The sequence below is a fragment of the Latilactobacillus fuchuensis genome (assembly GCF_900258455.1).
Classification (GTDB): Bacteria; Bacillota; Bacilli; order Lactobacillales; family Lactobacillaceae; genus Latilactobacillus; species Latilactobacillus fuchuensis.
This window is the reverse complement of record NZ_LT984417.1, coordinates 1,665,940-1,723,610: the sequence shown is the minus strand read 5'-3', so window position 1 is coordinate 1,723,610 and position 57,671 is coordinate 1,665,940. Positions and strand designations below refer to the sequence as shown.

The 57,671-nt window shown below is 41.7% G+C and carries 55 protein-coding genes; 38 read left to right on the top strand and 17 right to left on the bottom strand.

All coding sequences use genetic code 11. The annotated features are described in order from the left end of the window. The first annotated feature begins 42 nt into the window (after positions 1 to 42). From galU to LFUMFP_RS08200, 4 genes are all read left to right on the top strand, one after another. Positions 43 to 927: a UTP--glucose-1-phosphate uridylyltransferase GalU gene (galU, locus tag LFUMFP_RS08215; protein ID WP_106483434.1), complete on the top strand. Its 885-nt coding sequence runs from the start codon at positions 43 to 45 to the stop codon at positions 925 to 927. A gap of 721 nt (positions 928 to 1,648) precedes the next feature. Beyond that, positions 1,649 to 3,082, top strand: a complete 1,434-nt coding sequence (locus LFUMFP_RS08210) for an amino acid ABC transporter substrate-binding protein/permease (RefSeq protein WP_106483433.1) — start codon at positions 1,649 to 1,651, stop codon at positions 3,080 to 3,082. Then, a complete protein-coding gene (locus LFUMFP_RS08205; protein WP_106483432.1) occupies positions 3,079 to 3,816 on the top strand; it encodes an amino acid ABC transporter ATP-binding protein in 738 nt (245 codons plus the stop codon). Before LFUMFP_RS08210 ends, LFUMFP_RS08205 begins: the two co-directional genes overlap by 4 nt. A gap of 171 nt (positions 3,817 to 3,987) precedes the next feature. Continuing rightward, a complete protein-coding gene (locus tag LFUMFP_RS08200; RefSeq protein ID WP_106483431.1) occupies positions 3,988 to 4,812 on the top strand; it encodes a TIM barrel protein in 825 nt (274 codons plus the stop codon). 220 nt (positions 4,813 to 5,032) lie between these two features. On the opposite strand, the gene LFUMFP_RS08195 is transcribed toward LFUMFP_RS08200, so the two are convergent. The 4 genes from LFUMFP_RS08195 to LFUMFP_RS08180 all read right to left on the bottom strand — a co-directional run bounded on the left by LFUMFP_RS08195 (position 5,033) and on the right by LFUMFP_RS08180 (position 6,716). After that, on the bottom strand, positions 5,033 to 5,335 hold the full coding sequence (locus LFUMFP_RS08195; protein ID WP_025083381.1) for a hypothetical protein: 303 nt from the start codon (positions 5,333 to 5,335) through the stop codon (positions 5,033 to 5,035). A gap of 11 nt (positions 5,336 to 5,346) precedes the next feature. Further along, a complete protein-coding gene (locus LFUMFP_RS08190; RefSeq protein ID WP_106483430.1) occupies positions 5,347 to 6,153 on the bottom strand; it encodes a hypothetical protein in 807 nt (268 codons plus the stop codon). Positions 6,154 to 6,256: 103 nt separating this feature from the next. Beyond that, positions 6,257 to 6,484: a DUF2922 domain-containing protein gene (locus tag LFUMFP_RS08185; protein WP_025083379.1), complete on the bottom strand. Its 228-nt coding sequence runs from the start codon at positions 6,482 to 6,484 to the stop codon at positions 6,257 to 6,259. Between the two features lie 22 nt (positions 6,485 to 6,506). Continuing rightward, positions 6,507 to 6,716 (bottom strand): DUF1659 domain-containing protein, encoded by a 210-nt coding sequence (locus tag LFUMFP_RS08180; RefSeq protein ID WP_106483429.1) that lies wholly within the window; start codon positions 6,714 to 6,716, stop codon positions 6,507 to 6,509. A gap of 204 nt (positions 6,717 to 6,920) precedes the next feature. Between LFUMFP_RS08180 and LFUMFP_RS08175 the strand changes: the two genes are divergently transcribed. From LFUMFP_RS08175 to LFUMFP_RS08165, 3 genes are read left to right on the top strand one after another with little or no spacing between them, the layout of a single operon-like run. Continuing rightward, positions 6,921 to 8,117: an acetyl-CoA C-acetyltransferase gene (locus tag LFUMFP_RS08175; RefSeq protein ID WP_106483428.1), complete on the top strand. Its 1,197-nt coding sequence runs from the start codon at positions 6,921 to 6,923 to the stop codon at positions 8,115 to 8,117. Next, positions 8,110 to 9,378, top strand: coding sequence for a hydroxymethylglutaryl-CoA reductase, degradative (locus LFUMFP_RS08170; RefSeq protein ID WP_106483427.1), 1,269 nt, complete (start codon positions 8,110 to 8,112; stop codon positions 9,376 to 9,378). The genes LFUMFP_RS08175 and LFUMFP_RS08170 overlap by 8 nt, the downstream gene beginning before the upstream one ends. A 14-nt stretch (positions 9,379 to 9,392) precedes the next feature. Further along, positions 9,393 to 10,574, top strand: a complete 1,182-nt coding sequence (locus LFUMFP_RS08165) for a hydroxymethylglutaryl-CoA synthase (RefSeq protein ID WP_106483426.1) — start codon at positions 9,393 to 9,395, stop codon at positions 10,572 to 10,574. A gap of 1,036 nt (positions 10,575 to 11,610) precedes the next feature. Here LFUMFP_RS08165 and LFUMFP_RS08160 read toward each other — a convergent pair. Then, positions 11,611 to 12,087 (bottom strand): nucleoside 2-deoxyribosyltransferase, encoded by a 477-nt coding sequence (locus LFUMFP_RS08160; RefSeq protein WP_106483425.1) that lies wholly within the window; start codon positions 12,085 to 12,087, stop codon positions 11,611 to 11,613. A 92-nt stretch (positions 12,088 to 12,179) separates the two neighbouring features. Between LFUMFP_RS08160 and LFUMFP_RS08155 the strand changes: the two genes are divergently transcribed. Continuing rightward, positions 12,180 to 12,680, top strand: coding sequence for a DUF805 domain-containing protein (locus LFUMFP_RS08155; protein WP_106483424.1), 501 nt, complete (start codon positions 12,180 to 12,182; stop codon positions 12,678 to 12,680). Between the two features lie 42 nt (positions 12,681 to 12,722). Here the strand turns inward: LFUMFP_RS08155 and rlmD are convergent, their stop codons facing one another. After that, positions 12,723 to 14,105 (bottom strand): 23S rRNA (uracil(1939)-C(5))-methyltransferase RlmD, encoded by a 1,383-nt coding sequence (gene rlmD, locus LFUMFP_RS08150; protein ID WP_106483423.1) that lies wholly within the window; start codon positions 14,103 to 14,105, stop codon positions 12,723 to 12,725. A 128-nt stretch (positions 14,106 to 14,233) separates the two neighbouring features. Here rlmD and LFUMFP_RS08145 point away from each other — a divergent pair, with 128 nt between their 5' ends. From LFUMFP_RS08145 to ntdP, 4 genes are all read left to right on the top strand, one after another. Beyond that, complete coding sequence (locus tag LFUMFP_RS08145) at positions 14,234 to 14,413, top strand: hypothetical protein (RefSeq protein ID WP_106483422.1); 180 nt, start codon at positions 14,234 to 14,236, stop codon at positions 14,411 to 14,413. Positions 14,414 to 14,422: 9 nt separating this feature from the next. Further along, positions 14,423 to 15,226, top strand: a complete 804-nt coding sequence (gene recX, locus LFUMFP_RS08140; RefSeq protein ID WP_106483421.1) for a recombination regulator RecX — start codon at positions 14,423 to 14,425, stop codon at positions 15,224 to 15,226. After that, positions 15,216 to 16,316 carry an A/G-specific adenine glycosylase gene (gene mutY, locus LFUMFP_RS08135; protein ID WP_025083371.1) on the top strand — a complete coding sequence of 367 codons (1,101 nt, stop codon included), beginning with the start codon at positions 15,216 to 15,218 and terminating at the stop codon, positions 16,314 to 16,316. Before recX ends, mutY begins: the two co-directional genes overlap by 11 nt. Positions 16,317 to 16,402: 86 nt before the next feature. Then, positions 16,403 to 16,939 carry a nucleoside tri-diphosphate phosphatase gene (gene ntdP, locus LFUMFP_RS08130; RefSeq protein ID WP_025083370.1) on the top strand — a complete coding sequence of 179 codons (537 nt, stop codon included), beginning with the start codon at positions 16,403 to 16,405 and terminating at the stop codon, positions 16,937 to 16,939. A 265-nt stretch (positions 16,940 to 17,204) separates the two neighbouring features. On the opposite strand, the gene LFUMFP_RS08125 is transcribed toward ntdP, so the two are convergent. Then, complete coding sequence (locus LFUMFP_RS08125; RefSeq protein WP_025083369.1) at positions 17,205 to 17,678, bottom strand: hypothetical protein; 474 nt, start codon at positions 17,676 to 17,678, stop codon at positions 17,205 to 17,207. Positions 17,679 to 17,704: 26 nt separating this feature from the next. Beyond that, entirely contained in the window at positions 17,705 to 18,157 is a 453-nt protein-coding gene (locus LFUMFP_RS08120) for a GNAT family N-acetyltransferase (RefSeq protein WP_025083368.1), read from the bottom strand. 128 nt (positions 18,158 to 18,285) lie between these two features. Here LFUMFP_RS08120 and LFUMFP_RS08115 point away from each other — a divergent pair, with 128 nt between their 5' ends. The 3 genes from LFUMFP_RS08115 (at position 18,286) to LFUMFP_RS08105 (ending at position 22,520) form a co-directional block, all read left to right on the top strand. Beyond that, on the top strand, positions 18,286 to 19,392 hold the full coding sequence (locus tag LFUMFP_RS08115) for an AI-2E family transporter (RefSeq protein ID WP_056950375.1): 1,107 nt from the start codon (positions 18,286 to 18,288) through the stop codon (positions 19,390 to 19,392). A gap of 96 nt (positions 19,393 to 19,488) precedes the next feature. Continuing rightward, complete coding sequence (locus LFUMFP_RS08110) at positions 19,489 to 20,820, top strand: hemolysin family protein (protein WP_025083367.1); 1,332 nt, start codon at positions 19,489 to 19,491, stop codon at positions 20,818 to 20,820. 122 nt (positions 20,821 to 20,942) lie between these two features. After that, complete coding sequence (locus LFUMFP_RS08105; RefSeq protein WP_025083366.1) at positions 20,943 to 22,520, top strand: peptide chain release factor 3; 1,578 nt, start codon at positions 20,943 to 20,945, stop codon at positions 22,518 to 22,520. 566 nt (positions 22,521 to 23,086) lie between these two features. Here the strand turns inward: LFUMFP_RS08105 and LFUMFP_RS08100 are convergent. The 3 genes from LFUMFP_RS08100 to LFUMFP_RS08090 form a co-directional block, all read right to left on the bottom strand. After that, positions 23,087 to 24,169, bottom strand: coding sequence for a MucBP domain-containing protein (locus tag LFUMFP_RS08100; protein ID WP_106483420.1), 1,083 nt, complete (start codon positions 24,167 to 24,169; stop codon positions 23,087 to 23,089). A gap of 313 nt (positions 24,170 to 24,482) precedes the next feature. Beyond that, positions 24,483 to 24,782 carry a DUF1827 family protein gene (locus tag LFUMFP_RS08095; protein WP_025083364.1) on the bottom strand — a complete coding sequence of 100 codons (300 nt, stop codon included), beginning with the start codon at positions 24,780 to 24,782 and terminating at the stop codon, positions 24,483 to 24,485. A gap of 122 nt (positions 24,783 to 24,904) precedes the next feature. Then, entirely contained in the window at positions 24,905 to 27,097 is a 2,193-nt protein-coding gene (locus LFUMFP_RS08090; protein ID WP_106483603.1) for an ATP-dependent Clp protease ATP-binding subunit, read from the bottom strand. Between the two features lie 231 nt (positions 27,098 to 27,328). On the opposite strand from LFUMFP_RS08090, the gene LFUMFP_RS08085 reads away from it, so the two are divergent. The 8 genes from LFUMFP_RS08085 (at position 27,329) to LFUMFP_RS08050 (ending at position 36,895) form a co-directional block, all read left to right on the top strand. After that, entirely contained in the window at positions 27,329 to 27,520 is a 192-nt protein-coding gene (locus LFUMFP_RS08085) for a protein YkzS (protein ID WP_106483419.1), read from the top strand. A 143-nt stretch (positions 27,521 to 27,663) separates the two neighbouring features. Then, on the top strand, positions 27,664 to 27,930 hold the full coding sequence (locus tag LFUMFP_RS08080; protein ID WP_004265632.1) for a phosphocarrier protein HPr: 267 nt from the start codon (positions 27,664 to 27,666) through the stop codon (positions 27,928 to 27,930). Further along, entirely contained in the window at positions 27,930 to 29,654 is a 1,725-nt protein-coding gene (gene ptsP, locus LFUMFP_RS08075) for a phosphoenolpyruvate--protein phosphotransferase (RefSeq protein WP_106483418.1), read from the top strand. The genes LFUMFP_RS08080 and ptsP overlap by 1 nt, the downstream gene beginning before the upstream one ends. A 133-nt stretch (positions 29,655 to 29,787) precedes the next feature. Further along, on the top strand, positions 29,788 to 30,213 hold the full coding sequence (locus LFUMFP_RS08070; protein ID WP_025083362.1) for a CopY/TcrY family copper transport repressor: 426 nt from the start codon (positions 29,788 to 29,790) through the stop codon (positions 30,211 to 30,213). Between the two features lie 12 nt (positions 30,214 to 30,225). Then, positions 30,226 to 32,319, top strand: coding sequence for a heavy metal translocating P-type ATPase (locus LFUMFP_RS08065; protein WP_106483417.1), 2,094 nt, complete (start codon positions 30,226 to 30,228; stop codon positions 32,317 to 32,319). A 194-nt stretch (positions 32,320 to 32,513) separates the two neighbouring features. After that, the gene (nrdD, locus tag LFUMFP_RS08060; RefSeq protein ID WP_106483416.1) at positions 32,514 to 34,730 is read left to right on the top strand and encodes an anaerobic ribonucleoside-triphosphate reductase; all 2,217 of its coding nucleotides are present in this window, start codon (positions 32,514 to 32,516) and stop codon (positions 34,728 to 34,730) included. Positions 34,731 to 34,789: 59 nt separating this feature from the next. After that, positions 34,790 to 35,368 carry an anaerobic ribonucleoside-triphosphate reductase activating protein gene (gene nrdG / locus LFUMFP_RS08055; protein WP_106483415.1) on the top strand — a complete coding sequence of 193 codons (579 nt, stop codon included), beginning with the start codon at positions 34,790 to 34,792 and terminating at the stop codon, positions 35,366 to 35,368. Between the two features lie 255 nt (positions 35,369 to 35,623). Then, on the top strand, positions 35,624 to 36,895 hold the full coding sequence (locus tag LFUMFP_RS08050; protein ID WP_106483414.1) for a PTS sugar transporter subunit IIC: 1,272 nt from the start codon (positions 35,624 to 35,626) through the stop codon (positions 36,893 to 36,895). Between the two features lie 63 nt (positions 36,896 to 36,958). On the opposite strand, the gene LFUMFP_RS08045 is transcribed toward LFUMFP_RS08050, so the two are convergent. Then, complete coding sequence (locus LFUMFP_RS08045; protein WP_025083359.1) at positions 36,959 to 38,023, bottom strand: sensor histidine kinase; 1,065 nt, start codon at positions 38,021 to 38,023, stop codon at positions 36,959 to 36,961. 9 nt (positions 38,024 to 38,032) lie between these two features. Continuing rightward, complete coding sequence (locus LFUMFP_RS08040) at positions 38,033 to 38,707, bottom strand: response regulator transcription factor (RefSeq protein WP_025083358.1); 675 nt, start codon at positions 38,705 to 38,707, stop codon at positions 38,033 to 38,035. Positions 38,708 to 38,855: 148 nt separating this feature from the next. On the opposite strand from LFUMFP_RS08040, the gene LFUMFP_RS08035 reads away from it, so the two are divergent. The 9 genes from LFUMFP_RS08035 to LFUMFP_RS07995 all read left to right on the top strand — a co-directional run bounded on the left by LFUMFP_RS08035 (position 38,856) and on the right by LFUMFP_RS07995 (position 49,362). Next, a complete protein-coding gene (locus LFUMFP_RS08035) occupies positions 38,856 to 39,632 on the top strand; it encodes an ABC transporter ATP-binding protein (protein WP_025083357.1) in 777 nt (258 codons plus the stop codon). Then, positions 39,610 to 41,709: an ABC transporter permease gene (locus LFUMFP_RS08030; protein ID WP_025083356.1), complete on the top strand. Its 2,100-nt coding sequence runs from the start codon at positions 39,610 to 39,612 to the stop codon at positions 41,707 to 41,709. Before LFUMFP_RS08035 ends, LFUMFP_RS08030 begins: the two co-directional genes overlap by 23 nt. A 15-nt stretch (positions 41,710 to 41,724) precedes the next feature. Continuing rightward, on the top strand, positions 41,725 to 42,510 hold the full coding sequence (locus LFUMFP_RS08025) for a DUF975 family protein (protein ID WP_025083355.1): 786 nt from the start codon (positions 41,725 to 41,727) through the stop codon (positions 42,508 to 42,510). A gap of 145 nt (positions 42,511 to 42,655) precedes the next feature. Next, entirely contained in the window at positions 42,656 to 43,396 is a 741-nt protein-coding gene (locus LFUMFP_RS08020; RefSeq protein WP_106483413.1) for an MBL fold metallo-hydrolase, read from the top strand. 317 nt (positions 43,397 to 43,713) lie between these two features. Further along, complete coding sequence (gene spxA, locus LFUMFP_RS08015) at positions 43,714 to 44,112, top strand: transcriptional regulator SpxA (RefSeq protein WP_025083353.1); 399 nt, start codon at positions 43,714 to 43,716, stop codon at positions 44,110 to 44,112. 210 nt (positions 44,113 to 44,322) lie between these two features. Further along, on the top strand, positions 44,323 to 45,021 hold the full coding sequence (locus LFUMFP_RS08010) for an adaptor protein MecA (RefSeq protein ID WP_106483412.1): 699 nt from the start codon (positions 44,323 to 44,325) through the stop codon (positions 45,019 to 45,021). A gap of 165 nt (positions 45,022 to 45,186) precedes the next feature. Further along, the gene (locus LFUMFP_RS08005; protein WP_106483411.1) at positions 45,187 to 46,119 is read left to right on the top strand and encodes an AraC family transcriptional regulator; all 933 of its coding nucleotides are present in this window, start codon (positions 45,187 to 45,189) and stop codon (positions 46,117 to 46,119) included. After that, positions 46,112 to 48,178: a beta-glucosidase family protein gene (locus tag LFUMFP_RS08000; RefSeq protein ID WP_233210637.1), complete on the top strand. Its 2,067-nt coding sequence runs from the start codon at positions 46,112 to 46,114 to the stop codon at positions 48,176 to 48,178. The genes LFUMFP_RS08005 and LFUMFP_RS08000 overlap by 8 nt, the downstream gene beginning before the upstream one ends. 215 nt (positions 48,179 to 48,393) lie before the next feature. Beyond that, positions 48,394 to 49,362: a competence protein CoiA gene (locus tag LFUMFP_RS07995; RefSeq protein ID WP_106483410.1), complete on the top strand. Its 969-nt coding sequence runs from the start codon at positions 48,394 to 48,396 to the stop codon at positions 49,360 to 49,362. Positions 49,363 to 49,432: 70 nt separating this feature from the next. Here LFUMFP_RS07995 and LFUMFP_RS07990 read toward each other — a convergent pair whose 3' ends face one another. Next, positions 49,433 to 50,080 carry a DsbA family protein gene (locus tag LFUMFP_RS07990; protein WP_106483409.1) on the bottom strand — a complete coding sequence of 216 codons (648 nt, stop codon included), beginning with the start codon at positions 50,078 to 50,080 and terminating at the stop codon, positions 49,433 to 49,435. Positions 50,081 to 50,162: 82 nt separating this feature from the next. Beyond that, positions 50,163 to 50,747: a CYTH domain-containing protein gene (locus LFUMFP_RS07985; protein ID WP_106483408.1), complete on the bottom strand. Its 585-nt coding sequence runs from the start codon at positions 50,745 to 50,747 to the stop codon at positions 50,163 to 50,165. Between the two features lie 148 nt (positions 50,748 to 50,895). Between LFUMFP_RS07985 and LFUMFP_RS07980 the strand changes: the two genes are divergently transcribed. The 5 genes from LFUMFP_RS07980 (at position 50,896) to LFUMFP_RS07960 (ending at position 54,859) form a co-directional block, all read left to right on the top strand. Next, on the top strand, positions 50,896 to 51,561 hold the full coding sequence (locus LFUMFP_RS07980) for a GTP diphosphokinase (RefSeq protein WP_106483407.1): 666 nt from the start codon (positions 50,896 to 50,898) through the stop codon (positions 51,559 to 51,561). Positions 51,562 to 51,566: 5 nt separating this feature from the next. Next, positions 51,567 to 52,373 carry an NAD kinase gene (locus tag LFUMFP_RS07975; protein WP_106483406.1) on the top strand — a complete coding sequence of 269 codons (807 nt, stop codon included), beginning with the start codon at positions 51,567 to 51,569 and terminating at the stop codon, positions 52,371 to 52,373. Beyond that, the gene (locus LFUMFP_RS07970; RefSeq protein WP_106483405.1) at positions 52,363 to 53,283 is read left to right on the top strand and encodes an RluA family pseudouridine synthase; all 921 of its coding nucleotides are present in this window, start codon (positions 52,363 to 52,365) and stop codon (positions 53,281 to 53,283) included. The genes LFUMFP_RS07975 and LFUMFP_RS07970 overlap by 11 nt, the downstream gene beginning before the upstream one ends. 69 nt (positions 53,284 to 53,352) lie before the next feature. After that, a complete protein-coding gene (locus LFUMFP_RS07965) occupies positions 53,353 to 54,207 on the top strand; it encodes an undecaprenyl-diphosphate phosphatase (RefSeq protein WP_199190577.1) in 855 nt (284 codons plus the stop codon). 25 nt (positions 54,208 to 54,232) lie between these two features. Then, complete coding sequence (locus LFUMFP_RS07960; RefSeq protein WP_106483403.1) at positions 54,233 to 54,859, top strand: copper homeostasis protein CutC; 627 nt, start codon at positions 54,233 to 54,235, stop codon at positions 54,857 to 54,859. 63 nt (positions 54,860 to 54,922) lie between these two features. Here LFUMFP_RS07960 and LFUMFP_RS07955 read toward each other — a convergent pair whose 3' ends face one another. Next, the gene (locus LFUMFP_RS07955; RefSeq protein ID WP_106483402.1) at positions 54,923 to 55,483 is read right to left on the bottom strand and encodes a tRNA 5-(aminomethyl)-2-thiouridylate-methyltransferase MnmM; all 561 of its coding nucleotides are present in this window, start codon (positions 55,481 to 55,483) and stop codon (positions 54,923 to 54,925) included. Positions 55,484 to 55,504: 21 nt separating this feature from the next. Next, positions 55,505 to 56,146 carry a phosphatase PAP2 family protein gene (locus LFUMFP_RS07950; RefSeq protein WP_106483401.1) on the bottom strand — a complete coding sequence of 214 codons (642 nt, stop codon included), beginning with the start codon at positions 56,144 to 56,146 and terminating at the stop codon, positions 55,505 to 55,507. A 170-nt stretch (positions 56,147 to 56,316) separates the two neighbouring features. On the opposite strand from LFUMFP_RS07950, the gene LFUMFP_RS07945 reads away from it, so the two are divergent. After that, a partial coding sequence (locus LFUMFP_RS07945) for a LysM peptidoglycan-binding domain-containing protein (protein ID WP_106483400.1) occupies positions 56,317 to 57,671 on the top strand: 1,355 nt, incomplete at its 3' end.

Below are 57,671 nucleotides of genomic sequence, written 5' to 3'. Positions count from 1 at the left end.
CATACTATAGTTAGACAAAAATTTTTATGGGGGATACATACAATGAAAGTACGTAAAGCAGTTATTCCAGCAGCAGGCTTAGGCACCCGTTTTTTACCAGCCACTAAAGCGATGGCTAAGGAAATGTTGCCAATCGTTGATAAACCAACCATCCAATTTATCGTGGAAGAGGCAAAAGCTTCTGGGATTGAAGATATCTTAATCATTACGGGTAAGGGTAAGCGCCCAATCGAAGATCATTTTGATTCTGCACCCGAATTGGAACAAAACTTAAAAGCTAAAAATAAAACTAAAATGTTAAAAATGGTCAATGAAACAACCGATATGGGTGTTAATCTCTACTTCATTCGCCAATCACATCCCAATGGCTTAGGCGACGCCGTTCGTTTAGCGAAATCATTCGTTGGCGACGAACCCTTTGTTGTGATGTTAGGCGATGATTTGATGGAAGATAAGATTCCATTGAGCCAACAACTAATTAATGAATATGAAGATACGCACGCTTCACAATTGGCGGTCATGAAGGTGCCCCATACTGAAGTCGATAAATATGGTGTCATCAATCCTGAAAACAAGGTTAAAGACGATTTATACAACGTTAAGAGCTTCGTTGAAAAACCCGACATCGATAAAGCACCTAGTGATTTAGCAATTATTGGTCGTTACCTATTAACACCAGAAATCTTTGATATCTTAGAAAATCAAAAACCAGGTTTAGGTGGCGAAATTCAATTAACCGATGCCATCGATGAATTAAACAAAACACAACGCGTCTTCGCGCATGAATTCAAAGGACGTCGTTACGATGTCGGTAACAAGTTAGGTTACTTAGAAACTAGCATTGAATACGGCTTAAAACATCCAGAAGTCAAAGATGGTTTAAAGAAGTACATCATCGAACTAGCAGAACAATTAAAGAAGAAGTAAGTGTCTGACTCAAGTTGTTCAGGCTTTGAGGATTAACCTAGAACTGGGTGTTATGAGTGCTTTATACTCATGATGCCCAGTTCGTAGTTAACCGGAAAAGGCTACTTGAAAAGCACGTTAAAGAAGTAAGTGCGTTGAGTTGCGTTTAGCAAGTGAGCACTAACAGAAAATACTGATTATCTTGTTTTTTAAGATAATTGGTATTTTTGGTTAAGCGGAAGTTGTTGCAACTCAAAAGCACGTTAGAATCAAAGTAGATTGGACTGATTAGCTTGGTTGAAAAGCATGAAATAGATAAGTCTAAACCAAATAATAGGGGCGAATCTGATGATACTTCACAGAATGTTTCTTCGGAAACCATGAAGCTAATTGAATCCGTGATTGAAAGCAATGAAGATCTACTTCAAAAGTTAGCGGACTATGATATAAAAGAATGTTAAATACGATAGAACACCATCCCAATACGGATGGTGTTTTTTATTATGAGAAATTAATGTGAATGAATTGATATTAGTTAATTACCCGTAAATCAGCTTTTAAAGGGAATGTATATTCATTTAAAGTGACAATAATGAAAAAATATTCGACAAAATATTAATTTATGCTTATAATTATTAATATACTATTATAACTTATCTAATTGTTTTCTAATTAAAAACAAAGTGTGTCATTCAATAGAGTAGAGACAACGCGTTTTTGACAGATCGAAGGAGGATTTTACATGAAGAGAATTGTCTTATTTCTAAGTAGCTTTTTGTTAGTCGGCTTATTCATGGTTGGGGGCCAATCGACCAAGCAGGTCCAAGCCGCAACGCAGACTTATCAAATTGGCACTGATGTGACCTATCCCCCGTTTGAATTTGCCAACGAGCAGAATCAATATGTCGGGATTGATATTGATATTATGAAAGGCATCGCTAAATCAGAAGGGTTTAAGGTCGACATCAAACCACTCGGCTTTAATGCGTCGGTTCAAGCGGTTCAATCGCAACAGATTGATGGCATCATCGCGGGGATGACGATTACTGATGAACGAAAAGCGAAGTTTGATTTTTCAGATCCGTACTATAAAACCGGCGTTGTGATGGCGGTTCAAAAAGATAGCAAAGTCACTGGCTTAGCTGGCTTAAAGGGTAAACGGGTCGCGGTTAAGACTGGGACGTCTGCTAGTGACTACGCGAATTCAGTTGCTAAAAAGTATGGGTTTACGACCGTGACGTTTGATGAATCGGATAATATGTATAACGATGTGATTAATGGTAATTCTGTGGCGTGTTTCGAAGATCAACCGGTGATGCAATATGGGATTAAAACCGGACTTGCTTTGAAGATTGTCACGAAACCAACTGGCGGTGGCGAATACGGTTTTGCCGTTAAGAAGGGCACCAACCAAGCGTTATTGAAACAATTTAACCAGGGTCTTGCTAAATTAAAAGCGAACGGTCAATATGCTAAGATTCAGGCGAAGTATTTAGGGACAGTCGCGAATAAAACTAAAGCTGATCGTAGTTTCTTCGGCTTAATGAATGAAAATAAAGATGCGTTGTTGAGCGGCTTAGGCCAAACGTTGTTATTAACGGTCATCTCAATTTTCTTCGCGACGATTTTTGGACTAATTTTCGGGCTTATGGGTGTCCTACCAAGTCGTTTGGCCCGGGGCGTTTCGACAACGGTCATCTACATTTTCCGAGGATTACCATTGATTGTTCTCGCATTATTTATCTATACGGGGATTCCAAGTTTAACGGGTCAAAAGATTCCGGCGATGGTCGCAGGCGTTATCACGTTAATGCTCAATGAAGGGGCGTATACCGCGGCCTTCGTTAAAGGCGGGATTGGTGCTGTCAATTCCGGTCAAATGGAAGCAGCCCGCAGTTTAGGCTTGTCATACGGCAAAGCGATGCGGCGCGTGGTCTTACCACAAGGGATTCGGATTATGGTGCCGTCATTCATTAATCAATTTATTATCACCTTGAAAGATACCTCGATTTTATCGATTATCGGGATTTTAGAATTAACCCAAACCGGGAAAATTATTATTGCGCGTAACCTAGAAGGCTTCAAGATTTGGGCGATGATCGCCTTGATTTATCTCGTCGTGATTACACTCTTGACGTGGCTTTCTAAGTTTGTCGAAAGGAGAATGGCTAAATGATGAATCGGATTGAAGTGTCACACCTCATTAAGAATTATGGTAGCAACGAAGTGTTAAAGGATTTGGATTTAACCGTCGGCAATAATGAAGTGGTGGTTTTAATCGGGCCGTCTGGTTCCGGTAAAAGTACCTTCCTACGCTGTTTAAATCGCTTGGAGGAACCGACTGGCGGTGAAATCGTCATTGATGGGTTTAACGTCAATGATTCGAAAAATGATTTAAACCAAATTCGTGAAAAAATTGGGATGGTTTTCCAACATTTTAACTTATTCGAAAACTTAACCGTCGCTCAAAATATTACGTTGGCCCCAGTTGAACTCGGGAAAATGACGAGCGAAGAAGCTGAAAAAGTGGCGAAGGAATTATTAGCCACGGTCGGTTTATCCGATAAATACGATGCCAAAACGCAATCGTTATCGGGGGGACAAAAGCAACGGGTCGCCATTGCGCGCGCATTAGCGATGAAACCCGACATTCTCTTGTTCGATGAACCGACTTCGGCACTCGATCCTGAAATGGTCGGCGATGTCTTGGCAGTAATGAAACGGCTCGCTAAAGAGGGGATGACGATGGTCGTTGTCACGCATGAAATGGGCTTTGCGAAAGAAGTCGCCGACCGCGTGATCTTCATGGCGGACGGGCACATCGTTGAACAGGGCGCACCAGAAGCCATTTTCGACAACCCGCAGAACCCAAGAACCAAAGATTTCTTACAGAAGGTATTGAATGTGTAATTAGGATTAAAACAAACATTAAAATTCGAAGAACACAATTATTCTCGAAGACGAGGTATAATTGTGTTCTTTGTTGATTATTTTAAATAAAACATAATCATTTTACCGGCAGAATGACCTTGTTTGGTGTTAAACTAACTATAACAAGATTCATTGAAAGAGGGGATTGGGATGCCATTACAATTAGGATTAAAAGCGGGCGTTGATGACCGACAGATTGCCGATCGGCTACAATATCATCCAGATGTTTTCGAATTTCATTTAGTTGAACAAAACGTGACACCAGAAGGTTTGAAAGTGTTACGGGATAAGATTCAATATGTCCGCCAACATGGCGTTACGCAGATTGTGTTGCATCATCCCATGAACTGGCAGAACCGGCATCTCGAATTATCGATGAGCGAGGTGGCTTCGCCGGAGCGTTATCGTTTCTTATGGCAGAGCACGCTCGATTTATTGGAATTAGCGCAAGCCGAGTCGGTCCAATTGTTAGTCCACGGTTCATACGATGATCCGATTGAAGAATTGACGGCCGGTTACGCGCATCTATGGGAAGCTAGTCAGGTCCTGTTTAAACGCATGGATTACCTTCAAAAAATTGGTGGGCATAATATTGTGTTTGAAAACTCGATTTCGCCACTTTTCTATTACGGTAATCCGAATTTAGATCAAGCGATTTTTGCGAAGAACTACCGGTTAGCGTTCGATATCAGTCATTGCTTTATTAAATTGCACGGCGATAATCAAGCGTTAATGCAGAGTTTGAAGACGCTAGGGCCCCATGTGCATCATTATCACATTGTTGATTCGATGGGTGGCTCGCACGATGGGTTACCGTTGGGCACTGGCAAAATCAATTGGGCTGGCGTATTACCGCTGTTAAACCCAGCAGCTAGTCAGATTTATGAAGTCCAACTGAAGGATCAAAATGACGCGCAAGAAATGATCGCTAGCCATGCTTATTTACAACAGATAGCGGATTCGCTTAAAGCTTAAGCGAGCAAAAGGCCCAATTCAGATTTGAATTGGGTCTTTTAAATGTTGCGCTGAAGTTAAATAATTGATTTAGATATTTTGATTGATAACGTGCTTGCACTCACAGTTTCTTGTGCTTAGCTTCTTCCGTCTAGCTACAAATCGAAAATCATGACTAAGTGCCGTCATAATTCCCGATTTTAGGCGATACTCAGAAGCTGACCAGCTCAGCCAGCACTCATTAACCTAATAGAATTCGATCCTGATCTACTCTAAAACCAAACAACGGATAAACGGTGTCTTGATAATTGACGTAGACGAAGTGTTGATAATAGTCTTTTTTATTCAGTAATAAACTAAATTCCCATTGTTTGAGCGGATGTTTCTTAGCCGCTTCTAAGTTGAAGCTTAGTTGTGGTTGGTCGTTAACGGTTGCTAGCGTGAAGTCGGCAATCGGCCAAACTTGGTGTTCACTATTTTCGAAGTAGATTGTGGCATTCTTCGGGGTATCGACGAGTAGTTGCAATAAATCAATGACACGCATTTTTAAACCTCCTAATGGCGCTTTTTATAATGAAAGGCTAATAAACCGTTGATCAGCAACCAAGTTATGGTGGATAGGATTAAGGCCATCATCCCAATCACGATTAATGGAATCGCGCCTTTCAACAATAGGTTGGTTAACGCTTGGGGTTGACCGATTAATTGGAGACCAATCGTGATTAAGGTGACGATGATCACTGTGGCGATGGTGCCGGGAATCGTTCCCTTGAAATCGGCTCGTGATAGATCGAAACCGCCGACGGCAATCATCCCGCACAGGATTAACCAGATTAGAAAAGCAATCGGCGCAGTTGTCGTCAATAGTGTTTTGAACAATGGCCAAATTTGGTCGGCGTGCCAACTTGGATTAAAAGCAAACGTCATCCAAAGGGTAAAGGTCGGTCGGGCGAACAACCACGTTAAACCGAGAATGCTGATTGAGCAGCCAAAAATCGGGGCTAAACCAATCCACAGATTGCCAATCGTCGGCCAAATTTTACCGGTGCGATAAGTGTGGGTGACGTGACCGAGTGACCGGTCTGGATTATCGCGCAACTTAAAATTAATCAGTTGCATCTCCGTAATTCGGTGGCCAAATAACAAACAGGCTAGGGCGTGACTGGATTCGTGAATGAAGACGCCTAAGCCACCAACGATGAGTTGGGCGGATTGGTGCCATTGGGCGAGGCGTTTTTTAGTAGCGTGATTAATCAATGTTAATAGGCTAGCAATTAAATACGGAACGGCGATTAATAGGCCGTTGTTGACTAAGATTAGTTTGATTAATTGGGGCCAGAAATTAGTGGTCGATTCGGTCATAAGTATTATTCCAATCATAAATTGAGTGGCTTAAGTTTACACCAAAACAAATTAAAAAGCCAAACGAATCAATTTAAGATTCGTTTGGCCTCGGAATTAGCAATTAAGCTTCTTGGTCATTGAAGATTGGTGTTTCAATGCGTTCAACGTATTTAGCGGCAATCGGCTTTTTGTAAAGTTGCACGTCATCTTTTTCGAACAGATTGGCAGTGGCAATTTTAGCCATCGCGGCTTTGACTTGATCGGCGCCTAAGTTTTCATCGACATAACTTAAGCGGAGTACACGCGTTTTATCGGCACTATTCATAAAAACTAAATTTAATTGTTTCATTTAAAAAACCTCCTTAAGATGATTAAGCCAAGTAAACTGATTTGGTAGTGAGTTCGGCGGATAAAAAATGATCGTCTTGGTGTAAAGCCGCTAGCGCTTCGCCGACAGCTTGGATGGATTCCGCAGAAGCCGTTTCAGTTACCGCGTTAAAGCGGCGACGAAGTGTGTCCTCTGGGTAATCCTTATTTTGCATTTCGAAAGCGATACTTGATTTTAACCAATTTGTTTCCATGAGTGTCCCTCCTAATTTTTGTTGTAAGATCACCGGTGAGTTGCTTACATAGATGAGTAATGCAAAAACGTGCTAAAATGGTAATTATTTTTGAAAAAACTTTTAAATAATTCTAAAAATTACTTAAATAATCATTATTGGGTGTACCAATTCGATAATTTTAGTTATAGTTATAATTAGACTTGAAAGTGAAGAGGGATTGTTATGAAAGAAGTTGTGATTGTCAGCGCTAAACGGACACCAATTGGTAAGTTTGGCGGACAGTTAGCGAGTTTAACCGCTGTTGAGTTGGGGACGATTGCGGCTAAAGCAGCAATCGAAACGGCTGGGATTTCAGCTGAACAAATTGACCAAGCCATTTTTGGGAATGTCTTGCAGGCAGGCTCAGGTCAGAATGTCGCTCGACAAATTGCCCTAAAGAGCGGTTTACGGCAAAGTAGTACGGCGATGACGATTAATGAAGTTTGTGGTTCTGGTTTAAAGGCGCTCCGGTTAGCGCAAAGTGCGATTTTAATGGGCGATGTGGAGATTGTTTTAGTCGGCGGGACTGAAAGCATGTCAAACGCGCCTTATTTAAACACCGGGATGCGTTTTGGGACGCAATTTGGTCATCAAACAATGGTTGATAGTATTAGTAGCGAAGGCTTAAATGATGCGTTTAACCAACAACCGATGGGCATCACAGCGGAAAACGTGGCCGCTAAATATCAAGTGACGCGTCAGATGCAAGATGAATTTGCCTTGAAATCACATCAAAAAGCAGCGCATGCGACGACTGAAGGTTGGTTCGCTGATGAAATCGTCCCAGTGAGGATTCAAACTCGGAAACAAACGATTGAAGTGACGCAAGATGAAGCCATTCGCCCGACGACCACTTTGGCGGCGATGGCTAAATTGCGATCGGCATTTCAAACTGATGGGACCGTCACAGCAGCCAATGCTTCGGGGATTAACGATGGTGCTTCGGCGCTAATCGTGATGACCAAGGATAAGGCAGAAGCATTGGGGCTGGTTTATCAAGCGACTTTAGGCGCCTATCAAGAAGTCGGTATTGATCCTAATTATATGGGTGTTTCACCAGTCACTGCGATTGAACAATTGTTAACTAAGACGGGTCAAACCAAAGAAGCCATTGATTTATTTGAAATTAACGAGGCCTTTGCCGCTTCTAGTCTTGCCGTTCAACAAACGTTGGGCTTAGACCCAGCTAAGGTCAATGTTGCTGGCGGTGCCGTGGCATTAGGTCATCCAATCGGGGCTTCAGGTGCGCGAATTGTCACGACGTTGATTAATCAATTGAGACGGACACAACAAACAACCGGGATTGCCTCACTTTGTATTGGTGGTGGTCTCGGGGTTGCTTATGAAATTCAATTAAACGAGGCTTGGTTAAATGACTGATCCTAAATTTTATCAATTAACGAGAACCGAACGCTTAGCATGGCTAGTCGCACACGAGCAATTATCGGCAGAAGACGCCGCTTTTCTAGCGCAACAACAACCGCTGTCAGACGAAATTGCGGGAAGCATGATTGAAAATCAAATTGGCCAATATCAGTTGCCGATTGGTGTCGTTCAAGACGTAGTGGTTAACGGTCAGACCTATCAAGTACCAATGGTTGTCGAAGAACCATCAGTGATTGCTGCGGCTAATAACGCTGCTAAAATGGTCCGTTTGAATGGTGGTTTTCAGACCCACCAACAACAGCGGACGATGTTGGGCGAAGTCGTTTTAACCGATTTACCAGATTTGAAAGTTGCTCAAAATTGGGTCTTAGCGAATCAAGATTTATTAATGCGGGTTGCTCAAGCAGCGCACCCATCTATTGTGAAACGTGGTGGCGGGTTGCAGGCGATTAAGGTCACGGTGGTTGATCAAACCTTTTTGAAATTAGCATTAACGATTGATACGCAAGAAGCGATGGGTGCTAATATCGTCAACACCATTTGTGAAGCAATCGCCCGCGAAGTTCAAAGTGATTTAGGGGGCACTATTCTATTAAGTGTGCTGACCAACGCGGCGTTTGGTGCCGTGACGGTCGCAACCGTCACCTTAGAGCCAGCCACGTTAGCGACTAAACAACTAGCAGGGGAGATTGTCGCTCAGCGAATTGTTCAAGCAACGCGCTTTGCGCAAGTTGATTTACCACGAGCAGCGACGCATAATAAAGGCATCATGAACGGTGTCGATGCCGTTGTTTTAGCAACTGGTAACGATTGGCGGGCCATTGAAGCCGGTGCGCATAGTTATGCGGCTCAGTCCGGCCAGTATCAACCGTTGACCAGTTGGCAATTGGCTGCTGATGGTCGATTAGTGGGGCGGATTGAAATCCCGTTACCAATCGGGATGGTCGGCGGCTCAATCGGCATTTTACCGGCCGTGCAAGTCGCTCATCGCTTATTGAAGGTGACGAATGCTTGTGAATTAGCAGGCGTCATTGCAGCGATTGGCTTAGGCCAAAATTTGGCAGCCTTACGCGCTTTAGTCTCTGATGGCATTCAAAAGGGGCACATGGCATTGCAAGCTAAATCATTAGCGATTGCCGTGGGCGCGACTGAAACGGAAATTGAACCATTAGTGGCCCAATTAACCCAAGCAAAACATTTAAATACAGCAACCGCAACGGCTTTTTTAGCGCAGTTACGGCATAATAACGAATAGATAGGAAGTTAATGATGCAAATCGGAATTGATAAAATGGGGTTATTTACCCCGAATACTTATTTAGACCTCGTCATGTTAGCGAATGCGCGCGGCGTTGATCCTGATAAATTTACGATTGGGATTGGTCAAGATCAAATGGCGATTGCACCACTTAGTCAAGATTCAGTGACGATGGGGGTTAATGCAGCGTTAGACCTGCTTGACGGTGAGAATCGCGATAATATTTCATTGTTGGTTTTAGGGACTGAATCTGGTATCGATCAATCTAAAGCTGGCGCACTTTATATCCAACGCTTGCTGGGTCTTCAAAACGCCCGTGCTTTTGAAATTAAAGAAGCGTGTTATGGCGCAACGGCTGGTTTGATGACCGCGTACGATTATGTGACGGCTCATCCAGATCAAAAAGCGTTGGTGATTGGTTCTGATATCGCACGTTACGGATTAGAAACACCTGGTGAAGTCACACAAGGTGCCGGGGCGGTTGCTATGTTAGTCAGTGCGCAACCGCGATTAATGGTTTTAGAACCGCAAACAACGGTGCATAGCGCGGATGTTCAAGATTTCTGGCGGCCTAACTATTCAAAAGAAGCTTTTGCACGTGGTAAATATTCAACGGAACAATACATTGATTTCTTCCAGAAAACTTGGGCGGACTATCGCAATACAACCGACCGAACGATTGCCGATTTTAAAGCACTATGTTTTCATCTACCTTACACAAAAATGGGCTTAAAGGCGCTCCGGACGATTTTGCCCGAAGCCACTGAAGCACAGCAGGCTGACTTGTTGGCGCGTTATCAAGAAAGTACGTTGTATAGCCGCCAAATCGGGAATATCTATACTGGTTCATTATATCTAGGCTTAATGTCACTCCTAGAACAATCACAACAATTGCAAGCCGGTGATCGGATTGGTTTATTTAGTTATGGTTCAGGTGCAATTAGTGAATTCTTTACGGCTATTTTGCAACCTAATTTTGAAACGCAATTAGCAGCCCAGAAACATGCTGATCTATTAGCCAAACGCCAACAATTAACGATGGCCGAATACGAAACCCAATTCCAAACAGAACTACCAGAAGACGGCAGCGCCTTTGAAATTGACCTAACAGTCGACCCCTCACCAGTCGTCCTAACAAGGATGAAGGAACATGAAAGAATATACGAAGTGCTGACTCAAGCGGTTAAACCTTGAGCATAACCTAAGAAGGACAATTATGGTGAACTGACCATGATTGCGCTTCTGTCGTTAGGCGGAAAGGTTTGCTTGAGAAGCACGTTAAAGAAGAAGTGCTTTGAGTTGCGGTCAGCAACTGAGCATTAATTATAAATAACCGGTAATCTTGGTCTTAAGATTATCGGTTATTTTAGATTAAGCGGAAGTTGTTGCAACTCAGAAGCACGTTAAGAATAGAAGTGTTGACTCAAGTTGATTAGGCTTTGAGGATTAACCTAGAACTGGGTGTTATGAGTGGTTTTTACTCATAATGACCAGTTCGTAGTTAACCGGAAAAGGCTACTTGAGAAGCACGTTATAAAAGTCGTCTAAAAAAATTAGTTAAACCATTTAATTAATAAATAAAGAACAGTCTCTAAATACCGTAATAGCGGTATTCAGAGGCTGTTTTTTTAGAATAAAATTCTTTTTAAAATTTATGAGCGTTTAAGTTGTAACCGATTACATAAGGTGGTATATTAAGGGTGTAGAAAGATAGCTTGGTTGGTTAAAGTAAATCAAGTTAGCTTTAAAGTAATAGCAGTTGATTGATAACAATCAGCTGTCGTACCATAGATAGATATTTGGTAAATGATCAAGAACAATTGATACGGAAAAGAGTTTGTAAGGGAGTGGGCCCAGTGCCAACTTAAGTGCAACACGCTAGAAGTATAAATCATCATCAAATATATCGGAGGCTGATGTCCGTCACAGTATATCACTCAGGTAGTAAACGCAACGTTAATCGTAATCGCTGAAGCTGTATAGCAGGGTCATTAGACCAAATCAGATCGGATTATTCGATAACAGTAGGCTAGATGAACGATTAATTACAATTGAATAGCATATAGATTGAGGTGTAAGTATTAAGAATTCGAAACAGCGACATCAGTGTCACACCAAGCTATTTTCTACAACGTAGGGGAATTCAAGTGAACGATAACTTGAATTCCTTTTTTGATGTCAAAAAAATCCAGACCCACAATTGAGTGCAGTGGTCTGGCCGATTTACTATTTAATGAGTTTGTTCTTGAATGGCTTTAATTAAAGCATCGGTTGAATTGACAATCGCCCCGTTGCTCTTGATTAAGCCGACGGTATAGAGGTTTAGATAGTGGAATTGGTTCTCAGCGATTTGTTGTAAGGCCGCAATTTTTTGCGTATTAGTCGCGCCTTGTTGACGGCTGTCGGTGTAAAGACCGATGATTGGAATCTGTTTCGCAAAAGCGACCCCGATTTCACTGGCGACCCCGACGTCAATTGTTGGACCATCGAGAATCGCAATCACTAAATCGCTAGCGGTTAGTTGTTCGGTATCCGCCTGGGCGATCATTTCGGCATTGGCGTAGGCGTTCTTATCGTTAATTGCCGCATTTTCTTGTGGGAGATAAATTGATAAAGTCGGGTCGGCTTGACGTAACTCAGCGACTAAGCGGGTATTGTATTCAAAATCGGCTTGTGAGAATAAAGCATTCGCAAAATAAATTTTCATAAAATCATCCTCCATTTAACTGGTTTAATTGTACCAAAGATGGTCGCTAGTGCGGTACAATTAAGGTATTAATTTTTTTGGAGGGTTCTTTAATGAATGGGACAACGCAAAAAGTGACGTTTAAACAGGCGTTACGTGATTATTTTAAAGGTTATTTTGATTTTGTCGGTCAAACGACGCGGAGCGGTTATTGGTGGGTCATGCTGATTCTATTAATCATTTGGTTCATTCCTTTCTTTTACTTGATGGGCCGCTTAGTAATGGCGATGATGCTGAAAATGAGTTTACCGCAAACCAGCAGTATTGGATTACTATTAATTTTTGCAGTTTTAACGATTGCATTAGTGATTCCCACATTAGCGATGAGCATGCGTCGTTATCGAGATGTTGGTTTAAACGGACGGGGCGTCGTTGTACTGTGGCTCTTTAACACATTGGCATCACGTGCTAGTCAGGGTTTACAAGTGCGCTCATGGTCGTTGATCGCGGCTTTAATCGGGGTTTTCTTGTTTGTCGTTTCAGTTTTAAAAACCGATTCACTAATCACGAAGAGTGATAATCCGTTGGTGACTTTCTTTTTACGGAAAAAATAGCACAAAAATAACGACCTACAAAAGGTCGTTATTTTTATTGCTCTATTTTAACGTTAATGTCACGACTGCTTCAACGCGGGCCGTTTGGGGGAACATATCCAATGGTTGGATTTGTTCCACTTGATAACGGGATGTGAGTTGTTTTAAATCACGGGCTAAGGTTGATGGGTTACATGAGACGTAAACGAACTTAGCGGGGAGACTTAATAAAATCGCATCGATTAATTGTTGATCTAAACCAGTACGTGGGGGATCAACAACCAAAGCGGTTGGTTGGAAACCATCGTCTAACCATTGTGGTAAGAGTTCTTCAGCAGCCCCAACGAAATATTCAGTGTTTTCAATCTGATTAATGGCAGCGTTGTGTTTCGCGGCTTCGATTGAATCCGGAATCGTATCCATCCCGCGGACTTCGGCGACTTGGTTAGCCAAACTTAAACCGATTGTACCGACACCACAATAAGCATCGACTAAGCGATCATTGCTGTTTAAATCGAGTGCATCTTCGACCATTTCGTACATCTTGGCCGTTTGTTTGGGATTTAATTGGAAGAAAGCCCGCGCCGTTAGTTCGAAATGAATACCGTTTAAGGTTTCAGTAATCGTTTCTTGGCCGGCTAGATGAATTGTTTCATCGCCCCAAACCATGACGGTTTTACCTTTGTTAACGTTTTGCATAATCGAAACGACTTCGGGTAATTGTTCTTGAATCGCGGTGATTAAGGCTTGTTTTTTAGGGAGTTTTTGCGAATTGGTAATCAACGTTAATTGCGCTTGACCGGTTTCGAAGGATTCACGAACAACGATTGTTTTCAAAATACCAGCGTTGTGTTGTTCATCATAAACGGGAATCCCGAGTGCTTCGACTAATTTAAGCACAGTGCGGATAATGTGCATCGTCAGGTCGGTTTGTGTTGCAAATTCAGGCAAGTCGATTAAAGTGTGGCTACTTGGTGCGTAGAGACCAGCTGCTAGCTGACCATCGATTTCACGCACTTGGAATTGAGCTTTATTGCGATAATGCCAAGGATTGGCCATCCCGACCGTTTCAGTAATGTGGTATTGGGCGTAACCGTTGGGCTTGAATTTTTCGAGGGCTTGAACGACCACGTCTTTTTTGAAGGCTAATTGGCCAGGGTAGTTGAGATGTTCCAGTTCAATGCCGCCGACTTGACCGTAAGTCGCGTCTTTGGGTTCAACGCGGTTGGGTGCCATTTTACGGATTTTATGCACCTTAGCATCGATGAAACGGGGGGCCACGTTGGTGACTTCGGCCACGACGACTTCTTCAGGTAGGGCACCGGGGATGAAAACAATCTTGCGTTTGTAATAACCGATCCCTTCTCCGTTAATACCGATTCGTTTAATCGTTAATGGAAAACGTTGACCGGCTGCGACTTCATTGTTGGTTGTTGGTTGTGGCATTTAATTAGCTCCTATGATTTGAATTGAATGACTTCTATTATAACAGCTTTAAACGCGTAGGCGGCATTTTTTGTCGGATTTTCGCATTTATGCTATGCTACAAGCAGTAAATTAAAAGGAGTACATCAATGAATTTTTTAGAACGGAATCAATTTTTAATTGCGATGGTCGTGGTTTTAGCTATCGGGGTCTATGCTTTTCAAGAAAAAGATTTAATGATGATTATTTTGACGCTAATCCTGGCAGTCATCGTGATTGGCTTCAAGATTTATTTAAACGTCAAAGCAACTCGCCAAAACAAGAAATAGGAGTGGCCTATGCCTAAAATCACTAAAATTTCGTCACAGAAACAAAAAGGGCGCTACAACATTTTTATCGATGAGGCCTTTGCATTTGGCGTCACTGAAAGTGTTCTGATTAAATATCGGTTGGCTAAGGGACTCGAAATGGATGCCACCTTACAACGCGATATTCAAAAAGACGACGATGACGCTAAAGCTTATCAATTAGCGCTGAATTATTTAAGTCGGCAATTACGGACTGAAAAAGAATTGCGGCAATATTTACAGGAACACGAAATTACGCCGGATGGCATTGAACATAGTCTGGCTAAATTACGGGAACTGCATTACATCGATGACCAAGATTATGCCGATAGTTATGTGCGAACCGTTATGCACACGGGCGATAAAGGGCCGAAAGTCATTCGCCAAAAGCTGATTCAAAAAGGGGTCAAGGGGCCACAAATCGATCAAGCTTTAACCCTTTACACCGCTGATGATCGGGCCGAAGTCGGTTTAGCGGCCGCTCAGAAGCTGGCTAAGAAGTACCGCCATTCCTCCTTTTTTGAACAACAACAAAAGATTAAACAAGGCTTAATGCAAAAAGGCTTTTCTGGGGATGATTTAAGTCTAATTATCGAGGCTTTAGCTTTAGAAGCTGATCCGGATGATGAAGAGGACGCACTAAAGACGCTGGGTCTCAAAAAATGGCGTCGGTACCGACTACTCGAACCACAAGAACGACGGATGAAGATGCAACAAGCACTTTATCGGAAGGGATTCAATATTGATGCCATCAACCGATTCATTGACGAACAAGCCTTATCAGATGACGACTAGTGAGATTCAAGCGTTTCAAACAACTTTTATGGCGTGGTATGACGTTCATCGTCGGGAGTTGCCTTGGCGGTTGAATCAAGAACCGTATCGGGTCTGGTTGTCGGAAATTATGTTACAACAAACCCAAGTCCAAACGGTGATTCCGTATTATGAACGTTTTTTAGCGACTTTCCCTACTGTGGTTGATTTAGCGGCTGCGCCAGAAGAGTTACTTTTGAAAACGTGGGAGGGGCTCGGCTATTATTCGCGGGCTCGTAATTTACAAAAAGCAGCGCGCCAGATTGTCGATGATTATCAAGGTCAATGGCCGCAAACATCCGTTGAGTTAGAAAAATTGGCGGGGATTGGGCCTTATACCGCCGGCGCGATTGCCAGTATTTGTTTTGGTGAAGTCGTGCCAGCAATTGATGGCAATGCGTTTCGGGTCTTCAGTCGACTATTAAAGATTGATGCCGACATCGCTAATCCGAAGAATCGTCAAATTTTTTATGACGCCATTTTACCGTTAATACCGCAGGATCGACCGGGTGATTTCAATCAAGCGGTCATGGATTTTGGTTCACAAGTTTGCACCGCTAAGAATCCGACGGTTGGTGAGACGGATTTAGCACCTTTTTTTAGAAGTTATCAAGACGGAACGTTACTCGATTATCCGGTTAAGACTAAAAAGCAACGGCCTAAACCAGTCGCGTTAATGGCGGTGATTATTCAGTCACCGCAGGGCGTTTTATTACAGAAACGACCGAGTACGGGGTTATTGGCGAATTTAACCACCTATCCATTAGTCGTGCCGGCTGATATTTTACCGGAAGATGAAGTCCTGACGCCAGAAGAAATCTTGACCTATATTGAACGCTACTTTCAGGAGACTTATGCAATCACGTTGCAACAATTACGGCCCACTAATCTGAAACCAGTTGTCCACACCTTTACCCACTTAAAGTGGACGATTGAATTATTACAAGCAGAATTAGTGGCTGATGTTGATTTGGCCTTTTTCCCAGGACAATGGTATTCAGAGGACGCTTTACAGATGGTTGCGTTACCGACCGTTCAAAAGAAATTAATGGCGCGCATTAAGACCAATTAACGGTAGAAAGTTTTAGGTATATTAAGCAGACTTTGCTATAATGATAGGTGATTATGAATCATAACCTTGGAAAGCTGGGTTGCGCGATGAATGTTCCTAAAGAAGGCGACTATATAGCGATTCAAAGTTATAAACACGATGGGAGTTTACACCGGACATGGCGGGATACGATGGTTTTAAAAACCAGCGAGAACGCGGTGATTGGTTGTAACGATCATACCTTAGTTACAGAATCAGACGGCAGAAAGTGGGTTACTCGGGAGCCGGCACTTATTTATTTCCACAAAAAGTATTGGTTTAACGTTGTGGCTATGATTCGCGAAGGCGGCGTTTCGTATTACTGCAATTTGGCATCACCGAATGTCTTAGATCAAGAAGCTTTGAAATACATTGATTATGATCTAGATGTGAAGGTTTTTCCAAATGGTGAGAAACGCTTGTTGGATGTTGATGAATACGAAGCGCACAGCGCCAAGTGGCATTACTCTGCCGAGACTGATCGGATATTGAAAGCCAATGTCAAAATTTTGGTTGATTGGATCAACACTGGTAAGGGACCTTTTTCAAAGGAATATATTGATATTTGGTATAACCGTTACCAGGAGTTATCGCACCACCGTTAGAACCCTATTTAGTCTTATCCAAACAAAAATAACCTCCGCAAAAGCGGGGGTTATTTTTTGTGGGGAAGTTGAGCGCGCTAACCCAAGTAGTCCTTTTCTGGTTAATACTCAAATCCTAATCAAATTGAGTCAGACACTTCAATCGTAACGTGCTTGCACTCACAGCTTCCTGTGCTTAGCTACGTCTGGCAAACAAAGTCCATAAACCGGACTTTATTCACCAGACTAGGCTAATGCTCAAAACTTGACCATCGGTAGTTAGCACTTAATCGTTTTCTACCGATGTGTCTTGTTGGATTGTTAAGTCGTTGAAGCCTATGCTGAAGCCAATTGTGACTGAGATGAACAGGGCGGCGACGCACCAACCTAGGAATGATCCGGAGATGAAGGGGAGTGGTAGGAAATGGCGAATTAAGTACGTGCCGACGCAAAAGAGCACGAAATCGATGATGAAAGTGCCGATTTTTTTGAAAGTCGAATCACCAATCAAGAAAAGCGCGGTTAATTTTTTAAGGATTAAACTGGGCGTTAAATCGTTGATGATGGTTAAAGGGCGTTCGACGGGCATTTTAACAAAATATAGTAGGATACTAGCAACGATGCCACCAAAAATGGTGCGATCCCATGTGTTGCTGTGGATGACCAAACTATCATACGCGATGGCGGCAATCATAATGGTTAGTAGATAGGGAATCATTAGAAAAAATAGATTAATTAAGATTGATTTTTGTTTCGACATATTAATGACCTCACTTTAGACGTTTATTATAAGCTATTTGAGTCGTTTTTAAAAGACTTGGCCATTTCTTGGTGCTCAATTCCAGCCTCGACAAATGTTGGCGTGGCGGTCGCGTGAAAGCCTAATTTCTGATAGAACGGTAAGGCAGTTAGTTGCGCGTTTAAGATAAGTGATTGTTTACCGACTTTTTCGGCGAAGTCGGCCGCGGACTGCATTAATAATTGGCCATAACCACGATGCCGGGCCGTTTTGGCGACAGCCACGCGTTGAACGTGATAGGCGTGCCCTTCATCAATCAAACGTAAAGTGGCGACTGGTTGCCCTTGATCGTAGCCGACAAAATAGCGGGCTTGATTCTCAAAGGCATCAATTTCAAGTTCGGCGGGGACTTGTTGTTCCACCACAAAAACGGTTTGACGGATGTTTAATGCGTCTCGATAGGTAGGACTTGATAAATCAGTTGTCTGCTTGATGTCCATAAAAATTAACCCCCTGTTGTTAATCATGTTAGTTTGAATTAAAATTTGGTACAATGAAAATAATATTGGCATCATCATAGCATAAAATGTTATGGATTTCGAGAACGCCAACTGTGAAGGAGAATGTTATGTTTGATCGTTTACGTCATTCAAAATTAATGTTTTGGTCAATTGAACTTTTAATCGTCGCTGTGTTGATTTTCGTCTGTACGAAGATTAGTTTTCTATTTGATCCAATTGGGACTTTTATCTCAACGTTATTTGGCCCGATTATTGGGGCGGGATTATTGTTCTACTTGTTTAATCCGCTCATCAAATTGTTAGGTAAGTTAAAGGTGTCGCGTAATTGGGCGATTGCCATTATCTTTATCGTCTTTTTTGGCGGGATCATCTTTATCGTGGCCACGGTCATCCCGAATCTCGTTAATCAAGTCGCTCAGTTAGTGACGAATTTACCAGATTTTGCTAAAAAGCTACAAGAGTTGGGTAATGATTTGGTTCAAAATCCGCACCTTAAAAATATTGATTTTAATAAGTACATCAATCAACTCGATTTAAAACCGGGTAAGATTGCTGAAAACATCATGAAGAGTTTTACGAGTAGTTTTGGTAGTATGATTGGTGCCATTACTAGCGTCACAATCGGCGTTTTCACAGTGCCAATTATGCTCTTTTATATGTTAAAAGATGGTCACCATTTAGTACCAACCATCCAAAAAATGTTGCCCGAACGCTACAATCAACAGGTCGCTGATTTATTACGTAAGATGGGGGCCACAATTTCAGCTTATATCGGTGGACAAGCGCTTGAATGTTTATTCGTCGGCGTCTTTACGTTTATTGGTTATTTAATGATTGGCATGCCATACGCGTATCTACTCGGATTTATTGCCGGTGTTTCCAACATCATCCCCTATTTAGGACCCTATATCGGGATTGCGCCAGCGTTGATTATTGGCTTATCAATCTCGATTCCCAAGACGATCATGGTAATCGTGGTTGTTGTGATTGTGCAACAAATTGACGGAAATCTAATTTATCCAAACGTCATTGGTCGCTCACTTGATATTCATCCGTTGACGATTATTATTTTGTTATTAGTTGCGGGCAATATTTACGGGATTTTAGGCATGATTTTAGCGATTCCGTTTTATGCGGTGACTAAAACGGTCGTTGTTTATCTATATGATATTAATCAATTACGAAATAAAGCAAAAGATGCCAGTAAACTGTAGCCGGTATTGAATTTCTAAAATTGACTATGCTATACTGCATACTAGGTCCTTTGTGACTTATATAAATTTGTAAAATGAAAGGTAGTGGATGTGCCGATGAATCCTGACCCTGGAAGTTCGATTTGGGGACAGTTACTGTTGATCCTGATTTTAACGTTAATCAATGCTTTTTTTGCGGCAGCGGAGATTGCGGTTGTTTCACTAAGTCGCACCAAGCTGGAGAATCAAGCCGAAAATGGAGATAAGAAGGCCAAGTTATTATTGGATGTGTTAAACCATTCCAACCATTTCTTAGCGACCATTCAAGTCGCGATTACGTTCGCTGGTTTCTTATCATCAGCGAGTGCTGCCACGACGATTGCGAGCAAACTAGCACCGCTATTAGGGGATGCTGCTTGGACGCATGAAGCGTCAGTTGTGATTGTGACGATTATCTTGTCCTATTTCTCACTCGTGTTTGGTGAACTTTATCCAAAACAAGTCGCCTTACACCGGGCGGAAGTGATTGCCAAAATGGCCGTGCAACCGATTCGATTGGTGGGGGTCTTATTACGACCGTTTGTCTGGTTATTATCGATGTCAACCAATCTGTTGATGAAATTAACACCGATTGATTTCTCCGAGACCAAACCGCAATTTACCCGTGAAGAAATGGTCCACATGATTGAATCGAGTAAGAGTGCTGGTGTATTAGAATCAGACGAATATGAGATGCTAGAAGGGATTATTAGCTTGAATAAGAAGATGGCCCGTGAAGTCATGGTGCCTAGAACCGATGCGTTTATGGTCGATATTCAAGATGATGATAATCAAAATATTGATGCCATTTTAGCGCAACCATTTTCAAGGATTCCCGTTTATCGTGAAGATAAGGATCAAGTGATTGGGATTGTGCACATCAAGAACCTATTAAAAGAAGCGCGGCAAACCGGTTTCCAAAGTATGCAAATCGAAACGGTGATGCAGGCGCCATTATTCGTACCCGAAACAATTACGATTGATGATTTATTATTTGAAATGAAAAAAACGCAACAACAAATGGCCATTTTGTTCGATGAATATGGTGGTGTGGTTGGGTTAGCAACGATTGAAGATTTACTTGAAGAGATTGTCGGCGAAATTGATGATGAATCTGATCAAGCTGAAAAACTCTATCAAAAAATTGATGAACACCATTATTCAGTGATGGGTCGGATGCCAATTGATGATTTTAATGATGCTTTTGGCACCGATATTCAAGTGACCGATGTCGATACGATTGCTGGTTTTGTAATTACTGAGATTGGCGCGATTCCAGTCAGCGGTCATCCCGAATCGATTGATTTACCAAACGGACTGACTTTAACGACTGGGACCGTAGCGGGTTCACGATTAATCGATTTAAAATTAAAGCTGCCCGAACAGACTGAATCGGAAACACTCGTTTAGTTGTTGTAATAATTAAAAAGATTGAAGCCAACCAGGTTATTGAATCCAATAGGGATACGTGGCCTGGTTGTTTTAGGCCTAAGTGGCTGACTTATTTTTGGCACAAAAGAAAGGACTCAGTAATGACACCAACAGAATTAACAACAGCGGTGCAACGTCGCCGTACTTTCGCAATTATTTCACATCCCGATGCCGGGAAAACAACGATTACCGAACAATTACTTTTATTCGGGGGCGTGATTCGGCAAGCCGGAACCGTTAAAGGTAAAAAGAGTGGTCAGTTCGCCAAATCCGATTGGATGGAAATTGAAAAACAACGTGGGATTTCGGTCACGAGTTCTGTCATGCAATTCGACTATGCCGGTAAACGGATTAATATTTTGGACACCCCAGGGCATGAAGATTTCTCCGAAGATACTTATCGGACGTTGATGGCTGTTGATGCGGCTGTCATGGTGATTGATTCTGCTAAAGGGATTGAACCCCAGACTAAGAAGTTATTTAAGGTCTGCAAAATGCGTGGGATTCCAATCTTTACGTTCATGAATAAATTAGATCGAGATGGTCGCGAACCCCTCGATTTAATCGCTGAACTGGAAGAATTATTGGATATCGAAGGTTGTGCGATGAACTGGCCAATCGGGATGGGTAAAGATTTACGTGGTCTTTACGATATTACTAAGAAGCGGATTGAACTTTACCGGCCTACAGATGTTGAAGAACCCTATTTAGCATTAGATGAAGCTGGTCGCATTGCTGGTGACAACCCGTTAAAAGAAGATTCAGTGTACACCCAAGCGCTTGATGACATCGAATTAATCGGTGAAGCAGGGAATGCTTATGATCCCGCTAAGATTGCGACTGGGGACCAAACACCAATCTTCTTCGGTTCAGCTTTGACTAATTTTGGGGTCAAGACTTTCTTAGAATCATTTGTCGATATGGCCCCTCAACCAGAAGCGCATCTGACCCAAGAAGCGACTGAAATCACACCGACTTCGCCTGATTTTTCAGGTTTTATCTTTAAGATTCAAGCCAATATGAACCCGGCTCATCGGGATCGAATTGCGTTTGTCCGAATTTGTTCCGGCGAATTCCAACGGGGCATCGATATTACGCTAACACGGACTGGTAAAAAGATGCGTTTAAATAATTCAACCGAATTTATGGCTGATACGCGTGAACAAGTTACGAGTGCCGTAGCTGGTGATATCGTTGGGTTGTATGATACGGGGAATTTCCAAATTGGGGATACCATTTACGCGGGTAAAGAGGCGATCTCATTTGAAAAATTACCACAATTTACACCAGAACTCTTTATGCGCGTCACGGCTAAAAACGTTATGAAACAGAAGTCATTCCATAAGGGGATTCAACAACTGGTTCAAGAAGGCGCCATCCAGTTGTATAAGACTTATACAACCGGCGACTATATTTTAGGCGCAGTCGGTCAACTACAATTTGAAGTCTTCCAATACCGGATGCAACACGAATATAATTCAGAAGTCATCATGGAACCAATCGGCTCAAGAACGGCTCGTTGGATTAATCCAGATCAATTAGACGAAAAGATGTCATCATCCCGTAATCTATTGGTCAAAGACATCAACGACGCACCATTGTTCCTATTCGAAAATAAATTTGCAGAACGCTGGTTTGCAGACAAGTACCCAGAAGTAGAATTAACAGCAAAACTATAGAAGTGCTGGCTGAACTGGTCAGCTTCTGAGTATAGCCTAAAATCAGGAATTATGACGGTCTTAGTCATGATACCTGATTTGTAGCTAGACGGAAGAAGCTAGTTCAGAAGCACGTTAAAGATAGAAGTGCGAATTCTCACGGGAGCTTCTGAGCATTAGCCTAGTCTGGTGAATAAAGTCTGGGTTATGGACTTTGTTTGCCAGACGTCGCTAAGCACAGGAAGCTGTGAGAATGAGCACGTTAAGGATAGAAGTGCTGACTCAAGTTGGTTAGGCTTTGAGGATTAACCTAGAATCGGGTGTTATGAGTGTTTTTTACTCATGATACCCGATTCGTAGTTAAGCGGAAAGGTTTGCTTGAGATAGCATGATCTAAAAAAGAAGGATTGTGACATAAGTCGTATTCTGATATTAAACGAACATTATTTTTTTGACACGCGCCAGAACTCATCAATTTCCGTTCAAATCAAAAAGTCGTCTATCCTTGTTGGGATAGGCGACTTTTCAAATTGATACTCAGTTGATAACCGAGTTCTGTCACAGCTTGTGTTTTTGATACGCTGAGTTTAAACCTCATCAACCGTGACTAATGATGCGAGAATCCAATAATGATTGCTGAGTTCATACCAACGACTGTGATTATCTAAAATAACGACTTGAATCAGATTAACAGCTCGTTGTTCTTGCAGTTGACACCGAACCGGGCCAATATAAGGTGCTTGCCATAAAGTGACAGTCGAGCCTAAGATATGGCCTTGGAGCGTGACATCTTCAGCCGTAATGGTTTGATAATCGAGATTAAACTGTGGTGGCACTTGGTAAGTTTGTTTGAGATAGGGATTGGTGGCTAATAATTCATGTTCAGTCGGTAAAATCCAATACCCACCTAAGTTATACCAACACGTGCCGGCCGTCGTTGTGGCGGTCCCAAAGAGCCGCCAGATTGAATGTTTGGGTAACTGAGTCGTTAGCTTGGTTTCTTGACTGGGCTTTTCATAAACCGGTGTACTGGCTAATAATTGGATGTAGCGGACGTCGTTAGTGTCGGCGTATTTTAAATTTAAGGGATCATATTCAAAAACAACGGTTTGGGTTTTTTCTTGAAAATGACCCGTTTGGTTAGCGGAAACGTGTTGCACGAAATTGACGCCGCCGTCAAACGGTTTGGCTTGATAAGGTTCATTTAGGGCACCGCGTAATAGTTGTGGTTTGACTAAGGGGCCACCATCGAGATTACGATGAATGACAAAAACGGGCGCTGCCATTTTAGGTAAATAAGTTAACCAGATTGTAATCGGCGATTGATCGAAATTTTGTTGTAAGTTATGAATGTTGGCTAAATAATAACCCGTAAATTTTAACCAAGGGAGATGAATCGCAGTGTGCTCGTTCCCGGTTAAATTAATGGGGGAGCGTAGCGGTTGATTATGTTCATCTAAATAATGGATTGTTGCATGGCAAATTTTAGGTTGGGGCGCGACTGCAATCGGTGTTGCTGGTTGCTCAGGGACGTCAAAAAAATCATCGTTAACGGGTTGGTCAACGGATGAGGTGGTGGGTTCTGGCCGAGTTGCTTGGACTGGCTGTTGATGAACGACCGGTTTCGGTCGTTTTTTAAATAACGATTGAAGCAAACTAATTAGATTCATAAGAACTCCTTGTAAAACGTTATTCATTATTAACAGTCTATCATAATTTTACGAAATAAGACGTGATAAACAGTAGGAATTCGAGATAAATGTAGTAGGTTAACCATAAGTCATAAAATGGCACACAAAAACGAGGTCGTGACATAAGTCTTAGCAGTCTGATATTAGGTCAATATTCTTCTTCGACGCGCGCCAGAACTCATCAATTTCCGTTTAAATCAAATAAGGTGGTTACCCTTAGTTCGGGATAACCACCTTATTCAACTTGATACTCAATTGATAACCGAGTTCTGTCACAGCTTGTTTTGACTAGCTATGCTGACGTTAAAGATGGGGTTGGAATTGTAATTTCAACGAGTTGCCCATCATTCAAAATTGTTAAGTCGTCACTGCTGGCAGTTCGGTTCGCTAATTTTTCGAGAACAAAATCAATTTCATTTTGTTGGACATTGCGCACCTTATTTTCTATAAGAATTTCGGATGACTTTGAAGAACGAGTATAAAGTACGGTTGTTTTACCAAGAGAATAAACCTTAACGTAATCTGCTGCAGTCGTTGCTAATTGTTGTGCAACGAGCCGTTTATATGAATTTGTAATATTAACTAATCGCATTTAAATCACTCCTTAATCTTTAAGTCTTAACCTTAGTATAGCTGAAAACGCTTCATTTAGCATGTGTTTAGTATTAAATATGAAGTATTTTTAACCGTTTCTTAAAGAAATTACCATTTAGATTAGACCGTGGCAGTTGGCACTTCTGTAATTTGAATGTGATCATTCGTCAGTTGTGCGACCAATTGTTTGTGATCGGGATGGTCTAAATAATAATCGGCAACTCGGTCTTCAATTTGTTCTTGAATCACTCGACGGAGTGGCCGCGCCCCCATTTCGGGATTATAACCGAGATCGACTAAGCGCGTTTTAACCGCATCCGTGACGTCGATGTGGAGTCCTTGGTCGGCAATCATACCGTTTGTTTCGTTAATCATGAGCGACACAATCTTTAACAGGCTTTCTTTACTTAAAGCTTGGAATTCGATGATGTCGTCAAAGCGGTTTAAAAATTCTGGTTTAAAGTAATTTTGAAGTTGATTCAAAATTGAATGGGTTTGGCCAGATGCCGCGGCCCCAAAACCAACGTTGGCTTCGGCATCGGTTTGACCCGCGTTGGAAGTCATGATAATAATCGTATCTTTAAAGCTGACGGTACGGCCTTGTGAATCGGTTAAACGACCATCATCCAAAATTTGGAGGAACATGTGCATCACGTCTGGATGGGCTTTTTCAATTTCATCTAATAACACTAAACTATACGGATTACGCCGAACTTGTTCCGTTAATTGACCTGCTTCTTCATAGCCGACGTAGCCAGGCGGTGAACCAATCAGTTTTGAGACACTGAATTTCTCCATGTATTCACTCATATCAAAGCGAATCATTGAATCGGGACTACCAAAAAGTTCTTGAGCAATCTGTTTCGCTAATTCGGTTTTGCCGACTCCGGTTGGACCGACGAAGAGGAAGGAGCCAATTGGGCGACCAGACTTATTAAAACCAATCCGATTACGGCGAATCGAACGGGCGACTTTATCGACTGCAGAGTCTTGACCAATGACGTGACTTTCTAAATCTGTTGCTAGATTTTTCAGTTGTGCTTGTTCCTGGGCTTTCAATTCACCAACGGGGATATGCGTCTTTTCTTCAACAATTTTTTCCATATCTTTTTCAGTAATTGTCGGTTCCTGTGATTCATCAGGGCTGTCTGTGTCGCGCATTTTAGTCAGTTTATTAACTTGATCGCGATAGAAGGCGGCCTTTTCGTAGTCTTCTTCTTTGAGCGCCGTTTGTTTGGCGACCTCAGCTGTTTTAATCTTATCTTCCAAGACTTTAGGATCCACGACAGTAATCGTTAAATTCTTTTTGGAACCAGCCTCATCCAATAAATCAATGGCCTTATCGGGTAAAAAGCGGTCTTGGATGTAGCGGTTAGAAAGCATTGCTGCGGCTTGCAGGGATTCATCCGTATAATGAACGTGATGATAACTTTCATACTTTTCCTGTAATCCTTTAAGAATTTGAACGGTTTCATCAACGGTCGGTTCGTTGACGGCGACCGGTTGCAAACGACGGGCGAGTGCGGCATCTTTTTCGATTTGGCGGTATTCATTATTAGTGGTTGCACCCACTAATTGAAGTTCACCACGCGCTAAAGCGGGTTTCAAAACGTTGCCGGCGTCCATACCACCTTCAGCGTTACCAGCACCGACAATTTCGTGAATTTCATCAATGAAGAGAATGTATTGTTTGTTTTGTTTCAATTCAGTTATTAATTGTTGCATCCGTTGTTCAAATTGACCACGAATACCGGTTCCTTGGACTAAAGAAACCACGTCTAGTCGGATGACTTGGCGGTCTTGTAACTTAGTTGGGACATCGCCATCCGCAATTTTTTGCGCTAGGCCTTCGACCACTGCGGTTTTACCCACGCCGGCTTCACCAATCAAGACCGGATTATTTTTAGTGCGCCGGTTGAGAATTTCAATCACGCGTGCGATTTCTTTATCACGACCGATAACGGGGTCGATTTGGCCCCCTTTGGCGAGGTTGGTTAAGTTAACCCCATATTGACTCAATAAGCTTTCGCCATTTTGACCATTGCGGCCACCGTTGTGACCACCAGCTTGGGTTTGAGGCCCTTGATTGGGCGTTACTTGTTCATTAGGCGTTGCCCCCATGGCTTTAAATAAGTCATCGAGGTTACCAAAACCAAACGGATCGGCATAACTACCGGTGGGGTGGTTAGCGCCGTCTTGTTGTTTTAAGAGTTGATAACAGTTTTGACATAAATTAATGGCATGTCGTTGGCCATTAGTGCTCGTATAGAGATGGATCGTTGCCGGATTTTGCTGACAATTTTGACAAAGCATCAGACTGTCACGACCTTTCTTATCAATTTGATGATCAAAGTGTATTTGACTATCTTTGACCTTTAAATGAATTATAAGCATCGCTAAAAAAAGTTGCAAGTAATCTTACTTGAAAATAAAAACTTTATTTAGGTCGCTAATTTCAGTACAATAAAAATTGGTTTAGGTGTCATCTGAATGAAAATGATGATGGAAATAACTAATGAAAATAATAAGATGTGAGGTGTGAGTATGCAAAGAGATTTTTTAGCAGAGATGAATGCCCTACTAAATCACGAAAAAGATGAGATTATTGTTGAGAAAACCGAGTTTCTTGATTTTCAGAAAGTCTGGGTTAATTATGATCATCGAAAAGAAATTGTTGGGTTTGCACAACGAAATGGGCAGGTGATTTATCGAGCGTCTGAAAGCGGTATCGTTTAGACCATGATTAATTTTGTTGGCGAAACAGTTGTAGTATTTTTCAAAAAATGGTAATCTTAACTATCGAAAGGGTGACGCTACTATTTGGGTCAGCCATTTCGTTAAAAAAATAAATCTGTATAGATAAAAGGGGATCGATTAACATGGAAAAACGCGATTTTCACGTAGTAGCAGACACAGGTATCCACGCTCGTCCAGCTACATTATTGGTACAAACAGCAAGCAAATTTAACTCAGATGTAAACTTAGAATATAAAGGTAAATCTGTTAACTTGAAATCAATCATGGGCGTTATGTCTCTTGGTGTTGGTCAAGGTGCAGACGTTACTATTTCTGCTGAAGGTGCTGACGAAGCTGATGCTATCAACGCTATCGAAGAAACAATGAAAAAGGAAGGTTTATCTGAATAATGACAAGACTTCAAGGGATCGCTGCAAGTGACGGAATCGCAACTGCGAAAGCCTACATGTTAGTGCAACCCGATTTGTCATTTTCGAAATCAACCATTACGGATTCAGAAAAAGAGATTAATCGTTTGCATAAGGCCTTACAAGATTCCACGGATGATTTAAAGATCATTCGGAAGATTGCTGCTGAATCATTAGGTGAAGAAGAAGCGCAAGTTTTCGACGCACATATGATGATTTTAGCAGACCCTGAATTTACCGGTGCAATTGAAGGTAAAATCAAAGATGACAAGGTTAATGCTGAGCAAGCTTTGAAAGAGGTCGCAGATTTATTTGTGGCCACTTTTGAGGCTATGACGGATAACGCATACATGCAAGAACGGGCTGCTGACATCAAAGATGTCACTAAGCGCGTTCTCAGTCATCTATTAGGGGTAACACTCCCTAACCCAGCATTAATTGATGAAGAAGTAATCGTGATTGCGCATGACTTAACACCTAGTGACACAGCCCAATTGAATGGTAAATTCGTGAAGGCTTTTGTGACTGATATTGGTGGACGGACATCACATTCTGCGATTATGGCGCGTTCTTTAGAAATCCCAGCGATTGTTGGGACTGAAACAATCACAAGTGCTGTTGAAGCTGGCGAAGAATTAATCGTCGACGGTATCAACGGTGTGGTTGTTTTAGATCCAACCGCAGCCGATGTTGCTGAATACGATGCGAAAGCAAAAGATTTTGCAGCTCAAAAAACGGAATGGGAAAAACTAAAGAACGAAAAATCTGTGACAAAAGATGGCAAAGCCTTTACAGTTGCTGCTAATATTGGCACACCTAAAGATTTAGAGGGTGTTGTTGATAACGGCTCTGAAGCAATTGGTTTGTACCGTACAGAATTCTTATATATGGATTCAGCTGAATTGCCTAGTGAAGACGATCAGTTTGAAGCCTATAAAGCAGTTCTAGAAGGTATGAGCGGCAAGCCGGTCGTTGTCCGGACAATGGACATTGGTGGGGACAAGAAATTACCTTACTTACCACTTCCTGAAGAAATGAATCCGTTTTTAGGCTACCGAGCAATTCGGATTAGCTTAGATCGTGATGATATCTTTAGAACGCAGTTACGCGCTTTATTGCGTGCCTCTAACTATGGTAAGTTGCGGATTATGTTCCCAATGATTGCAACTGTTGCTGAATTCCGTCAAGCCAAAGGGATTCTCGAAGAAGAAAAAGCAAAATTAATTGCTAACGGTCAAGCCGTTTCAGATGATTTACAAGTTGGGATGATGGTGGAAATTCCTGCCAGTGCCGTATTGGCTAACCAATTTGCTAAAGAAGTTGATTTCTTCAGTATCGGGACCAATGACTTGATTCAATACACAATGGCTGCTGATCGGATGAACGAACGTGTTTCATACTTATACCAACCTTACAATCCAGCAATCTTACGTCTTGTGAAGAACGTCATTGACGCTTCTCATAAAGAAGGCAAGTGGACTGGTATGTGTGGTGAAGCAGCCGGAGATTCAATCATGGCACCACTCCTTGTCGGAATGGGCTTAGATGAATTCTCAATGAGTGCTACTTCAGTATTACGCGTTCGGAGCTTGATGAAACGTTTAGACACAACTGAATTAGCTGATTTAGTTGAAACAGCTGTCAACGTGAATACAAGTAATGAAGAAAATCAAAAATTAGTTGAAGATTACATGAGTAATCTATAATCGTTTAACTTTGAAGACCGCCTATTTTTAGGGGGTCTTTTTTTGTGGCGTCATATTAATTGACAAGCTATTGGTGACGGGTTAAACTGAACTTATAATAAATCTACAAGTGTAAACGAAAGAGAGTGATGAAATGCCAGATAATGAAATTACAGCTTCTGAATGGGAAGTCATGCGCGTGATTTGGTCGTTAGGGGCGGTTAATAGTCGTGATTTAATCGATATCTTACAACAAAAACGGGATTGGCAAGACTCAACCATCAAAACGTTGATTGGTCGGTTAGTGAAAAAAGGTTATTTAACAGCCACTAAAGAAGGTCGGCGGTTTAGCTATACCGCAACTGTAGCGGAAGTCGATGCGATGGATCATGCTACGCAAGGTTTATTTGACCATCTATGTGAAATGAAAAAAGGCCAAACGTTGGCTAATCTAGTTGAAACAACGACTTTAAGTCAAACGGATATTGAACAGTTACAAACGGTGTTGGCGACCAAATTGAAAACGGCACCGGTTAAAGTGGCTTGTAATTGTTTGCCGGCTAATTGTGATTGTGAATAGGAGGGACATTTAATGAAGATGAATGAACACGAAACAGGTCACGACATGGATCATATGAATATGGATCACATGAACATGGACCATATGCAGATGGACGATTCAGAGCACGATGAGGATATGATGATGCACGGTGGCCAAATGATGCATATGGGCAACTTGAAACAAAAATTTTGGTTATCATTAGTTGCCGCGGTGCCGATTATTATTTTATCGCCAATGATGGGTATTCGACTCCCATTTCAAATGACTTTTACCGGGTCTGATTGGCTAGTATTAGTACTGGCAACTTTTTTATTCTTTTACGGCGGTGCGCCTTTTTTGAAGGGGGCGAAAAGTGAATTAGCTGAACGTCAACCAGCAATGATGACGTTGATTGCCATGGGGATTAGCGTTTCGTATGGCTATAGCTTGTACGCTTTTATGGCCAATCATTTTGGACATTCAGCGACGCACGTGATGGATTTCTTCTGGGAATTAGCAACCTTGATCGTGATTATGTTATTGGGTCACTGGATTGAAATGAACGCTGTGATGAGTGCCGGTAGTGCTTTAGAGAAGATGGCGGCGCTCTTACCAGGTCAAGCGCTGGTTATTGATACTGATGGGCGACAACGAACGGTGCCATTGCAAACTTTATCAATCGGTCAAACCGTCTTGGTGCCAGCTGGTGAAAAAGTGCCGGCTGATGGGTTAATCATCGCCGGGGAGAGTCAGGTCAACGAAGCCTTGGTGACTGGTGAGGCTAAGGCCGTTGCTAAAACCAGTGGCGACCAAGTGATTGGCGGGACGGTTAACGGTGATGGCACCTTAACCGTCCGAATCACCGGGACTGGTGAGAGTGGTTACCTGGCCCAAGTCATGAAATTGATTAAACAGGCTCAACAGGATCAATCTAAAGTCGCCAGTTTGGCGGATAAAGTCGCAAGTTATCTCTTTTACGCGGCATTAGTGGTCGGCATCATCGCGTTTATCAGTTGGTTGTTCTTGGCTGATTTAAATACCGCCTTTGAACGAATGGTGACGGTCTTCATTATCGCTTGTCCCCACGCATTAGGGTTAGCGATTCCGTTGGTCGTTGCCCGGAGTACATCGATTGCGGCCACCAACGGGTTACTGATTCGGAATCGCCAAGCTTTAGAAACGGCGGATCAGGTCACGACTATTTTGATGGATAAGACGGGGACTTTAACCCAAGGCGACTTTAAAATTAACGCGATTAAAGTTTTTGATGAACACTTAGATGAAACACGCTTGATGCAACTTTTAGGCGCTTTGGAAAGCCATTCAAGTCATCCGTTAGCAACTGGTATTATGACGTATAACCAGTCGCATTCAATCACCAGTTTATCGGCCGATGAGGTACAAACGATTCAAGGTGTGGGTTTAACGGGTACGATTGATCAGCAAAGTTACCAAATTGTAACGGCGACTTATTTACTGCAACAAAAAATCGCTTTTGACCAATCACAATTTGATGCATTAGCTCAAATGGGGAATTCGGTCAGCTATTTGCTCCAGAATCAAACGGTTTTAGGATTAGTCGCCCAAGGAGATCAATTGAAACCGGAGGCCGTTACTTTTATCCAAGCCTTGAAAAAGCGTCGCATTCAGCCGGTGATGTTGACTGGCGATAACCAGCAAGTGGCCGCTAAGGTAGCTGAACAACTTGGTGGCATCGACTTCCAGGCTAATTTAAAACCGGAAGATAAAGAACGAATTATTCAAGATTACCAAGCAAAAGGGCAAGTTGTCATGATGGTTGGTGATGGGGTCAACGATGCACCGAGTCTGACGCGGGCCGATATTGGCATTGCAATCGGTGCGGGCACTGACGTCGCGGTTGATTCAGCGGATGTTGTACTCGTTAAGAGTAATCCACACGATATCATTAATTTCTTGAACTTGGCGCGGGTCACCAATCGTAAGATGAAACAAAACCTTTGGTGGGGAGCGGGTTATAACATCGTCGCAATCCCATTGGCCGCTGGTTTATTCGCCGGTATTGGTTTAATTTTAAGTCCTGCAGTGGGGGCTGTTTTAATGTCACTCTCGACAGTCGTTGTGGCGGTTAATGCGATGACTTTAAAAATCACGAAAACGAAATAAGTCAATTCTTTTTTAGGACTGTCTGATTAGAACGGGACAACGACGGGCAAAAGAAAAAATTGCACACAATTAGGTGGATACAACAGATAGTTGTTGTCCACCTTTTTATTTGGAAAATACACCACATATAGTTGATTGTCTTTTTTTATTTCGCTATGATGGGGATAGTAATTTTTTAAAAGGGGAAATTGTTGATGTTAGAAATGCGTGAAATGTCAGATGCAAACAATATTTTAGCGATTAAAGTGATCAAACGGGATGGCCGAATCTTACCTTTTTCAGCTGAGAAGATTGAACAAGCCATTATTAAGGCGGCCAAGAACGTCAAAAAGGAACTTGAACCGTTAGATTATCAAATCTTGAATTCAGTCGCTAACGATGTGGTTGCTGAAATTAAAAATCGCTTTGATAAAGATATCAAGATTTATGAAATTCAAAATATCGTTGAACACACTTTATTAGAACATCATCAATATGATTTTGCCCAAGAATATATCAATTATCGGACACAACGCGATTTTTCACGAAATAAAGCGACCGATATTAATTTCACCATTCAAAAATTATTGAAAAAAGATCAAACTGTGGTGAACGAAAACGCCAATAAAGATAGTCAAGTGTTCAATACACAACGCGATTTAACAGCGGGCACGGTCGCTAAAGCGATGGGCTTGAAGATGTTACCTTCTAAGGTGGCTAATGCGCATTTGAAAGGCGAAATTCATTGGCACGATTTGGATTATCAACCATACAGCCCAATGACCAACTGCTGTTTAATTGATTTTAACGAAATGTTAAACCATGGTTTCAAGATTGGCAATGCTGAAGTTGAACCACCACATTCCATTCAAACCGCAACGGCGCAAATGTCACAAATTATTGCGAACGTTGCTTCAAGCCAATACGGTGGTTGTTCTGCCGATCGGGTTGATGAATTATTAGCCCCATTTGCTCAAAAAAATTATGATAAACACATGATCGACGCCAAACAATGGGTCGAAGGTGCAGACAAGCAACATGATTACGCACAAGCTAAAACTGAAAAAGACATTTATGATGCCATGCAAGCCCTTGAATATGAAATTAATACCCTTTATTCATCACAAGGACAAACGCCTTTCACAACCCTTGGTTTTGGGTTAGGCAGCAACTGGATCGAACGGGCCATTCAAAAAGCCATCTTGCAAATTCGAATTGGTGGTTTAGGCCAAGAAAAACGGACGGCAATCTTTCCTAAGTTAGTTTTTTCAATCAAACGAGGTTTAAACTTAAACCCAACTGATCCTAATTACGATATTAAGCAACTAGCGGTCGACTGTGCGACGAAACGGATGTATCCGGACGTTCTCATGTATGACAAGCTAATTGAACTGACAGGCTCATTTAAAGCACCTATGGGTTGTCGGAGTTTCTTACAAGGTTGGAAAAATGAACAAAATGAAGAGGTCAATAGTGGTCGGATGAACTTGGGCGTTGTGACGGTTAATCTACCGCGGATCGCCCTTGAAGCGGCTGGTGATCAAGCTAAGTTCTGGGAAATCCTAGAACAACGTCTACAAGTTTGTAAAGAATCCTTGGTCTTCAAGGTTGAACGTGCCAAAGAAGCAAAACCCGAAAACGCACCGATTCTGTATCAATATGGCGCATTCGGCAAACGTTTAAAGAAAACCGACAGTGTTGATGAAGTCTTCAAAAATTCACGCGCCACAGTTTCTCTTGGCTATATCGGCCTCTACGAAGTCGGCGCGGCCTTCTTTGGCGCCAATTGGGAAAAGGATGCAACTGCCAAAGACTTTACACTAAAAGTGGTCAAAGACTTATATAACCATTGTGTGGACTGGTCAACGGAATACGGTTACCATTTCTCAGTTTATAGCACACCGGCTGAAAGTCTAACGAATACGTTCTGTCAAAAAGATACGCAAAAATTCGGGATTGTTGAAAACATTACGGATAAGGAATACTACACCAATAGTTTCCATTACGATGTCCGTAAGGCACCAACACCGTTTGAAAAATTAGATTTCGAGAAAGATTATCCTAAATATTGTTCAGGTGGTTTTATCCATTATTGCGAATACCCTAATTTACGTCAAAATCCAAAAGCGTTAGAAGCGGTTTGGGATTATGCGTATGATCGGGTCGGTTATTTAGGGACGAACACGCCAATTGATCAATGTTTCAAATGTGGCTTTAAAGGCGATTTTAAACCAACTGAACGGGGTTTCCAATGCCCACAATGTGGTAATACGGATCCAGCAACGTGTGACGTGGTTAAACGGACTTGTGGTTACTTAGGTAATCCACAACAACGGCCAATGGTTCACGGTCGGCATAAAGAAATTGCCAGTCGTGTGAAACACATGCATATCACGGTTGGTAACGATAATAACGATTTTGCTAGACAATAAAAAAATTCAGGGAAATCGCCGTAATGGCGATTTTTCTGATTGGAGAGGTGTTTTAGAAAATGACTGTTAAACGAGGACCCAAAAATCCCGAACCACAAGAATGGCTTTCAGCTGAATTAAGTCAGAATTACGTTGCCGACTACAAACCCTTTAATTTCGTCGATGGTGAAGGGGTGCGTTGTAGTTTATACGTCAGTGGCTGTTTATTTGCTTGTCCCGGGTGTTATAACCGGATTGCGCAGAATTTTAAATACGGCAAAGCTTACACGACCGAGCTCGAGGATCAGATTATGACTGATTTAGGTCAATCTTATGTCCAAGGCCTGACCTTACTCGGCGGTGAACCCTTTTTAAATACGGAGACTTGCTTATCATTAGTGAATCGAATTCGGACCAATTTCGGGCAGACCAAAGATGTCTGGTCATGGACTGGTTATACTTGGGATGAATTGATGTTGGACTCGGATGACAAATTAGAACTGTTATCTAAAATCGATATTTTAGTCGATGGTCGGTTTATGCAGGATCAAATGGATTTAACCTTGCAATTTAGAGGCAGTAAAAATCAACGGATTATCGATGTGCAAAAATCATTGGCAAGTGGCGAAGTCGTCATTTGGGATAAATTAGTCCGTTGAAAACGATTTGCAAAGGATAAATAATAAAAAAATTTATTTTCATAGAAAATATATTGGTATATACCATAGCGATATATAAAGTAGCGTCAATCCCCGTTAGTCGGAGATTGACGCTTTTTTGGTTGGATTGTGAAAAAAAGTGTAATCCCTTAACACGAGGGTTTTATGTTTGACAGCGCTTTCCGGGCTCGGTATGATAGTAAGTGTAATAGCAATCATTTATCTTTAAATAGATAAGATAGGGAGTGATGTTTAATGGATTCATTTATCAGTTTCATGGAGAAACGCTTCTTGCCAATTGCCGCTAAGGTAGGTAATCAGCGACATTTAATCGCCATCCGTGACGCTTTCGTCACAACGATGCCACTAATGATTTTAGGCGCGTTTGCAACGTTGCTTAATAATCTACCAATACCGGCATATACCAATTTTATGAACGGTCTTTTTTCAAAGACAACAGGTACCGGTGCAGACAAAGCTTACATTTGGACGAAGTTTGGTGGTAACGCGTGGAGCGGCACGTTCGCCATCTTATCAGTCTTCATCGTATTCTTAGTTGCTTATAATTTGGGTAAGTCTTACAAGATCAACCCATTGGCAGCTGGTGTCACTTCACTTGCGTCGTTCTTCGCCGTTGGTGGTTTAGCTGGCATGGATTCAATGGGCTTGTTCGTAGCGTTAATCGTTGCGATGATCTCAACTGAAATGCTACGTCGTTTATTGGGTAACAAACATTTGGTCATCAAGATGCCAGATGGGGTACCGCCAGCAGTTGCACAATCATTCGCGGCTTTATTGCCTTCAATGATTACAATCGCTGTCTTCTCATTATTCGCAACAATTCTATTAGGCTTTGGCGTTGAAAATATTGTGACGTCATTCTATAAAGCCGTTCAAGAACCATTCCAAGGGCTTGCTAACAGCTATCCTTCAGCATTATTATTAGCCTTCATTACACCATTCCTCTGGTTCTTCGGATTACATGGTGCCAACATGATCGAACCATTTATGCAAACAATTAATGCACCAGCGATTACAGCCAACATTGCTGCTATCAAAGCTGGTAAAGCAGCACCTTACATCGTTAACAAACCTTTTTTCGATTCATTTGTTAACTTAGGTGGGACTGGGGCAACACTTGGTCTAATCTTTGCGATTTGGTTAGTCGGTCGTAAGAACAAACAATACTCAATCGTCGGTAACTTGAGTGCAGCACCTGGGATTTTCAACATTAACGAACCATTGACATTTGGTTTGCCAATCGTCTTAAATCCAATTTTATTCATTCCATATATTTTGACACCAATGGTGATTGTTTCAATCGCCTACTTTGCCACTAAATCTGGAATGGTGCCGGCTGCAACGGTTATGCCACCTTGGGTGACACCACCAATTATCGGCGGTGTGATTGCAACGGTCAGCTGGCAAGGTGGGGTTTTAGCCGCCGTCAACTTACTCGTTTCAACCTTAATCTACATTCCATTTGTTAAAATTGCGACTTCAATGTCATTAAAAGAAGAAGCTTAAAGTAACATTGCCACAACACGAAAAAGCAGCGTCTAATTCCGAAAGGAGTTAGGCGCTGTTTTTTTAGGACTTTGTATTTTTACCAAATAGTTGGTCACTGTCCGGATCATTATAATAACTTAGAAAGGGAAACAGAATTTTAAAAGTGGTGCCGGTGTCAACCGTTGATTCAACATAGAGTTCATGCCCGAGTTTTAAACTGAGTTCCTTGGCGAGGTACAAGCCTAATCCGGTTGAATTGCGATTTGATAAGCGTCCGTTTTGACCAGTAAAACCTTTATCAAAAATTCGGGGTAGATCGGCGGCCGGGATGCCAATCCCGGAATCGTGGATATCTAGCCAAACACCGAGCGCATCGTGGTGGAGACTAATCTTGATTTGCCCGTCATCCGGGGTATATTTAATCGCATTGGAGATAATTTGATTCAGAATGAAGCTCAGCCATTTAGCGTCCGTCAACACGGTTTGTTGATCTCCGGTTAATTCAAAATGGAGCTTTTTCTGAATGAAATAGTGACTGTTCTGGCGAATGACTTGATTGATAACGGGTTTTAGTGCGGTTTCTTGAACCAGATAATCCTTTGAAAAACTATCCAGTCGGGAATAGTAGAGCACTTGTTCAACGTAATGTTCGATGCGAACGAGTTCTTCGGTCAGTTGATTGAATTTTTCGTCGGGAATTTGCATTTCAACGGAATCGACGAGTAATTGCGTGGCGGCTAAGGGCACTTTAATTTCGTGGACCCAGCTATCGATGAAGGCTTTTTGGTCTTGTTGCGTGTGAATCAAGCGTTCGATACTTTGTTGATGATAATCGAGGAGTTGATTGACGTAGTCTTGGATGAACTGCTTTTCAGCGGAAGTTGCGCCAGTTAACGGCCAATTGAGACCATCTTCTTGGGCGTGCATCCGAATCTGAATTGCGCGGTACCATTTAAGGTGGTAGAGATAAAGACCGATGATAAAGGCGCAAAAGAAAATCGTCAGTAAGAAATCGAGATAAAGTAACGTTGATTTAGCAAAACGCATACTCGGATCAAGCCATAAAACGACGTCGAGCACGAACATGCCGCCAAAGAAAAAGACGATATGGAACAAATGGTCGCGAATAAATTTTTTTAAGGTCATGATTGCTCCTTAGGGGATGATATAGCCTTGGCCAATTTTAGTTTGAATATAATCATCGAGCCCGGCTTGTTCGATTTTTTTACGAAGGCGGTTAATATTGACAGTCAGGGTGTTGTCATCGACAAACCGTTCATCGTCCCAAAGCGCGCGTAATAATTTTTCGCGGCTGACAATTTGACCGTGTTGGCGCATTAAAAATTGGAGTAGTTTGTATTCATTTTTGGATAAATCAATCGTGATTTCGCCAACTTGTGCGCCACCGCTTTGCAGATTGATCAATAAACCGTTATGTTCAATGACGTCGGTATTTTGATCAACATAGTTGTAGGTCCGGCGTAATAGCGCATTGATTTTGGCAATCAGGACTTCCATAGAGAATGGTTTATTGACGAAATCATCGCCACCCATGTTCATCGACATCACCATATCCATGTTGGTATTACGGCTGGAGATAAAGATGATGGGCACTTTTGAAACTTCACGAATTTTTTGGCACCAGTAAAAGCCGTCATAAACCGGTAAATTAATGTCTAATAAGATTAAATGGGGTTTATCCGTGAGGAATTGGTCAAAAATAGCGTTAAAATCTTTGGGTAAGATGGCTTTTAATTGCCATTTTTCTAAATTCTCGGCAATTAAATTAGCAATCGTTTGATCATCTTCAACAATCATAATTTCAAACATTTTAAATCGCTCCTTAAGCATAATTAAATTCATAATACCGATTTTAGTGTCAAAAGACAACCGTCTAAGGTCTGATAAGCGGATGGTGGGTTTTTGCCCAGAATTTTGCTAGAATATAAGAAACTAAATTAAAAGGAGCGCTTAAAACATGGCAGTAGTTTCGGTTCAACATATTTCTAAGGTTTATGGTCATCGACTGAACGTTGTCAACGCGCTCAATGATATTTCATTCGAGATTGAACCCGGTGAATTTGTCGGTATCATGGGCCCATCCGGTGCGGGCAAGACGACGTTGTTAAACATGATTGCGACGATTGATCGGCCAACACACGGTCGAGTGTTGATTAAAGACCAAGAAGTGACCAAGATGCGCGAAGCGAAATTAGCCAATTTTCGTCGGCAATATTTAGGCTTCATCTTTCAAGATTTTAATTTATTGAATTCATTAACGATTCGGGAAAACATTTTATTACCTTTAGCGTTGGATAAATTAAGCGTTGCGGTGATTGAATCGCGATTAAATAAAGTCAGTCGAATTCTCGGAATTAGCGGTTTATTGGAACGCTATCCAGAAGAAGTATCAATCGGACAACGGCAACGGGTCGCGTGCGGGCGTGCGATGATTACTAATCCGGCGTTGTTGCTAGCGGATGAACCGACGGGTAGTTTAGACTCAAAGGCGGCAACGGAGTTATTGTTGTATTTAACGGAGATTAACCAGCAAGAGAAGACGACCATTTTGTTGGTGACCCACGATGCGTTCACCGCCAGTTATTGCCGGCGAATCCTGTTTATCAAGGATGGCCAGTTATTTGCCGAAATAGTACGGAGCGGTGATCGCCAACAGTTCTTTAATCAGATTATTGATATGCAGGCCACGATTGGTGGGGGAGGTCGCTATAATGCTGTTAAGACTGACCTTTAAAAATGCGATGAACCGGGCTCGGGACTATGCCGCTTATCTAATTGCTTGTGTGGCAGCGATTGTCGTGTATTTCTGTTTCATCTCAATTGAAACGGACCCGGTACTCACCCATTTGAAAACGGCTGGTGAACGTCTTATATTTGGTGGAACGATTGGTATGGCGCGGATTATCATCTTATTATTTGTCGTTTTTTTCCTAGCATATGCGAATCTTTTCTTTGTGAAGAAACGGAAACAAGAAATCGGGATTTTAAGCGTTATCGGTGTGACCAAATTACAGATTAGTTTTCTTTTTTTTGGTGAAAGTTTAATCATTGGCTTGATTGCCATTTTAATTGGTCTATTATTAGGCGTTTTTTTATCAAAATTATTCGCGATGTTATTATTGCGAATGATGGGAATTGCCGTGGCGATGCCGTTTCTGATTTCGTGGAAGGCGATCCGGCAGACAACCGGCACGTTTGGTTTTTTGTTTCTAATGATTGGTTTTTTAAACAGTACGTTAATTTTTAGATACCGACTAGTCGATTTATTACATCCAACTCGGATGGCTAAAAAGATGAAACATCCGACTGGTTGGACCTATCTGTGGGGGACCATCGGAATCGCGCTCATTGGTGGCGGATATTATTTAGCGGAAAAGATTTTTACCTTAATGCCAATGATGGAACGCCAATTTGGCTATGAAGCGGATCTTTTCTACCTATTAGCGATACTGCTATTCGAAATCATTGGGACTTTAGCCTTTTTTCAATCTTATATTCAAATCTGGTTACAATTTGAACGGCGTTGGAAACGGCTGTATTATCGGGGAACGCATCTATTAAGTGTTTCTAATCTCAGTTATCGCTTTCGTAAAAATGCTAAAACATTATGGATGATCACGATTTTAAGCGCGGTTACGATTACGGCAATTGGGAGTACGGCGATGATCTACACGTATGGTCAAAGTCAGTTGAAGCAAAATATTCCGGCTGATTTAATTTATACGCAATTACAAAAATCGGATGTTGAAGCTTTAATGGCGCGCTATCACGTGACACCTAAGTCCAAAACGGTCATTGATTATAAAATTATTGCGGGTAATTTTAAATTAAACAGTCCATTACTTCAAGATGGGTACCAACAAAACGGGGCCACGACGGTGATTGGTTTATCTCAATATAACCAGATGATGGCGAGTCAGTTTGATCGCCCGGCGACGCATTTAGAACCGCAAGAAGCCGTAGCGATTGTTGATATGCCACTGACCATGTTGAAAATACCCCGTAGTAAGGCACTAAAACCAGTACAGCGTGATCACACGCCGCTAAATTTATATCAATCTGGATTAACCCATTTAGAGGTGATTCGAGTGCGTAAATTATTTCCTAACGGCCCCGCAATTTATTTTGAATCAATTCAGAATATGGTGGTCGTTGCGGATGCTCAGTATCAACGGATTCAAGCGGATGTTACCGATCAGATCCACACGGTGAATTTAACCAAGAAAGATCAACAGAATAAACCGTTCATGGCGGCGTTATTGAAATACACGCAGACAGCTAAGAAACAAGCTTATCTGGTGACCGAGAAGGGCAAGCCGATTGATCATTATCGATTAACCATTAAAAAGCCACAGCAAACAGGTGATACCCGTAATGAAGTGCTGATTAAAAAGCCTAATCAGGCATTGGCCAACGCTAATTTTGGCTTTTATCTGTATATCATGATTTTAATTGCCTTAATCTTCATGCTAGCGACCGGGAGTATTATTATGTTGAAACAGCTCTCAGAAGCCCAAGAAGAAATCTTACAATATCAAACGTTGAAAAAAATCGGGATGAGTATGGCTGAAATCAAACATTCGATTTATTTCCAGATTCTGATGATCTTTTTATTACCGATTATTCTCGGAACCCTGCACGCCATTTTTGCGATTCGATTATTGAGTTTATTTTTAGATAATCCCGGGTTACAATTGGTGTACATTGTTTGTGGGATTTTCATCATGATTTATCTCATGTTTTATTTACTCACTGCTAAAATCTATAATCGTATCGTCAATCGACCGTTGTATGAAGATACGCACTATTAAACCGGAGGCATTCCTGTGCAATTAAAGACTTATCGAACACAAGCGCGACTTTTATTAAAAGGACATTGGCAACAACTGGCGACCATGGTGGCATGGTGGTTACTGATTACGATGCTACTTGATGCGGGACTTGAAGGTCTCTTTGGGGCTGGGACGTTCTGGTATCAAATGGGGGATACTTTTGCGAGCTATTTCTTCTATTTTATTTTTCTAAACGCGGTTTTCTTAGCCACTTTGAAATTAAGTTACCACAAGACGAAAGGCATCAATGCCATCACCCCGTTATTCAAAAAGCCATTCTATACGGATTTGGTGATTTTAAACTTAATTCAACAAGTCTTAAACTGGGGCTTATTACTGATCGGTTTAATCCCATTTTATCAACTGATTGGTTGGCAACGTGTATTAAACTTCAGCTATAACGGCTTAACATCGGCGGCACCTTATCTCATGAAATTGAGTCAACAGCCAGCCAATTATTTCTTGGTACTGACCTTTTTACTTGTTTTATTAGTGATTACGTTAATTCAACCAATCATCTTAGCGTATTACCAAATTCTAGTGTTATTGAAATTTGAATTTCCACAAGCCTCAATTAAAATGATATTATCGTTATCAACGGTGATTTTAAAAGGGCACTGGTTGCGGTTATTAGGACTGGTGTTATCGTTCATCGGTTGGGAAATCGTCGTTTATTTAACCGCGGGGATCGGTTTCTTGTGGTTCTATCCTTATCTGATTATGAGTGTCACACTGTTTTATCAAGACATCAAAAAAGATCGGATTCAAGTCATTCAATAATTAGTTAGTAAAACTGAAATCGTTATCGGCTAGTATTATTAGCCATAGCGATTTTTTGCGTTAAATATTGGTAAAAATCAATTAAGGCCATACTCAACGTGGCTAATATAAGCTATGATAGACCGTAGAAGAGGAGTTGAGTATTATGCAATTACAAGTCTTAGGTTATTATGGTGGTTATCCCTACAACGGTGTCGGCACGAGCAGTTACTTACTAACGAGTGGTGATTATCATTTGTTATTAGATTGTGGGAGTGGTGCACTACTGGCACTCGAAAAGGTCTTAGAACCATTGCAATTAGACGCCGTATTATTGACGCATTACCATCACGATCACATCGCTGATTTAGGGGTATTACAATATTATTGGCAATTGCACCAAGGTGTCAAAAAAGAACCGATTTTACCAATCTATGGTCATTTACAAGATCCGTTACATTTTGGCAGTTTAACCTTGCCGGGTGTCACGCAGGGATTCGGGTATCAAGAGGATACCGTATTGACAGTCGGACCGTTTAAAATCACTTTTAAACGAACGATTCATCCAGTGCCCGCATTTGCGACGCGGATTGAAGAAGTGTCGACTGGTAAAGTATTAGTCTTTACTGCGGATACGGCTTATTTCCCTGAACTTGCCAATTTCGCCCAACAGGCTGATCTACTGATGACGGATACGAACTTCTTACAAGATAAAACCGGTAAAATGGCCCACATGACGACGACCCAGTCCGCGGCTTTGGCTGAAGACAGTCAAGTTAAACAATTATTGTTAACTCATTTACCCCAAACCGCAACGGCCGAAACGCTTCTAGAACAGGCACAAGCGGTCTTGCCGAACTTGCCAATTCAAGTTGCGAAACAAGGATTGACAATTGAAATTGCCTGACGTAAGATAGTGATATACAGAACTTACAAAAAATAAGTGCAATTTCATTAGAATAATAATTAATGATAATAATAAAATGATTGTATTGATAAATATAAAACAGTCAAAATTGCATCTCAGTTCTATAATGTCGATATTAAACGCTTTAATTAGACGTTTATTTTAATTTTGTTAATTAAAGTTTATTGGAAAACGATTAATTTATTTTTAAGAAAGACTAGTTTTTAGATACTTAATCGCGTATAATAGATTTTGTAAGAGAGAATGGAACGAATACGAAACGTAGGCGCTTCCATGGTAGAAAAGGAGAGAGACATATGGTTACATTATACACATCACCAAGTTGTACATCTTGTCGTAAAGCCCGGGCGTGGTTAAAGGAACATGACATTCCATTTAAAGAACGCAATATTTTTTCGGACCCTCTCAATAAAAACGAAATTAAAACGATTTTACGAATGACTGAAGACGGTACTGAAGAAATCATTTCAACACGTTCGAAGATTTTCCAAGAATTGAATATTAAAATTGATGATTTATCAGTTAATGAATTATTAGACTTGGTTCAAGAAAACCCTGGTTTATTACGCCGGCCAATTATTCTTGATGAGAAACGTTTACAAGTGGGTTACAATGAAGATGAAATTCGTCGTTTCTTGCCACGTGAAGTTCGTGCATTGGAATTACAACAAGCTCAATTAATGGCAGGCTTCTAAGTCGCTGTTGATAAGGACATGGTCATTAGTTGCGGATCAAGTTTGAAAGGTAGGTTATCCTGTTGAGGGATAGTCTGCTTTTTTTAATGGTTATTGATTAAAGAATAATCGCTAGACTTGAATGTTGTTAGCGATACTGGTATGGTAAAGCAAAGTACAATCAATGACTGTTTGCGTGAATCAGACAGTAGTAGAAAGGGGCGATGGCCCATGAAGATGGAAAAAATCGATGATAACACAATTCGAGTCCTGCTTGAAAATGACGATTTGGAAGAACGTGGGATTACCGGGCTTGATCTATTAAGTAATCATAAAAAAATTGAACGTTTCTTCTATTTAATTTTGGAAGAAGTCGATCAAGACCACGCCTTTGCTAATAACGAGGCGGTTACTTTTCAAGTCTTACCAAATGACGAAGGTTTAGAGTTATTAATTAGTAAGAATCTCCCTAATTTTGGACAAGTTGAAGCTCATTCCGATTCTGAAATGGTGCAAGGTCAAGACGGCATTACAGAATACATCAAAAAACAGTTGCTTAAACGAGATTCGGGCGATGATCAATCAGCGGATGACGATGATGATGAAACGATGAATTATCTGAAGCAAGCTGATAATCCAACGCGCCAAATTGTGTTGCACTTTAAATCGTTCGATGATTGGATTGCGTTAGCCCAACAGTTACGGATTGAAAGTGGTGTTTCTAATTTATTTGTTTATCAACACCAATACTATGCACAGTTAATTTTCTTTTTAGAAAATACAACCGAAACCTTCTTACAAGATGATTTAGCGGTCGCTAATGAATTTGGACAGAAAACGCCCTATACGGCTGATTTTTTGAAGGAATATGGTCAACAAGTCATGGATAATAGTGCGCTAGAATTAACGCGTTATTATTTTAAGGACTAGAGTGAAAAACTTCTCTTTGTAGGGGAAGTTTTTTTATTTTGATTTTATAAATTTAACGATTTGGGAATGTCCTAAAACGGGAGACAAGATGACTGTTTTTAAAAACAAGATAACATAAAGTGGCTTACAATAAATGTAAGCGTTTGCTTCGAAAGGAGGCTATCGATGAGTCACTATCTTTTTGAAAAAATGTCTTACCAAACTTTTCCGGCCAAAATCTTTATCACGTCGATTGATTATTCTAGCATGCATTGGCATTATGACGGTGAATTTATATTGGTGTTAAAGGGCACTTTGGAAATAAAGTTGGAAAAGACTGAATGGTTGTTTAATGCAGGGGAATTAGTGTTCATTAATCCTAAATTAGTCCACGGGATGAAACGAACGAACCAAGATAATATTTGTTTAATTATCCAATTAAATGAACGGTTTTTTCAAGAATCAAAACATGGCATTCAACAATATGCCTTTTTTTTGAATAGCCAACAAAGGGGATTAGAACCCAAAATTGATATCAAGATATACAGAAAAATATTGGCCGAGATTGGTTTAATTAGCTTAGATAAGGCTGCGTCGGACTATCGATTGAAGAGTAAGATATATGAACTATTAGCAGAATTGTTTGAAAATGCCGAACACGAGATACGTCAATTCGCTAATGGTCAGGAAACTGATGATTCGGAACAACTACTGAGAATCATCGCATACGTCGAAAAAAATTACAGACATTCAGATATTGCCCAAGCAATTCAAAAAGATTTCGGGATCAATGAAAAAAAGTTATATCGATTTTTGAAGAAGACGACTGGGCAGAGTTTTCGAGAGCTAGTCCAACGGTATCGATTGGATCAAGCGAAGTATATGTTAAGTTTTACGGATAAAACGATTTTATATATCATTGATGAGTGCGGATTTGGGTCAGAAAATACGTTTTATCGCTTGTTTAAAATGGATGTCGGGGTGACGCCGTTCGTCTTTAAACAACAATCAGTCCATCAAATGGCAACTGAACAGGTTAACGGTTATTTAGATTTTGATCAATCCGAAGCCGTCACTAGACTAAAAAAATTGTGCAGGAGGCTAAATGATAATGATTGATAAGGCGCAGAGATTAAGTTACACACAACAAGCGTATGCGTTGTTGCAAAAGCTATCGTTAACAGAGAAAGTCTTTATGATGAGTGGCAATAAAAAGGCAAAAGAGTTGCTCGCTGAAATGCAGGCAAATGCGGAGAAACATTATAATTATAGGCCGTATCCCGCAGGTGGCCTCCCTGAAAAAAATATTCCAGCGATGAATTTTGTGGATGGCCCACGCGGGGTTGTTTGTGACACTGGTCAAACAACCTGTTTTCCAGTCTCGATGTTGCGCGGGGCTTCTTTTGATACTGAATTAGAAGAAAAAATAGGGCACGCGATTGGTTTAGAAACAAAAGCATATGGGGGCAACACGTTTGCGGGCGTTTGCATTAATTTACCGTATAATCCAGGTTGGGGGCGTAGTCAGGAAACGTACGGCGAAGAATCTTTTCATCTTGGTAAAATGGGTTCAGCATTAGTGACTGGGGTTCAAGCTGAAGCAGTAATCGCCTGTGTTAAGCACTATGCGTTTAATTCGATGGAATGTTCACGTTTTAAAGTGGCTATCAAAATGGATAAAAGAACTGAACGGGAAGTTTTCTTACCGCATTTTAAAGATTGCGTTGATGCCGGGGCGGGCAGTATTATGAGTGCCTATAATGCCTATCAAGGTGTGCCTTGTGGACATTCTGATTATCTGTTAAATCAAGTCTTAAAAAAAGAATGGGATTTTGATGGTTTCGTGATGAGCGACTTCTTTTGGGGGATTCGTGACACGGTGGCCGCTGCCAATGGGGGTCAAGATATTGAAATGTGTACGACAGAATGGTTTGGCAATAAACTGGTTGAAGCTGTGCGTAATGGTCAAGTTTTAGAAGAAACAATTGATCAAGCCACACTTCGGATTTTAAGGACGCTATTGGCCTTTGAAGCTGAACGCTCTAAGGTACCGGCTGATCAAACTGTGGTTGGTTCTAAAAAGCACCGTCAGTTAGCGCTACAATCTGCACGTGAAGGGATTACTTTATTAAAAAATAAAGAACAAGTGTTACCCCTTGTTGCAAATAGAATCCGAAAAATTGTGGTTTTTGGTCATTTAGCTGATAAAGAATTGACTGGCGATCAAGGATCGAGTGCTGTGCGGCCTGCCTATGTTATTACGCCACTGCAAGGGATTGCGAATGCTTTTCCCAAGGCAGAGGTCATCCAGTATGATGGTCAAGATTTAGAGTACGCCAAACAGCTAGCAACAAAGGCTGATGCCACTATTTTTGTTGTCGGTTATAACTATGATGATGAGGGCGAATTTGTTTCTAAGAGTGAGGAGACGAATTACACTGGCGCGCGTGGTGGTGATCGGGTCAACGGCCTAGGGTTACATGCCGATGAAGTACAATTAATTAAAGCGGTTGGGCCGGTTAATCAGAATTCGACGGTCGTATTAGTGGGTGGCAATACTATTATCATGACCGAATGGGAAGCAAAAGTCAGCGCAATTTTAATGGCTTACTATCCTGGCATGGAAGGCGGAACGGCGTTGGGTGAAATTATAGCGGGGCAAGTCAATCCATCCGGCAAAATCCCCTACGTTATTCCATACGCTGAAGCCGACCTACCACAAGTTAATTGGCAAACTGATCAGCAAGTCTATGATTATTATCACGGTTACGCTAAGTTGGAAAAAGAAGGCGTTGTGCCACTAAGACCGTACGGGTACGGCTTATCGTATACAACGTTTGATATTTCAATGGTCACATTTTTTAAGACCGAAGACCAGGTTAAAGCCCAAGCAATCATCAAAAATACGGGGAATCGGGAAGGGACTGAAGTCGTGCAACTATACGTTGGTTTTACGAATTCTAAGATTGATCGGCCCGTTAAACTCTTGCGCGGTTTCCAAAGAGTCAGTCTGGCTCCAGGGGCAGAAAAAACAATTGAAATTAGTTGTTTGATTGATAAACTAAAGTGGTTTAATCCAGAACTCAACGAATGGCAATTAGAACAGATGACGTACGAAATGTATTTAGGCACTAGCGCCGCAAAACAAGATCTGATGGTCGGTGAAATAACGTTGTAGTGTGAATACCAGAAGCGCTTCTTCTAAATTAGAGGCTTTTTATCCCCAAATTGTTGCTGATTTATAGCAGCGTCAGGTCATTTAGAGGCCAAAAAAACAGGCATTCTCCTAAATCTGGGAGGCTGCCTGTTTTTGATGATGAAAATCTCTATTTAATTAATCAGACACGATAATTATTGGGTTGTTCGCGAATGATTAATTAGGGAGGTGAAATCATGAAAGTTGCACAAACTGAATCTGGCGAATTAGTGCTCGCAACGGCAGCGGTCGCTAAAACCCAACCGCTGTGTTGTCCAAACTGCCAACAACCGGTCATGTTAAAGGGCGGTCAACGAGTCGCACCGTACTTTGCCCATGTTCGACCAACTGGCGGGACTGGTGAAAGCCAGATCCATCAGCTGGGTAAAAGGGCGATTGGGACGTTGGCGATTGCTAGTGATTATCAAGTCGCCTACGAGGTCCCAATCGGCCAGCACCAACGCGCAGATGTTTTGGTGACTCGGGGTACGCAATCAGTGGTTGTTGAATATCAGTGCAGTCCCTTAACGCCAGCTTGTTTGGCACAACGGACGAATGATTATTTAGCGGCCGGGTTAACCGTCATCTGGGTGCTTGGTGAACGATTTTGGCCGAAATATCGGTGGCTGAGTCAACAGCAGTTAGCGTTTATGCAATATCGACCGGAATGGGGTTTTTATCTCTTCGGTTACGCACCACAGCAACGGAAGTGGTTACTCTACCATCATATTGTGACGATTGATTTCAAAGGCTATTTTTGGCAGACTCGGTATTTAACCCAACCGCAAGCCTTACGTTTAATGGCACAACCGGCAAGCATGATAGGGAGTCATCAATGGTCACCAATCGGCATCGCACAACAGCGGCAGGTGATTCAAAATCGCCTCGTTCGAATGGATCCACAGCTAGTCAGTCTGCAACAAGCGTGTTATCAACAAGGACTGACCTTACAGACGATTCCCCGTTGGTGTTACTGTATTGATTATGTGCCACCATTATTTGAAACGGGACAGTTTATCAGTCGAGTACGGTGGCTACTTGATCGACAACCAATCGGTACCTTTGCTGATTACGCGCCGCGCCTTCAACAGCCGTTATTGCCGGCCACGATTTTGAAAGATTGGCCCAGCTATCGACTGTTAAAAGACCAACAAAAATTAATTTAAATAAAAAGCCTAACGTTATCTTTAACGGTTAAGTTTAAAGATAACGTTAGGCTTTTTTGGCATGAGGGGCTTAAGTTAAAACCCGGAAGGCAACGTTGGTAAATTTAGATTGTTGGCGACTTAATGTTTCGTAGGTTGTTTCGGCGTCAGTTTGCTGACTACAGACTTCTTTCAATAAATCGTAAGAATCACAATTTTCAATCAATAGACCCGAATCATGTTGGCCTTTAGCGTAATTGAAGACGACTGCGGAGGGGCTGGTTTGAATGTTCATTTCACAGGCCAATTGTTGATCACTATCAAAAGCCTGTTTGGCGAGTTCGCTGTGCCAATCTTCGAGTAACATTTCGGTGTCTAAACCGACTTTTTCGGCAATTGAGAGCACTAAGGTCGTGTTAAAAGGCGCGTCAAACTGGCGGAAAGATTCCTGTAAGCACATTAAAAAAGCACGGCTTTTCTTATTGCCTTGGAAAGTAGCGGCCTTATAAGCCAGGACTGCTTGGTAGATTGTACCAAAAACTTGGTTGCGTAGATCCAAATCATGACTATTCAATTTTTGAAAATGCATATAATGTTCAACGTTTTTTAAATTCAAAACGGGAATAAATTTAAAATGAATATTAGTATCATTCGATTCTTCAATAATTTTAATCAGTGCTTCTTCAGAACGTAAACAAAGTTGCCCGATCGGGTTAATAAATAAAAAAACTTCTAACAAAGCTGTTCCCCCAAACTAATTGATTTTTTAAAATGAGATAAGACTATTTGACTACTTTAAGCAAAGTGCACCCAATTTGCAATTAATGTGCTTGATGGTGACTTGCTCGTTGGACTTTGTTGATGACGGGTGTTGGTTTAATTGAATAGCGCTGGACCAGTTGTTCGAAAAATGGCTGTGCCATTTGGAAGTCGGAGACTTCAAACTCAAGTTCATAATCGATAAATTGATCCGGATAGCGCGTTTGATCGAGCATTAACTGACCTTGTGGCTCATTAATGATTGTTCGTTCAGTTGTACTATAGCCCCAAACTGAGAGTGTAGGCCAATTTAATGCTTGCTCATTAAAATAAGTCATGATGGGACCATCGGATTGGATGGTCTGTTGCTCGATTAGTTGTTTAGCGGTCTCTAATGAAAGCGCTTCGGTGATTTCGGTTAAGGTCCGTTGAACCGAATGAGTGGGTATTTTTAAGGTTTGCTCGGCGGTCTCTGCAAACTGGCGAATCCGCAGGCCTAGGCCTTGTTGCCGTAATTGGTGGCCGGGCAGTTCAAAATAATGATTGGTCTGGCGCACCGTTAAGGCTTCAGGATGTTCCTTTTGAATTTGACTAAATTGTGCTTTGGTAATTAACGTTTTAAATTCACGTTCAATGGTTTGAGTCACTAATCCAACTCCTTATTTACAATAAGACTATCCTAGCATAAAAAAGTGGAATTGTAATCGAATTTGTATTTCGGACGTTTCGTGGCGAAACAAAACTAATCTATGGTAAAATAGCACTGTATGTGACAGATTGAATGAGGGGTCTATGATGGTTGAAAATTGGAAAAAATTCCTAATGCCGTATGAACAAGCGGTTAGTGAGTTGAAAATTAAATTACGTGGCATGCGTAAACAATATCAACAGAACAACGAACATGCCCCTATCGAGTTTGTAACCGGTCGGGTTAAGCCCATCGATAGCATTAAAGAAAAGATGCAACGACGCTACATCACTGAAGAACTATTAGAACAGGACATGCAAGATATCGCTGGTTTGCGGATCATGTGTCAGTTTGTGGAAGATATCCATGAAATCGTTGGCTTATTACACCAACGGACCGATATGACCATTATTGAAGAACGCGATTACGTTTCGAACGTTAAGCCAAGTGGCTACCGTTCTTACCATATCGTGATTGAATATCCGGTTCAATTGATTAGTGGTGAGAAAAAAATATTGGCCGAAATTCAAATTCGGACGATGTCGATGAACTTTTGGGCCACAATCGAACATTCCTTAAATTATAAATACCAAGGCGAATTTCCAGACAGTTTGAAGGCGCGTTTGAAACGGGCGGCCGAAGCTTCCTTTATGTTAGATAAAGAAATGTCGGAAATTCGGGAAGAAATTCAAGAAGCACAACAATTATTCTCGTATGGTAAATGGCAAAAGACGCTTGATGAAACACCTAAAAATGACTTAAAAGGGGACTGAACCGATTGAAAGTAATGGTTTTTAGCAACGATGGCAACTCATCACGACATGTTGCTGATCGGTTGACCAAAAAGTTAACGAGTACCGGTTTCATTATGGAAAGCGAACGCCCGGATGTGGTGATTTCGGTGGGTGGTGATGGCACGCTGTTATCGGCGTTTCATAAATACGCTACTCAACTGGACCATATCCGGTTTATCGGTGTGCACACGGGTCATCTCGGCTTCTATACCGATTGGCGTGACTTTGAAGTTGAAGATTTAGTGGTCGCGTTGCAAGAGGATATGGGCCAAAGCATCAGCTATCCGCTACTCGAAGTTAAAATTAAATATGCGGATACGGGTGAAACCCAGCGCCAACTCGCGTTGAATGAAGTGACGTTGCGGCGGTATGCGGCAACGTTACGGACGGACGTGTACATCAAAGAAAACTTTTTTGAAAGCTTCAGGGGCGACGGTTTGTGTGTTTCCACACCAACCGGGTCAACCGCCTACAGTAAATCGATTGGCGGCGCCGTTTTACACCCACAATTAGACGCTATGCAACTGACTGAAATTGCGTCAATTAACAACCGGGTCTACCGGACGTTATCCTCGCCGGTCATCTTACCTTCCAATGAATGGTTACTATTGAAACCGTCGAAGACGAGTGACTACGTGGTCACGATTGATCAATTTACGTCAAAGGATCGACCAATTGCTGAAATGCAATTTAAAATCGCAAAAGAAAGAATACAATTTGCACGTTACCGGCACACTTATTTCTGGGACCGTGTCGAAGATGCATTTATCGGGTCAAAACATGAAATTTGATTGGCAGTATCAAGAAACAGAAGGTTGTGTCCTTCGTAATTTTTTACGGCACCACGGTTTATCTAGAAGTCAGTTAGCCAAAATTAAATTTGCGGGCGGAACGATTCTAGTCAATGGGCAGGAAGCTTATACAAATGCTAAACTCGTTCAAAATGATTTAGTCACCATCTATCTCGCACCAGAAGTGGCCGTCGAACACGTGATTCCCGTCAAAGGGGATTTACGGGTGGTTTATGAAGACGACCATTTTTTAGTGGTCGATAAACCGGCGTTTGTGGCATCGTTGCCAGCGCCCCAACATCCAAGTAACACGATGGCCAATTACGTCAAACAATATTTGATTGACGAACACGCTGAAAGTCAGGTCGTTCATGTGGTGACACGGTTAGACCGCGATACAAGTGGTTTGATGATGTTCACCAAACACGGTTTTGCCCACAGCTTAGTCGATAAGCAGCTGCAATCTAAAGAACTGCAAAAAACTTACGTGGCGATTGCCAGTGGTGATATGCGCGAAGACATGCCGAACCACGCCTGGATTGATCGACCGATTAAACGTTCGGAAGATTTCTACATGCGGCGGGTGGTCGCACCGGGTGGCAAGCGTTCGTTGACGGAATATTGGCAAGCGGCGCATGGCGATAATGCAACGCTCGTTAAATTACAATTATTAACTGGGCGGACGCATCAGATTCGCGTCCATTTTAAATCAATTGGCCATCCGCTAATTGGCGATAATCTCTACGGCGAAGCGGACGATTTACTGCCGCGCCAGGCATTACATTGTCGGCAATTACAATTTTATCATCCGTTTGAAGAGAAAATCATTACGGTCAAGAGTCCGTTGCCGGCTGATTTTAGAGCCGTTTTAAAAGCGCGGCATTTAGCCTATGATGAAAATACCTTATAATAAAAAAAGCTTAAGCTATTCATTAGGGGCTGTTATCAGGCTTCAAAATCAGTATACTAATAAGCGATTATGATTTACGAAGGGAAGAGTGTTGTGTTTACGTTGAATGTGATTAAAACGATTATATTAGGGATTGTCGAAGGCTTTACCGAATGGTTACCGATTAGTTCGACTGGTCATTTAGTGTTAGTCGGTAGTGTCTTAAAGATGGATGAAACCAAAGCGTTCATGGATATGTTTAATTATGTGATTCAATTCGGCGCGATTTTAGCGGTCGTCGTCCTGTTTTTCCACAAGTTGAACCCATTTTCACCCCGTAAAACGGGGTTAGAACAGAAACAAACTTGGACGTTATGGTCTAAAGTCGTGATTGCCGTCATTCCATCAGTCGTGGTTGGTTTTCCGTTGAATGATTGGATGGATGCCCATTTAATGAATAATTGGGTTGTTGCCAGCATGTTGATTCTTTATGGGATTTTGTTCATCGTGATTGAGAATCGGAATAAGAGCATTACGCCGAAATTTACCGATTTAAATACGTTGCCTTATTTAACCGCCTTTTGGATTGGGTGTTTCCAAGCCTTATCGATTATTCCAGGGACTTCACGTTCCGGTGCCACGATTCTAGGGGCGATTATTATCGGGACCTCTCGATTTGTCGGGGCTGAATTCTCATTCTTCATGGCAATTCCAACGATGGTCGGGGTCAGCGTGTTGAAGATTGGGAAGTTCTTCTATGAAGGCAATACGTTCACGGGTGATCAAACGATCATTCTGATAATCGGAATGGTTGTGTCATTCGCGATTTCAATCGTGTCGATTAAATTCTTGATGGACTACATTAAGAAACATGATTTCAAAGTATTTGGTTGGTACCGGATTATCTTGGGATTATTAGTATTAGGCGCCATGTTATTCGCTTAATTGAAGTTTGAAGGGAGTTTTTCAATTGTTAATCAAAGAAGTTTGTGTTGAGAATTTTACAGCAATCCCCGCCGCGATTCGCCAAGGTGCGAAACGGATTGAATTAAACGATAATTTAGCCGTTGGTGGGACGACTGTCAGTCGTGGCGTGATGGCTGAAGCCGTGCGCTACGCCCACGAACACGATGTGCCAGTGATGGTCATGATTCGTCCCCGCGGTGGTCATTTTGTCTATAATGATCAAGAATTAAAAATTATGGAAGCCGATATCTTTTCAGCCCAAGAATTGGGTGCCGATGGAATTGTCCTAGGTTGTTTAACGCCGGATAATCAAATCGACGATGAAGCGATGGAGATGTTGATTGGCGCCGCTAATGGGATGCAAGTCGTTTTCCATATGGCGTTTGATGAGATTCCAACAGCACAACAAGCTGAAGCAATTGATTGGTTAGCCGAACATGATGTGAAACGTATTTTGACGCATGGTGGACCACTTGATCAACCTTTGAATCAAGCTCACTTAAAAGAACTCGTAACGATTGCCGACGGTCGTCTTGTCATCTTGCCTGGTGGTGGTATTACGGCTGATAATGTCACGGCTATTATGACTGAATTGGGTTTGACAGAAGCACATGGCACTAAGATTGTCTAAACTAGTATAATTAAAAACACGAGCCGCCAAAGTTATTTTGGCGGCTCGTGTTTTTAGTTGTTTTTATTTTTTTTCGATAGCGAGGACTTGGCCGCTTGAGTGGTTAATTCCTTGATAACGACTAACTTGGTAATAGTCTGGGTTTAAATGAGTGAGGTCGGCGACTAAATAATTAATTTCTTCGTCGGAGGCGTTGAATTGGGTTTCACTCACGAAAACCAGTAAACCACCACGATTCAAGCGCGATAAGATTTGGTGGTAAGCCGAAATTGTGGTATTCGGTAAAGTCGGTTGATTAGCGGTCTCGGCCGACAAAGCGCCCAAACTAAAAATGGCCGCTTGGACTTTGAGGTCGGGGTCTAATGCCGTAATAATCCGTTCATGGCCTTGATTGTAGAGGGTCACTTGTTGATGCAAATGAGCTTTAGTTAAACGATCGGTGCAAATATCAAGCGCTGGTTTTTGTAATTCGAAGCCGTAAACATGGCCAAATTCGGCGACTTTTTCGGCTAAAAAGTAGGTATCGTGACCGTAACCAACGGTGGCATCAATCACGGTGTCACCGGGGCGAACGGCTTGGTTTAAGAGTTGGTGGGCGAATTGAACGGGATCTGTCAGAATCATGGGTGAAAACTCCTTTGAATGTTAATCGTGAAGAGTGGGCAATAATTGTTGTCGTTTAAAGGCTAACCAAGTTAGGCTTAAGCAACCGGCCGCTAATAAAAAGCCGCCGAGGACATCGGTTGGATAGTGAACTTGAACGTAAATACGACTGAGACCGATTAGTAAGGGGAACAGTCCACAGACGATGGTCGAAACTCGGCGCCAGGTCCGATTTTGAATCAAATAGCGACTTAGGATCCATAATGACCCCCAAAAAAGTAAACTACCGGAAGCATGACCACTAGGAAAGCTGTAGCCACCCGCGTGAACGAAGTGTTCATAAGCAGGACGTGGTCTGGTGACTAGGCTTTTAATGACGTGGTTTAGACCGGTATAAATCGTGACGTTGAAGAGCACGAAACCAGCGGCCGAATATAATTTGTAATAGTAACAGACTAGGCAAACCACTAAAACAAGTCCGACGATACTAGTTGGATTCCCCAAAGTCGTGATGCCAATCATAATTGGTTTGAACTTTAAGGATAGATTTTGATGAAGCCAGTCATTAATCGTATAATCAAATTGCTTGACCCAAGCGGCGCGAGTTGTAATACTAAAGAGTAAGAGAACGAAAGCGCTGAAACAAGTCAGTGTGAATGAAATTTGTTTTTGTTGATTCGACATGTAAAGTGTTCCTTTCTAGTTAACTACGATCATACAATAATTTGATGTAATAGTACAAATAATTAAAGTGGTTTAACAAATAGATTGTTTTGTCGAGAAATTAATATTATACTATGTACTAGTTGAAGCTCAATTAAATCGTGCAATCGACTTTATTGGAGGGTCTAAAAGTGAAAGAAACCAGAAAACAACGCATCGCAATTCAGAAATTAAATTTACATAAACAAAAAAACGAGATTCGCATCAAAAAAATGCGGAACGTAACGACGTTTGCTGGGGCCAGTGTCTTAATGGGCTCCGCAATTGCGCCTAGTTTTTCAAGTGGCAAAGCTAAAGCGGCCACTGAAGACGTTCAAAATAATCAAGATCAAACGGCTACTACGACTAGCTCAAGTGTGGCGAGTACGACTAGTTCAACGGTTGCTAGCAGCGCACAATCAACAAGTAGCCAAACAACTGGCACTAGCCAATCCACACAACAACCAGCAGTTAAACCACAAGTAACTGAAAATGATGCTAATAAAGTGGCGTCAGCCCAACCAACACCTACGCAAGCCCAGCCGATTGCGGGGGTTCAAAGTACAAGTGCCAATGCGGCGTCTGCTCGAGTGATTATGTCAGCAGCGAGCACAAGTGCTCAATCTTTCATTAACTCAATTGCCAGTTCAGCACGGCAATTAGCCAACGATAATAATTTATACGCTTCGGTCATGATTGCCCAAGCTTCTTTGGAATCTGGCTTTGGGAGTAGCTCATTAGGCAAAGCGCCTAATTATAACTTATTCGGGGTCAAAGGCTCATACAATGGTAACTCAGTTTATATGTGGACTAATGAAGATGATGGTTACGGTAATATTTACCAAATTCAAGCGGCTTTTAGAAAATACCCATCATACTACCAATCATTGCAAGATTACGTACACGTCTTGAAAAATACATCATTTGGTTCAACGCCTTATTACCAAGGGGCCTTCAAGAGCTATACGAGCAGTTATCAACAAGCAACGCAATATTTACAAGGGCGTTATGCGACGGCTACTAACTATGCGTCAAGCTTGAATCGTTTGATTCAACAATATGATTTAACGCAATATGACACACCGGGTAGTAGTACTGGTAACAATACTGGCGATACCGGCAATAATAATGGTGGCACAACGACGCCGACTAACGGGACGAAATACACGGTTAAGTCTGGTGATTCAGTTTGGGGGATTGCGAATAAATTCGGAATCTCAACGACCGATTTAATTAGTTGGAATAACATCAAAAATAATATGATTCATCCTGGCGATGTGTTAATCGTTTCTAAATCAGCCGCTGGCAGTGATAACAGTAACAGCGGTAATACGGGCAGCACAACGACACCAACCACACCGGCAACTGGGACGAAGTACACGGTTAAGTCTGGCGATTCAGTCTGGGCGATTGCCAATAAATATGGGATCTCAACGACCGATTTAATTAGTTGGAATAACATCAAAAATAATATGATTCATCCTGGCGATGTGTTAATCGTTTCTAA

Excerpts from the sequence above, each read along its gene's own strand:
- LFUMFP_RS08050 (WP_106483414.1), top strand. The coding sequence starts at position 35,624 with ATGGATTCATTTATCAGTTTCATGGAGAAACGCTTCTTGCCAATTGCC.
- LFUMFP_RS08005 (WP_106483411.1), top strand. The coding sequence starts at position 45,187 with ATGAGTCACTATCTTTTTGAAAAAATGTCTTACCAAACTTTTCCGGCC.
- LFUMFP_RS08120 (WP_025083368.1), bottom strand. The coding sequence starts at position 18,157 with ATGGACATCAAGCAGACAACTGATTTATCAAGTCCTACCTATCGAGAC.
- LFUMFP_RS08035 (WP_025083357.1), top strand. The coding sequence starts at position 38,856 with ATGGCAGTAGTTTCGGTTCAACATATTTCTAAGGTTTATGGTCATCGA.
- LFUMFP_RS07980 (WP_106483407.1), top strand. The coding sequence starts at position 50,896 with ATGGTTGAAAATTGGAAAAAATTCCTAATGCCGTATGAACAAGCGGTT.
- LFUMFP_RS08125 (WP_025083369.1), bottom strand. The coding sequence starts at position 17,678 with ATGTCGAAACAAAAATCAATCTTAATTAATCTATTTTTTCTAATGATT.
- LFUMFP_RS08030 (WP_025083356.1), top strand. The coding sequence starts at position 39,610 with ATGCTGTTAAGACTGACCTTTAAAAATGCGATGAACCGGGCTCGGGAC.
- rlmD (WP_106483423.1), bottom strand. The coding sequence starts at position 14,105 with ATGCCACAACCAACAACCAACAATGAAGTCGCAGCCGGTCAACGTTTT.
- LFUMFP_RS08105 (WP_025083366.1), top strand. The coding sequence starts at position 20,943 with ATGACACCAACAGAATTAACAACAGCGGTGCAACGTCGCCGTACTTTC.
- LFUMFP_RS07970 (WP_106483405.1), top strand. The coding sequence starts at position 52,363 with ATGAAATTTGATTGGCAGTATCAAGAAACAGAAGGTTGTGTCCTTCGT.
- LFUMFP_RS08100 (WP_106483420.1), bottom strand. The coding sequence starts at position 24,169 with ATGAATCTAATTAGTTTGCTTCAATCGTTATTTAAAAAACGACCGAAA.
- LFUMFP_RS08110 (WP_025083367.1), top strand. The coding sequence starts at position 19,489 with ATGAATCCTGACCCTGGAAGTTCGATTTGGGGACAGTTACTGTTGATC.
- LFUMFP_RS08080 (WP_004265632.1), top strand. The coding sequence starts at position 27,664 with ATGGAAAAACGCGATTTTCACGTAGTAGCAGACACAGGTATCCACGCT.
- LFUMFP_RS08070 (WP_025083362.1), top strand. The coding sequence starts at position 29,788 with ATGCCAGATAATGAAATTACAGCTTCTGAATGGGAAGTCATGCGCGTG.
- ptsP (WP_106483418.1), top strand. The coding sequence starts at position 27,930 with ATGACAAGACTTCAAGGGATCGCTGCAAGTGACGGAATCGCAACTGCG.
- LFUMFP_RS08210 (WP_106483433.1), top strand. The coding sequence starts at position 1,649 with ATGAAGAGAATTGTCTTATTTCTAAGTAGCTTTTTGTTAGTCGGCTTA.
- LFUMFP_RS08170 (WP_106483427.1), top strand. The coding sequence starts at position 8,110 with ATGACTGATCCTAAATTTTATCAATTAACGAGAACCGAACGCTTAGCA.
- mutY (WP_025083371.1), top strand. The coding sequence starts at position 15,216 with ATGACGACTAGTGAGATTCAAGCGTTTCAAACAACTTTTATGGCGTGG.
- LFUMFP_RS08090 (WP_106483603.1), bottom strand. The coding sequence starts at position 27,097 with ATGCTTTGTCAAAATTGTCAGCAAAATCCGGCAACGATCCATCTCTAT.
- LFUMFP_RS08085 (WP_106483419.1), top strand. The coding sequence starts at position 27,329 with ATGCAAAGAGATTTTTTAGCAGAGATGAATGCCCTACTAAATCACGAA.
- LFUMFP_RS08115 (WP_056950375.1), top strand. The coding sequence starts at position 18,286 with ATGTTTGATCGTTTACGTCATTCAAAATTAATGTTTTGGTCAATTGAA.
- ntdP (WP_025083370.1), top strand. The coding sequence starts at position 16,403 with ATGAATGTTCCTAAAGAAGGCGACTATATAGCGATTCAAAGTTATAAA.
- LFUMFP_RS08000 (WP_233210637.1), top strand. The coding sequence starts at position 46,112 with ATGATTGATAAGGCGCAGAGATTAAGTTACACACAACAAGCGTATGCG.
- LFUMFP_RS08205 (WP_106483432.1), top strand. The coding sequence starts at position 3,079 with ATGATGAATCGGATTGAAGTGTCACACCTCATTAAGAATTATGGTAGC.
- nrdG (WP_106483415.1), top strand. The coding sequence starts at position 34,790 with ATGACTGTTAAACGAGGACCCAAAAATCCCGAACCACAAGAATGGCTT.
- LFUMFP_RS07995 (WP_106483410.1), top strand. The coding sequence starts at position 48,394 with ATGAAAGTTGCACAAACTGAATCTGGCGAATTAGTGCTCGCAACGGCA.
- LFUMFP_RS08095 (WP_025083364.1), bottom strand. The coding sequence starts at position 24,782 with ATGCGATTAGTTAATATTACAAATTCATATAAACGGCTCGTTGCACAA.
- LFUMFP_RS08020 (WP_106483413.1), top strand. The coding sequence starts at position 42,656 with ATGCAATTACAAGTCTTAGGTTATTATGGTGGTTATCCCTACAACGGT.
- LFUMFP_RS08175 (WP_106483428.1), top strand. The coding sequence starts at position 6,921 with ATGAAAGAAGTTGTGATTGTCAGCGCTAAACGGACACCAATTGGTAAG.
- LFUMFP_RS08160 (WP_106483425.1), bottom strand. The coding sequence starts at position 12,087 with ATGAAAATTTATTTTGCGAATGCTTTATTCTCACAAGCCGATTTTGAA.
- nrdD (WP_106483416.1), top strand. The coding sequence starts at position 32,514 with ATGTTAGAAATGCGTGAAATGTCAGATGCAAACAATATTTTAGCGATT.
- LFUMFP_RS08165 (WP_106483426.1), top strand. The coding sequence starts at position 9,393 with ATGCAAATCGGAATTGATAAAATGGGGTTATTTACCCCGAATACTTAT.
- LFUMFP_RS08065 (WP_106483417.1), top strand. The coding sequence starts at position 30,226 with ATGAAGATGAATGAACACGAAACAGGTCACGACATGGATCATATGAAT.
- recX (WP_106483421.1), top strand. The coding sequence starts at position 14,423 with ATGCCTAAAATCACTAAAATTTCGTCACAGAAACAAAAAGGGCGCTAC.
- LFUMFP_RS08180 (WP_106483429.1), bottom strand. The coding sequence starts at position 6,716 with ATGGAAACAAATTGGTTAAAATCAAGTATCGCTTTCGAAATGCAAAAT.
- LFUMFP_RS08195 (WP_025083381.1), bottom strand. The coding sequence starts at position 5,335 with ATGCGTGTCATTGATTTATTGCAACTACTCGTCGATACCCCGAAGAAT.
- LFUMFP_RS08040 (WP_025083358.1), bottom strand. The coding sequence starts at position 38,707 with ATGTTTGAAATTATGATTGTTGAAGATGATCAAACGATTGCTAATTTA.
- galU (WP_106483434.1), top strand. The coding sequence starts at position 43 with ATGAAAGTACGTAAAGCAGTTATTCCAGCAGCAGGCTTAGGCACCCGT.
- LFUMFP_RS07950 (WP_106483401.1), bottom strand. The coding sequence starts at position 56,146 with ATGTCGAATCAACAAAAACAAATTTCATTCACACTGACTTGTTTCAGC.
- LFUMFP_RS07965 (WP_199190577.1), top strand. The coding sequence starts at position 53,353 with ATGATTTACGAAGGGAAGAGTGTTGTGTTTACGTTGAATGTGATTAAA.
- LFUMFP_RS08200 (WP_106483431.1), top strand. The coding sequence starts at position 3,988 with ATGCCATTACAATTAGGATTAAAAGCGGGCGTTGATGACCGACAGATT.
- LFUMFP_RS08010 (WP_106483412.1), top strand. The coding sequence starts at position 44,323 with ATGAAGATGGAAAAAATCGATGATAACACAATTCGAGTCCTGCTTGAA.
- LFUMFP_RS08045 (WP_025083359.1), bottom strand. The coding sequence starts at position 38,023 with ATGACCTTAAAAAAATTTATTCGCGACCATTTGTTCCATATCGTCTTT.
- LFUMFP_RS08155 (WP_106483424.1), top strand. The coding sequence starts at position 12,180 with ATGAATGGGACAACGCAAAAAGTGACGTTTAAACAGGCGTTACGTGAT.
- LFUMFP_RS07955 (WP_106483402.1), bottom strand. The coding sequence starts at position 55,483 with ATGATTCTGACAGATCCCGTTCAATTCGCCCACCAACTCTTAAACCAA.
- spxA (WP_025083353.1), top strand. The coding sequence starts at position 43,714 with ATGGTTACATTATACACATCACCAAGTTGTACATCTTGTCGTAAAGCC.
- LFUMFP_RS08190 (WP_106483430.1), bottom strand. The coding sequence starts at position 6,153 with ATGACCGAATCGACCACTAATTTCTGGCCCCAATTAATCAAACTAATC.
- LFUMFP_RS08185 (WP_025083379.1), bottom strand. The coding sequence starts at position 6,484 with ATGAAACAATTAAATTTAGTTTTTATGAATAGTGCCGATAAAACGCGT.
- LFUMFP_RS08145 (WP_106483422.1), top strand. The coding sequence starts at position 14,234 with ATGAATTTTTTAGAACGGAATCAATTTTTAATTGCGATGGTCGTGGTT.